This window comes from Frankia sp. BMG5.23 (assembly GCF_000685765.2).
Taxonomy (GTDB): Bacteria; Actinomycetota; Actinomycetes; order Frankiales; family Frankiaceae; genus Frankia; species Frankia casuarinae.
Genome location: NZ_JDWE01000007.1, coordinates 115,343 through 158,085, shown reverse-complemented (window position 1 = coordinate 158,085; position 42,743 = coordinate 115,343). Strand labels below are relative to the sequence as shown.

Annotated in this window: 46 protein-coding genes, 1 tRNA gene, 1 other RNA gene and 1 pseudogene (1 of these 49 cut by a window edge); 16 read left to right on the top strand and 33 right to left on the bottom strand. The window is 70.8% G+C overall.

Annotated features, from left to right (window positions below; all coding sequences use genetic code 11):
* From BMG523DRAFT_RS26250 to BMG523DRAFT_RS05560, 3 genes are all read left to right on the top strand, one after another.
* On the top strand, positions 1–237 hold a 237-nt coding region (locus tag BMG523DRAFT_RS26250), incomplete at its 5' end, for an IS3 family transposase (protein WP_235462884.1).
* Between the two features lie 140 nt (positions 238–377).
* Positions 378–695: a hypothetical protein gene (locus BMG523DRAFT_RS25815; RefSeq protein WP_043590560.1), complete on the top strand. Its 318-nt coding sequence runs from the start codon at positions 378–380 to the stop codon at positions 693–695.
* Positions 696–789: 94 nt separating this feature from the next.
* A complete protein-coding gene (locus BMG523DRAFT_RS05560) occupies positions 790–1,299 on the top strand; it encodes an SAM-dependent methyltransferase (protein ID WP_083494754.1) in 510 nt (169 codons plus the stop codon).
* A gap of 337 nt (positions 1,300–1,636) precedes the next feature.
* Here the strand turns inward: BMG523DRAFT_RS05560 and BMG523DRAFT_RS24225 are convergent.
* From BMG523DRAFT_RS24225 to BMG523DRAFT_RS05500, 13 genes and pseudogenes are all read right to left on the bottom strand, one after another.
* Positions 1,637–1,771 (bottom strand): annotated as a pseudogene (locus BMG523DRAFT_RS24225) (daunorubicin/doxorubicin resistance ABC transporter ATP-binding protein DrrA); the annotation flags it as partial.
* 55 nt (positions 1,772–1,826) lie between these two features.
* Positions 1,827–2,366, bottom strand: coding sequence for a MerR family transcriptional regulator (locus BMG523DRAFT_RS05555; protein ID WP_035958339.1), 540 nt, complete (start codon positions 2,364–2,366; stop codon positions 1,827–1,829).
* A gap of 591 nt (positions 2,367–2,957) precedes the next feature.
* On the bottom strand, positions 2,958–3,443 hold the full coding sequence (locus BMG523DRAFT_RS05550; protein WP_009739504.1) for a bifunctional nuclease family protein: 486 nt from the start codon (positions 3,441–3,443) through the stop codon (positions 2,958–2,960).
* 167 nt (positions 3,444–3,610) lie between these two features.
* A complete protein-coding gene (locus BMG523DRAFT_RS05545) occupies positions 3,611–4,306 on the bottom strand; it encodes a MerR family transcriptional regulator (protein WP_347272458.1) in 696 nt (231 codons plus the stop codon).
* 97 nt (positions 4,307–4,403) lie between these two features.
* The gene (locus BMG523DRAFT_RS05540; protein WP_009739506.1) at positions 4,404–4,949 is read right to left on the bottom strand and encodes an FHA domain-containing protein; all 546 of its coding nucleotides are present in this window, start codon (positions 4,947–4,949) and stop codon (positions 4,404–4,406) included.
* Between the two features lie 293 nt (positions 4,950–5,242).
* The gene (gene gcvH, locus BMG523DRAFT_RS05535; RefSeq protein WP_035908712.1) at positions 5,243–5,623 is read right to left on the bottom strand and encodes a glycine cleavage system protein GcvH; all 381 of its coding nucleotides are present in this window, start codon (positions 5,621–5,623) and stop codon (positions 5,243–5,245) included.
* Positions 5,624–5,760: 137 nt separating this feature from the next.
* Positions 5,761–6,666, bottom strand: a complete 906-nt coding sequence (locus tag BMG523DRAFT_RS05530) for a DUF881 domain-containing protein (protein WP_043590558.1) — start codon at positions 6,664–6,666, stop codon at positions 5,761–5,763.
* Positions 6,667–6,668: 2 nt separating this feature from the next.
* Positions 6,669–7,001 (bottom strand): small basic family protein, encoded by a 333-nt coding sequence (locus BMG523DRAFT_RS05525; protein ID WP_011435907.1) that lies wholly within the window; start codon positions 6,999–7,001, stop codon positions 6,669–6,671.
* Positions 6,998–7,774, bottom strand: coding sequence for a DUF881 domain-containing protein (locus tag BMG523DRAFT_RS05520; protein WP_235186883.1), 777 nt, complete (start codon positions 7,772–7,774; stop codon positions 6,998–7,000). Before BMG523DRAFT_RS05520 ends, BMG523DRAFT_RS05525 begins: the two co-directional genes overlap by 4 nt.
* Positions 7,775–7,956: 182 nt before the next feature.
* Positions 7,957–10,443, bottom strand: a complete 2,487-nt coding sequence (locus BMG523DRAFT_RS05515) for a mannose-1-phosphate guanyltransferase (RefSeq protein WP_043590556.1) — start codon at positions 10,441–10,443, stop codon at positions 7,957–7,959.
* A gap of 18 nt (positions 10,444–10,461) precedes the next feature.
* A complete protein-coding gene (locus tag BMG523DRAFT_RS05510) occupies positions 10,462–11,070 on the bottom strand; it encodes a CDP-alcohol phosphatidyltransferase family protein (protein ID WP_011435904.1) in 609 nt (202 codons plus the stop codon).
* A gap of 260 nt (positions 11,071–11,330) precedes the next feature.
* A complete protein-coding gene (locus BMG523DRAFT_RS05505) occupies positions 11,331–12,446 on the bottom strand; it encodes a C40 family peptidase (protein ID WP_035941301.1) in 1,116 nt (371 codons plus the stop codon).
* 532 nt (positions 12,447–12,978) lie between these two features.
* The gene (locus tag BMG523DRAFT_RS05500; protein WP_011435902.1) at positions 12,979–13,908 is read right to left on the bottom strand and encodes a class F sortase; all 930 of its coding nucleotides are present in this window, start codon (positions 13,906–13,908) and stop codon (positions 12,979–12,981) included.
* A gap of 374 nt (positions 13,909–14,282) precedes the next feature.
* Here BMG523DRAFT_RS05500 and BMG523DRAFT_RS05495 point away from each other — a divergent pair, with 374 nt between their 5' ends.
* Positions 14,283–14,858 carry a hypothetical protein gene (locus BMG523DRAFT_RS05495; protein ID WP_023840519.1) on the top strand — a complete coding sequence of 192 codons (576 nt, stop codon included), beginning with the start codon at positions 14,283–14,285 and terminating at the stop codon, positions 14,856–14,858.
* Positions 14,859–15,019: 161 nt separating this feature from the next.
* A tRNA-Pro gene (locus BMG523DRAFT_RS05490) sits at positions 15,020–15,093 on the top strand.
* A 131-nt stretch (positions 15,094–15,224) separates the two neighbouring features.
* Here the strand turns inward: BMG523DRAFT_RS05490 and der are convergent.
* The 9 genes from der to BMG523DRAFT_RS05445 form a co-directional block, all read right to left on the bottom strand.
* A complete protein-coding gene (gene der, locus BMG523DRAFT_RS05485) occupies positions 15,225–16,688 on the bottom strand; it encodes a ribosome biogenesis GTPase Der (RefSeq protein ID WP_011435900.1) in 1,464 nt (487 codons plus the stop codon).
* Between the two features lie 135 nt (positions 16,689–16,823).
* On the bottom strand, positions 16,824–17,651 hold the full coding sequence (locus tag BMG523DRAFT_RS05480) for a 1-acyl-sn-glycerol-3-phosphate acyltransferase (protein WP_011435899.1): 828 nt from the start codon (positions 17,649–17,651) through the stop codon (positions 16,824–16,826).
* A complete protein-coding gene (gene cmk, locus BMG523DRAFT_RS05475) occupies positions 17,648–18,454 on the bottom strand; it encodes a (d)CMP kinase (protein WP_011435898.1) in 807 nt (268 codons plus the stop codon). The genes BMG523DRAFT_RS05480 and cmk overlap by 4 nt, the downstream gene beginning before the upstream one ends.
* Before the next feature lie 94 nt (positions 18,455–18,548).
* Positions 18,549–19,661: a prephenate dehydrogenase gene (locus tag BMG523DRAFT_RS05470; protein ID WP_011435897.1), complete on the bottom strand. Its 1,113-nt coding sequence runs from the start codon at positions 19,659–19,661 to the stop codon at positions 18,549–18,551.
* A 24-nt stretch (positions 19,662–19,685) separates the two neighbouring features.
* Positions 19,686–20,444, bottom strand: coding sequence for a pseudouridine synthase (locus BMG523DRAFT_RS05465; RefSeq protein WP_023840520.1), 759 nt, complete (start codon positions 20,442–20,444; stop codon positions 19,686–19,688).
* 16 nt (positions 20,445–20,460) lie between these two features.
* Positions 20,461–21,036 (bottom strand): SMC-Scp complex subunit ScpB, encoded by a 576-nt coding sequence (gene scpB / locus BMG523DRAFT_RS05460; RefSeq protein ID WP_011435895.1) that lies wholly within the window; start codon positions 21,034–21,036, stop codon positions 20,461–20,463.
* Positions 21,033–21,977 carry a ScpA family protein gene (locus BMG523DRAFT_RS05455; protein ID WP_011435894.1) on the bottom strand — a complete coding sequence of 315 codons (945 nt, stop codon included), beginning with the start codon at positions 21,975–21,977 and terminating at the stop codon, positions 21,033–21,035. Before BMG523DRAFT_RS05455 ends, scpB begins: the two co-directional genes overlap by 4 nt.
* A 40-nt stretch (positions 21,978–22,017) precedes the next feature.
* Positions 22,018–22,707, bottom strand: coding sequence for a M50 family metallopeptidase (locus tag BMG523DRAFT_RS05450; RefSeq protein WP_011435893.1), 690 nt, complete (start codon positions 22,705–22,707; stop codon positions 22,018–22,020).
* 39 nt (positions 22,708–22,746) lie between these two features.
* Positions 22,747–23,736, bottom strand: a complete 990-nt coding sequence (locus BMG523DRAFT_RS05445) for a ParA family protein (RefSeq protein WP_011435892.1) — start codon at positions 23,734–23,736, stop codon at positions 22,747–22,749.
* A 264-nt stretch (positions 23,737–24,000) separates the two neighbouring features.
* Here BMG523DRAFT_RS05445 and BMG523DRAFT_RS05440 point away from each other — a divergent pair, with 264 nt between their 5' ends.
* Positions 24,001–25,089 (top strand): S-(hydroxymethyl)mycothiol dehydrogenase, encoded by a 1,089-nt coding sequence (locus BMG523DRAFT_RS05440; RefSeq protein WP_011435891.1) that lies wholly within the window; start codon positions 24,001–24,003, stop codon positions 25,087–25,089.
* A gap of 201 nt (positions 25,090–25,290) precedes the next feature.
* Complete coding sequence (locus BMG523DRAFT_RS05435; RefSeq protein WP_011435890.1) at positions 25,291–25,941, top strand: MBL fold metallo-hydrolase; 651 nt, start codon at positions 25,291–25,293, stop codon at positions 25,939–25,941.
* Between the two features lie 142 nt (positions 25,942–26,083).
* Here BMG523DRAFT_RS05435 and BMG523DRAFT_RS05430 read toward each other — a convergent pair whose 3' ends face one another.
* From BMG523DRAFT_RS05430 to BMG523DRAFT_RS26245, 4 genes are all read right to left on the bottom strand, one after another.
* The gene (locus tag BMG523DRAFT_RS05430) at positions 26,084–26,383 is read right to left on the bottom strand and encodes a GlsB/YeaQ/YmgE family stress response membrane protein (protein WP_011435889.1); all 300 of its coding nucleotides are present in this window, start codon (positions 26,381–26,383) and stop codon (positions 26,084–26,086) included.
* Positions 26,384–26,540: 157 nt separating this feature from the next.
* Entirely contained in the window at positions 26,541–28,472 is a 1,932-nt protein-coding gene (locus BMG523DRAFT_RS05425) for a serine/threonine-protein kinase (RefSeq protein WP_235462887.1), read from the bottom strand.
* 386 nt (positions 28,473–28,858) lie between these two features.
* Complete coding sequence (locus tag BMG523DRAFT_RS05420) at positions 28,859–29,356, bottom strand: PaaI family thioesterase (RefSeq protein WP_023840522.1); 498 nt, start codon at positions 29,354–29,356, stop codon at positions 28,859–28,861.
* Positions 29,357–29,548: 192 nt separating this feature from the next.
* A complete protein-coding gene (locus BMG523DRAFT_RS26245; protein ID WP_023840523.1) occupies positions 29,549–29,890 on the bottom strand; it encodes a lipopolysaccharide assembly protein LapA domain-containing protein in 342 nt (113 codons plus the stop codon).
* A gap of 334 nt (positions 29,891–30,224) precedes the next feature.
* On the opposite strand from BMG523DRAFT_RS26245, the gene rnpB reads away from it, so the two are divergent.
* The 6 genes from rnpB to BMG523DRAFT_RS05390 all read left to right on the top strand — a co-directional run bounded on the left by rnpB (position 30,225) and on the right by BMG523DRAFT_RS05390 (position 33,002).
* An RNA gene (gene rnpB, locus BMG523DRAFT_RS05570) (RNase P RNA component class A) lies at positions 30,225–30,637 on the top strand.
* A gap of 41 nt (positions 30,638–30,678) precedes the next feature.
* Entirely contained in the window at positions 30,679–30,930 is a 252-nt protein-coding gene (locus tag BMG523DRAFT_RS05410) for a type II toxin-antitoxin system Phd/YefM family antitoxin (RefSeq protein ID WP_232234943.1), read from the top strand.
* A 1-nt stretch (position 30,931) separates the two neighbouring features.
* Complete coding sequence (locus BMG523DRAFT_RS05405) at positions 30,932–31,198, top strand: type II toxin-antitoxin system RelE/ParE family toxin (protein WP_023840524.1); 267 nt, start codon at positions 30,932–30,934, stop codon at positions 31,196–31,198.
* A gap of 189 nt (positions 31,199–31,387) precedes the next feature.
* Positions 31,388–31,630 carry a helix-turn-helix transcriptional regulator gene (locus tag BMG523DRAFT_RS05400; RefSeq protein WP_023840525.1) on the top strand — a complete coding sequence of 81 codons (243 nt, stop codon included), beginning with the start codon at positions 31,388–31,390 and terminating at the stop codon, positions 31,628–31,630.
* A gap of 93 nt (positions 31,631–31,723) precedes the next feature.
* A complete protein-coding gene (locus tag BMG523DRAFT_RS05395) occupies positions 31,724–32,623 on the top strand; it encodes a hypothetical protein (protein WP_011435882.1) in 900 nt (299 codons plus the stop codon).
* The gene (locus BMG523DRAFT_RS05390; RefSeq protein ID WP_011435881.1) at positions 32,616–33,002 is read left to right on the top strand and encodes a hypothetical protein; all 387 of its coding nucleotides are present in this window, start codon (positions 32,616–32,618) and stop codon (positions 33,000–33,002) included. Before BMG523DRAFT_RS05395 ends, BMG523DRAFT_RS05390 begins: the two co-directional genes overlap by 8 nt.
* A 56-nt stretch (positions 33,003–33,058) precedes the next feature.
* On the opposite strand, the gene BMG523DRAFT_RS05385 is transcribed toward BMG523DRAFT_RS05390, so the two are convergent.
* The 3 genes from BMG523DRAFT_RS05385 to BMG523DRAFT_RS05375 all read right to left on the bottom strand — a co-directional run bounded on the left by BMG523DRAFT_RS05385 (position 33,059) and on the right by BMG523DRAFT_RS05375 (position 36,062).
* Positions 33,059–34,195: a bifunctional RNase H/acid phosphatase gene (locus BMG523DRAFT_RS05385; protein ID WP_011435880.1), complete on the bottom strand. Its 1,137-nt coding sequence runs from the start codon at positions 34,193–34,195 to the stop codon at positions 33,059–33,061.
* Between the two features lie 49 nt (positions 34,196–34,244).
* Positions 34,245–34,988, bottom strand: coding sequence for a zinc ribbon domain-containing protein (locus BMG523DRAFT_RS05380; RefSeq protein ID WP_011435879.1), 744 nt, complete (start codon positions 34,986–34,988; stop codon positions 34,245–34,247).
* Positions 34,989–35,105: 117 nt separating this feature from the next.
* Positions 35,106–36,062: a Nif3-like dinuclear metal center hexameric protein gene (locus tag BMG523DRAFT_RS05375; RefSeq protein ID WP_051623776.1), complete on the bottom strand. Its 957-nt coding sequence runs from the start codon at positions 36,060–36,062 to the stop codon at positions 35,106–35,108.
* 157 nt (positions 36,063–36,219) lie between these two features.
* Between BMG523DRAFT_RS05375 and BMG523DRAFT_RS05370 the strand changes: the two genes are divergently transcribed.
* Entirely contained in the window at positions 36,220–36,423 is a 204-nt protein-coding gene (locus tag BMG523DRAFT_RS05370; protein ID WP_011435877.1) for a hypothetical protein, read from the top strand.
* Between the two features lie 244 nt (positions 36,424–36,667).
* On the top strand, positions 36,668–38,914 hold the full coding sequence (locus tag BMG523DRAFT_RS05365) for a hypothetical protein (RefSeq protein WP_023840529.1): 2,247 nt from the start codon (positions 36,668–36,670) through the stop codon (positions 38,912–38,914).
* A 52-nt stretch (positions 38,915–38,966) separates the two neighbouring features.
* On the opposite strand, the gene BMG523DRAFT_RS05360 is transcribed toward BMG523DRAFT_RS05365, so the two are convergent.
* A complete protein-coding gene (locus tag BMG523DRAFT_RS05360) occupies positions 38,967–39,347 on the bottom strand; it encodes a hypothetical protein (RefSeq protein ID WP_023840530.1) in 381 nt (126 codons plus the stop codon).
* 262 nt (positions 39,348–39,609) lie between these two features.
* Between BMG523DRAFT_RS05360 and BMG523DRAFT_RS05355 the strand changes: the two genes are divergently transcribed.
* Positions 39,610–40,284, top strand: a complete 675-nt coding sequence (locus BMG523DRAFT_RS05355; RefSeq protein WP_011435874.1) for an LON peptidase substrate-binding domain-containing protein — start codon at positions 39,610–39,612, stop codon at positions 40,282–40,284.
* 61 nt (positions 40,285–40,345) lie between these two features.
* Here BMG523DRAFT_RS05355 and BMG523DRAFT_RS05350 read toward each other — a convergent pair whose 3' ends face one another.
* The 3 genes from BMG523DRAFT_RS05350 to BMG523DRAFT_RS05340 all read right to left on the bottom strand — a co-directional run.
* A complete protein-coding gene (locus tag BMG523DRAFT_RS05350; RefSeq protein ID WP_011435873.1) occupies positions 40,346–41,089 on the bottom strand; it encodes a hypothetical protein in 744 nt (247 codons plus the stop codon).
* Positions 41,090–41,254: 165 nt separating this feature from the next.
* Positions 41,255–42,046 carry an ABC transporter permease gene (locus tag BMG523DRAFT_RS05345; protein ID WP_232234952.1) on the bottom strand — a complete coding sequence of 264 codons (792 nt, stop codon included), beginning with the start codon at positions 42,044–42,046 and terminating at the stop codon, positions 41,255–41,257.
* 115 nt (positions 42,047–42,161) lie between these two features.
* Positions 42,162–42,743, bottom strand: the 3' portion of a protein-coding gene (locus BMG523DRAFT_RS05340) for an ABC transporter ATP-binding protein (protein WP_011435871.1). 381 nt of this gene lie beyond the right edge of the window; only the last 582 of its 963 coding nucleotides appear in the window; its start codon lies beyond the right edge, outside the window; the stop codon is at positions 42,162–42,164.

The following is a 42,743-nucleotide window of genomic DNA, read 5'->3' as shown; positions in this document are numbered from 1 at the left end:
AGCCCTAACCCCACCCACAAGCCGAAAACCACCCGACCGGCAACACCGGCCGGGCCTTCGGCCCGCCCACCCACGCCATCACCGAACTCTTACGACACCCTCGACCGCGTCCGAACCGGAGTCTTCGAATACATCGAGATCTACTACAACCGGCAGCGGATACACTCCGCGATCGGCTACCTCACCCCCGTCGAATACGAGGAGAAATTTGACAGACAAGTCCTTCGTGTAGCATAGTCAGTACTGTCCACAAAATCGGGAACGCTCCACCGTGCGAGCTGGCGGAAGCGGTCGACGGAACGCACCCTGTTGGCGGTAGAGGATAGTCCGGTTAGCTTTTATTTGCCGCATTTCCGCCGCCGGTTCTGTGAGGTGCCGTGGTCGATCCGTCCGTCCGCCCGTCCCGCGTCCGCCATCCTGCACCCGCCGATTCGTACGACGATCGACCGCAAACAGGGGACGGGCCACCGCAGGCCGGCACGGAGGACACGGGCGGAAACGGCGCCACAGTGGTGCCGGACGCCGACGGACCGAAGGCCCGCCCGGCCGGGGTGCAGAACGCCCACAATGCCGAATCGGACGCCGATGCGGTGGCGCGCTGGCTGGCCGAGACGCTTGCCGAGGCCCCGCCCGTCCCGCCAGCGGTCGCCGCCCTCATCGCGGGCGTGCTCGTCCGGCGTCCGCCCGCCGCCTAACCTCCCGAGCAGGGGACCACCGTCGCCTACGCGCCCAGAACACCGCCATGCGCGCCCATCGGCGCTCACGGCCGACATGCGAGTACGACTTGCCATGTGTAACCAAGGGGTGGTACCCATCGTCCTGTCGCATGCACGCGCGCTGCTGACCGGCACCTCGGCGGGGCGCACCGCCTACCTTGACGCCGACCTGCGCGACGTCGACACGATCCTCGGCTCGGCCGAGCTTCGCGACACCCTCGACCTGTCCCAGCCGGTCGCCCTGTCCCTCATCGCGATCCTGCACTTCGTCCCGGACACCGATGATCCGTACCGTCTCGTCCGCAGGCTCGTCGACGCGCTGCCCGCCGGCAGTTTCCTGGCGCTCAGCCACGGCACCGCCGACTTCAACGCCGATGCCACCCAGCAGGCGAGCCGCGCCTACCAGTCCCAGGGCATCGCCGGGCAGCTACGCACTCGCGAGGAGATCGCCCGCTTCTTCGACGGTCTCGACCTGATCGACCCCGGCATCCAGGCGCTGCACCGCTGGCGACCCGACGACACCAGCGGCGACATCACCGACGGACAGGTCAGCAGCTACGCCGCCATCGGCCGAGTGAGGTAAACAGACCTCGCCAAGCAGCACGCTGGACATCCGTCGCGACAGCCTCACCCGTCCCACCCGTCTGACAATCACCTGACAGTCGTTCCGGCGGGCTGACACTCACCGCTGTCAGCCCGCCGCAACCACCGGCGCCGCCTGACAGGTCACCCAGTCAGGGTCGAGCCACCCAACAGCCCCATGCGCCGTCCGACGTGTGCACAACCTGACTTGCAACGGTCCGCGTACACGACCCCGGCTCTGCGGAGCGACGGTCCATCGAGTCCCGTGCCCGCCGGACCTGCGGAGACGCATTCCGATCGCGAGATCAGGAAGAGGAATCAGGTGCTTCGGTTGCGGGCTTGCCGGCTCCGTTGGGCCCCAGCACACCGTGCACGGTGCCGGCGTCGACCCGCAGGTCCAGGCCCACCAGCGCTCGTTTGCCGCCGTAGCTCTTCTGCAGGCCCTCGGTGAGGACCGTCGGGTTGTCTGTCACGAGGCGGACCGTACGACGAACCACCGACAGTTCGGAACCGAATAAGGGCGGGGGGCTAGGCCGAGCTCCGCCGGGTCCGACGACTGGCCAGCTCGTCGCCGGGATGGGTCGCCGGCGGATGACCAGGCCGCTCGCAGGGCAGTTCGGCCAGCTGGCCACGCATGTCGCGCAGGGCTCGGCCGACGGCGATGGCGAACACGCCCTGTCCACCCCGGACAAGATCGATCACCTGATCGTCCGAGGTGCACTCGTACACGGTGGAGCCGTCGCTGATCAGGGTGAGCTGCGCCAGGTCGTCCACGCCGCGGGTACGCAGATGTTCCACCGCCACCCGGATGTTCTGCAGCGACACACCGGCCTCAAGCAGCTTGCGGACCACGCGCAGCACCAGGACGTCACGAAAGGAGTACAGCCGTTGGCTGCCGGAACCGGACGCGTCGCGGACGCTGGGGACGACCAGAGCGGTCCGAGCCCAGTAGTCGAGCTGGCGGTAGGTGATGCCCGCCGCGGCGCAGGCCGTCGGCCCCCGGTACCCGACGTCGTCCCCCGGCGGTTCGGGAATCTCATCCGGAAAGAGCTGGCCCTGTTCGATCATCGCTGTACGCACTTCGCCGCCATGCCAGCCCCATCCTCTGGACCGTTCCGGATCCGTCCCGACCGCCGACGTCACCCGACGCCGCCATCCCGGACACCCGGCCCGATCGAACCGTTTCCACTGTCGTGCGGCCTGCCACGATCACCTCGACCGCACGACTCCCCGACCACCGACGGCCGGCGAGGCCGCGGCGTGGCACCCCTGTGCCCGTAATCCGGGACCGCCCGTCCACCCGTCGGCACGGAACCGGGCAGAGCACATCACGCCGTTGCCACGGCCCGGCAAGGTCAGAGCCGGAGAGAGCCCGTTCCGCCACGTCTACCGCGGGCAGGGGCACGAACTCTACGGTCGGGCTCTCCCGACCGTAGGAGCGACGCGCGGTTCCTTCAATGATCTAAGCCGGCGTGTCTGGAGTCCAGCGGACGTCATTCAACAGATCGGTCAAATCGGAAGCTCGCCCCGATACTGCCCGCACTGTGGATCACAGTGGATCACAGCCGACCTCGGCCACGGCTCGCTGACAGTCTCAGCGGCCGACCTGCTCCCAGGCGGGCACGCCAAGGGCTGGGAAGCCTCGGGAGCCGGGAACCCTCAGGAGCCGGGGGTGTTGAAATCCTCCGGGGAGATCGTGTCAAGGAACTCCCGGAACTTCTCCAGCTCGCTCTCCTGTTCTTGTTCCTGTTCCTCGGGAACGGTGATCCCGGCCTCGGCCAGGACCGCCTCGACCCCGTAGACCGGCGCTCCCATCCGCATCGCCAACGCGATCGCGTCGGACGGCCGGGCGGAGACCTCCACCCCGTTGCCGAACACGAGCGTGGCGAAGAAGACGCCGTCCTGGAGGTCGGTGATGGTCACCCGGGTCAGGTCCGTCTGCAGCGCACGCAACACGTCCCGCATCAGGTCATGGGTCATAGGTCGAGCCGTCGTGATGCCCTCCTGGGCGAAGGCAATCGCCGTCGCCTCGACAGCACCGATCCAGATAGGCAGATACCGCTCACCGCCCACCTCCTTGAGCAGGACGATCGGCTGCTTCGACGGAAGCTCGACTCGCACGCCGACGATGTCCAGCCGATGCACCGATCTACCTCCTCGCAGGTGGGGCGGGGCGGGATGTTGTGACCGGAGCCAGAAAACCCCACAGGGGAGACAGTATCCCCGCTTCCGTCCGGCGTCAGCGCGCCCACCGGTTCGGCTGTCCGGCAAGGCACTCCGAGCGCAGCCCCGACAGCCTCCTCACCTTGGTCTCAACTCGATCGTCCCGCCGCCAGCCGGGAGCGCAACAGGGCCGCGTGCAAGCGGACCAGCAACGCCGCCAGCTCATCGGCGGTCTCGGCGTGCCGTCCCGAGCCCTCACCACCGCGCTGGCCCCGCAACGGGGCGACGGCGGCCTCGATGAGACCAGCCTCACGGTCGGCCACCGTACGGGCGGCCCGCAGATGCCGGGGCTGCACGCCGTGGCCGGCCAGCAGCGCCACGGTCCGCGCGACGAGCAGGGCGTCGGAATCGTAGTACCCGCCGCCGGCGATCGGACCCACCAGGCCGTGCTGTTCCAGCTCGGTCAGGGCCTCGTCGCCGAGCCCCGCGGCGGCGAGAAGCTCCCGGCGCGACATTCTGACCCTTTCCGCCCCGAGGAACGCGTCCAGGCCGGTAGGGGCCGGATGCGGGGGCAGCGCGCGGGGTCCAGGCCGATGCACCGGGGTCTCACCGCGGTCGAGCGACGCCAGCTCCTCCTTGATCACGCGCAGCGGAAGAAAGCGCTCCCGCTGCGCGTGCAGGACGTAACGGAGCCGGGCGACGTCGTCGACCGAGTACTTGCGGTAGTTCGCGCTGGTACGGGCGGGTTCGACGAGTCCCTCCGCCTCGAGATAGCGGATCTTCGACAGGGTGATGTCGGCGAAGTCCGCCCGCAGACGGTCGAGAACCTGGCCGATGTTGAGCACCTTCGCGTTCTGTCCGGCCTGGTCCGAGCGCGTTGCGCCCGAACGCGGGGCCGACGATGCCGCGGCGAGGCCGCCGCTCACCGTGGGTCCTTCCTCGTCACCGTGCCGCTGACCCCCCGTAGCTCGCGCCAGTCAGGAACACCAGTCGGAACTTGCCGATCTGTACCTCGTCGCCGCTGGTGAGCTCAGCCGAGTCGATCCGCTCGCGGTTGAGGTAGGTACCGTTCAGGCTCCCGACGTCGCGAACCGAGAAGCCCTTGGTGTACGGCGAGCGATGGAACTCCGCATGCCGACGGGAGACGGTCACATCGTCGAGGAAGATATCGCTCTCGGGATGGCGGCCGACGGTGGTCATGTCGGCGTCCAGCAGAAAACGACTCCCCGCATTCGGCCCCCTCTTGACGACGAGCAACGCCGAGCCGGGAGGTAGCGCGTCAACGGCGGCCACGGCGTCCCGCTCGGTCGACTCGTCGACGTGGTCACCCTCGATGCCGGACAGCGCGGCCGCCAGGTTCAGCGTCGACGTCTGCTCCGCGGGTCTCTCCGGCGCCACGGGCTCACCCGGACGTACCAGAGGAGACCCGCACCGCGCGCAATACAGCGCGTCGGACGGGTTCTGCTGTCCGCACCTCGTGCAGAACACAGTCGCGTCCGCTTCCTGCCGGGATCCCGCACGGGCGGGGTACCCCAGCCGCTTCGGCCGCCACCGGACGGGCGGCGGGAACGTCTCTGCCAACACTGCGATGGTGGTAGCCAGACGTCCGCAGCCCACCCCCATCACCAGGATGATCACATGGCGACGGTCGGGCCGTCCACGATCGTGCCCCGGTGCACTCCGAGGCTAGTGCATCGCGGGCACGGTCGTGAAAAGAGTGCGACCCGTGTTGTTCGGCGTGGCGTGGCCCACCACCCACCAGAAGCACCAACCAGATACTCTCAGTTTTCCTTCACGTGCTCCGCGTACTCTTCGGCGGTCAGTAGGCCGGTGACGTCGGCGACATCCGCGACCGTGAGCTCGACGAGCCAGCCTTCCCCATAGGGATCAGAGTTGATCAGTTCCGGCGCACCGGCAAGTGCCTCGTTGCGCGCCGTCACCTCTCCGGCGATCGGCGCGTAGATCTCGGACACGCTCTTGGTCGACTCGACCTCTCCGAAGGACTCACCGGCCTGGACCGCGGAGCCGAGGTCGGGCAGAGAGACAAAGACGATGTCGCCCAGCGCCTCCTGCGCGTAGGACGTGATGCCGACCCGTGCCGTGCTCCCGTCGAGCCGGATCCATTCGTGCTCACGGGTGTACTTCAGGTCGTCCGGGTACACCGGAGATCGCCTCCCCTTGCTCTGACCACTGCGCGGACCGCTCTGCGCCGCCCGGCCCGACGCCATACCGTGCCGCGCCGCGCCGTGAACTCCACCAGGAACCACGTTCCTCGGCTGGCCCGGGGACAGGGGGTCTCCTATCCGGCCGGACGGGCGTAGCGAGGACTCGGAGCGGGTCGCAGCGCACGGATCTCGATGTGCTCGGAGGTCCGAACGGTCGCCTGCGCCCCGTCCCGTGCCGCTACCGTATCGAGCACCCCGCCGGGGATCCGCATCGCCTGGTCCAGCGTGTGGGCGTCGCCCACCACCCGCAGCACGTACGGCGGCGCGATCGACGTGCCGTCGACCACCAACCCCCGCCCGGGCTCGTCGGCCACGTAGGTCGAGACGACCGCTCGGACCCCGGCGATCTCGATCGCCTCGGCGCCCGCGTCCCGTAGCTCCTGCAGGGCGTCGACGAGGATCGAGGCGTCGACCGCGCGGTGAGGGTCCTGGATCGTCAGCTCGAGCCCCGATCCGGTGACCGGCACCATGCCGGTGAGGATCGCCAGCCGGTCGGCCTCGCGACGCACCTCGTCCGGCCCGGCCGCCGGGGCCGGCACCGACGTCGGCACGGGCGGCATCATCGGTTCCGCCTCCCGGCGGAGCTGCTGCTCCCGGGCTGCCAGGGACCGGTCGACGGCGCCGATCGCACCGAGGGTCGCGGCGAGCTCGTCCGGCCGCGCGGTGGCGAGTCCGAAGGACGGCTGCGCGGACCGGGTCGCGGCGACCGCGGCGAAACCGAGACCGGCGAGCAGGACCAGACTCAGGGCACGCCGCGTCCGGGCACGACCCGGCCGGACGTGCCCCGGAACCGGGCTCGGTGTCGGCTCCGACGCGACAGGGACCACGACGGGCGACGTGGGCGGGTCCGACGGCGCATCGGAGACCGGCGCATCGGAGACCGGCGCATCGGAGACCGGCACCGGATCGGGCTTCGGATCGGATGCGGACTTCCGTCCGGGCCCGGATTCCGAAGGGTCGCCTGTCGAGGTCACCGCCATCGTCAGACCTTGATCAGATGTTGGCGCAACGCGGTCGCGGTGGTGAAGATGCGGATGCCCAGCACCACGACCACCGCGGTGGACAACGCGCCGCCGAACCCGATCAGGTCGCCGAGCAGCACCATCAGGACGGCGATCGCGACGTCGAAGACGAACGAGACGATGAACACCCGGTCGTCGAACACCCTCTCCGCGACGGCCCGCGCGCCGCCGAGAGCAGCGTCCACCGCGGCCACCACGGCGACTGGGAGGTAGGGATCCATCCAGTCGGGGACGGTCGGGCCCAGCACCAGGCCGGCCGTCACGCCCAGGGCAAGGGCTACCACGGCGATCATGATTCGCTCCGTCGAGCATGCCGCAGCACCTGGGGATCGGCCGCGGGCAGGGTCAGGTTTCTGACGGTGACGACCGACAGGGAGGTCACCGGTGAGTCGGGACGATGCCGCAGCCGGTCGATCACGGCGGACTCCTCGAGACGCCGCACGAGATCGTCCGGATCACCCACCGCTTCGACGGTGTACGGCGCGATCATCGGTACGAATCCGACGAGAATGAGATCACCGGCCGCCCGGATAGCGCTGAGAGCCGTCAGGCGGACGCCGTTGACCGCGACAGCCTCGGCACCCGAGATCCACAGCACGTTGACGAGATCGGCAAGATCTCGATCTTGAATCCGGGTCCAGTCGGACGCCGGTGCGGGGTGGGGACCGGCGAGCCCGGTCAACGGGCGCAGCGGGGTGGGTGCCGTTGACGCACGAGGTGCCGACGGTGCCGACGGTGCCGACGGCCCGGGGGCGGTCCGGTCCGCGAGCTCGATCCGGGCACCCGGTCCACGCACGGGGGACCAGCCTGCCGCCGGCCCGAGATCCGACAGCGCCGCCGTGGCCCAGGCCAGCTCACGCTCGGCCCGGGCGCGCTGTTCCCGCGCCGTCTTCACCCGCAGGCGCAGCTCGCCGACCCGGGTCGCGGCCGCAGTGGTCACGGCGGATCGCTCATGTATCTTCGCGCGCAGGGCCGCGACGAGCTCCGCACGTTCCCCGGCCGTCGTCGCGGCACGCCGGGCCCCGGTCGCGATCACCAGGCCGAGCAGGCCGAGGACGAGGGCCAAGGCGAGGGGACGCTGCCAGGGGCGACGGGGCCGCCCGGAGACTCCGCAGGGATCCGAAGGGCCGGCGGCCCCGGGGCATACCGGCCCTCGGCGTGGCCATCCGGTCCGTTCTCGCACATTCGGCATTCTGACCGACCGGACACCGAGCGCCGCCGACCAAGGCCTCGCCGCGCGTGCCGCGGCTACCGCGCCTCGACCACCTCGACCCAGCGCCGCAGCAGCACGTGGGCCTCCTCGATGTCGGCGCCCTCCGACCACAGGTGGGTGACCGCCTCGCTCGGGTCAGGCAACACCAGGATCCAGGAGCCGTCCGGACCGACGATCCGAACCCCGTCCGTGGTGTCGATGACATACCCCGTATCCGGGTCGACCGACTCCACCACGCGACGCATGACGGTGCCCTTGACCGCCCACGGGGTGGGCACTGAACGGCGCAGGATCGCCACCGAAGGTATCCGGGCGTCGATGGTGCTGAGTGTCAGCCGGGTCCGTGCCACCAGGGCCAGCAGTTTCACGAACGCCGCGATCCCGTCGATCGCGGGGGCGAACTCGGGGACGATGAAGCCGCCCCGCCCGTCGGCGGCGAAGACGATGCCGTCGTCACGGGCGACCCCGGTCAGCGCCGCCGCCGACAGGGAGGTCCGGCGTACCGTCAGCCCGTGGAAGCAGGTGACCTGGTCGGCTACCCGGGTGATGGTCACCGGGAGGGCTACCTCCGCGCCGGGATTCTCCGCCGCGACGAGGTCGAGGAACACCAGCAGGGCCCGGTCATCGTCGATGAGGTCCCCCCGCTCGTCGACGATCGTGACGCGCTCGCCGACATGATCGAACCGCACGCCGAAGGCCGCCCCGGAGCTGGCGACGAGGGCGCCCAGGCGGTCGGTGGCCCGCAGATCCTCCAGGGCGCTGCGGGGCGGGATGGTCTCGTCAACGCGTCCGTTGACGGTGAGCACGTCAACGCCGAGCCGGCCGAGCAGTGTCGGCAGCACCAGGGACGCCGAGCCACCCGAGGGATCAACGACGATCTTGAGATCCGCCTCGGCGACGCCGGCGGTATCGACCCGGTCGAGCAGATCCTGGATGTAGAGATCCATGGTACGGGCCGGGAAACGCAGGTCACCGATCTCACCGGGAAAGGCCCGGCGGAACTCCTGGCGGGAGAAGACCCGGTCTAGCTTGCGCTGTGCCACCGGGGAGAGGTCGTCGCCGTCGGCATCCAGGAAGATGATGTCGATGCGTTCCGGGTCTCCGGGGGTGGTGCGCAGCATGATCCCCCCGGCGGCGTTGGACGAGCGGACGTCGAAGCGGGTGACCGGCATCGGTGCCACCTCGAGATCACGGACGTTGATGGCGCCGGCGGTCAACGCGCTGATGACGGCCCGCTTGAGGGCCCGGGCGGCGCGGGAACCGTCCCGCGCGGTGGTGACGGTGGCCCCCTTCTTCAGGGTCGTGGCGTAGGCGCCGGCGAGGCGCACCACCAGCTCCGGGGTGATCTCCGCGTTCACCAGGCCGGACACCCCGCGCGGCCCGAACAGGGTCCGCTGGCCGCGGGACTCCCAGATGACGGAGGTGTTGACGACCGCGCCGGCCTCGATCGTCTTGAACGGATACACCTTCACGTCATGGGAGACGAACGCCTCCTCGCGGACGACGCACTCGTCTCCGACGACGGCGCCCTCCTCGATCCTGGCCGCCCGCAGCACGTCGGTGCTCTTGCCGATGACGCAGCCGCGCAGGTTCGTCTGCGGGCCGATGAGCGCGTTGTCCTGGACGATCGCCCGGTGCAGGAACGCGCCGCTCTTCACCAGCACGTTGCTGCCCAGCACGGAAAACTCCCGCAGCTCGGCGCCGGCCTCCACCTTGCTGTAGTCACCGACCACGAGCGGCCCCTTGAGGATCGCCTCCGGATGGACCTCGGCGTCCTCACCGATCCACACCCCGGGGGACACCTCGAAACCGCCGATCTCCACGTCGACCTGGCGGTTGAGCACGTCGGCCTGGGCCCGTTGGAAGCTCGCGATGGTGCCGACGTCCTCCCAGTACCCGGACGCCACGTAGCCGTACACCGGGGCACCCGCCTCGACCAGCCGGGGGAAGATGTCGCCGGACCAGTCCACCGCCTCGCCGGGCGGCACCTGGGCAAGCACCTCGGGCTCCATCACGTAGATGCCGGTGTTGACGGTGTCGGAGAACACCTGCCCCCAGGTCGGCTTCTCCAGGAAGCGCTGGATCCGTCCGTCCTCGCCGGTGATGACGATGCCGAACTCGAGCGGATCGGGGACGGATTTCAGCGCGACGGTGACGAGCGCGCCCTGACGCCGGTGGAAGGCAACCAGGTCGGTGAGGTCGATGTCGGTCAGCGCGTCCCCGCTGATGACCAGGAACGCCTCGTCCCGCAGGGCGTCCTCGGCGTTCTTCACGCTGCCGGCGGTGCCCAGCGGGGTCGTCTCGGTGGCGTACGACAGGTGCATCCCGAGCTCGTCACCGGAACCGAAGTATGTCCGGATCATCGAGGCCAGAAACTGGACGGTCACCACCGTCTCGTCGAAGCCGTGCCGTTTGAGTAGGCGCAGCACATGCTCCATGATCGGCCGGTTGACGACGGGGAGCAGTGGTTTGGGCAGGTTCGCGGTCAACGGACGCAGCCGGGTGCCCTCGCCACCGGCCATGACGACGGCTCTCACCGGTCACCTCCCACTTGCGCTGGTCCGGGCGTCCGCCCGGAAGCGCCGGACGAGCTGGCCGGCCTGGACGAAGTACAGAAGACCAGACCACCAGTACAGGGCAGTACCCCAGATCGCGAACGCCCATCCGACCGGGCGTGCCGCGGTGGCCAGCCAGGAATCCCCGGCGGACAGCAGCAGGAGAGGGAAGGCGTACAACAGGTTGAACGTCGCAGCCTTGCCCAGGTAGTGCACGGGCAGCGTGACGCCGACCCCGATCCTGCGCAGCAACGGCGGCAGCGCCAGCAGCGCCACGTCGCGGGCAAGGAGCAGAACCGCGAACCAGACCGGCACGATCCCGCGGAGGGTCAGAGCGACGATGGTGGCGAGGATGTAGAACCGGTCGGCGAGGGGATCCAGCAGGACGCCGAGGCGACTCGTCTGGTTCAGCACCCGCGCGAGCTTGCCGTCCAGGTAGTCGCTGATTCCGGCGAACGCGAGAACGCCGAGCGCCGCACCGTCCGCCTTCGGACCCAGCACCAGCCAGAGGAAGACCGGCACGCCGAGCAGCCGCAGGGCGGACAGCGCGTTCGGAACCGTCCAGATCCGGTCCGAGGCGGTGGGCATGGTCATGCGGCCGTCTCTCCTCCACCGGTTGGGCGGCGCGACGCGCCGCGAAGGCGGTGAACGGCAGCCCACCGCACCCGGCGCTCCCGCAGGTCCCCACCCGACGGGTTCGGCGCCAGTGGGGACGTCCGGGCCCGGTGGGGGCCGCAACGCCCCGCCGACGGGCCGGACATCGCTGACGCTAGCGGATCGTGGGACACGGGGAGCGGAGAGGGATCCGCCGGCGGGGTACCCCGGCGTTCGGACCGGGTCGGATGGGACCGGGCTCAGAGGATGCGGCCGACCTTGTAGGTGGAGCTGTAGATGGGCCGCAGCGACACGACACCGCCGGTCTGCGGGGCAGCCCACATATACCCATTCCCGGCATAGATGCCGACATGGTAGATATTCCCAGGAGTACCGTAAAAGATCAAGTCGCCGGGCTGCTTGCCGGACTGGGGCACCTTCATCGAGACCCGGTACTGGTCCTCGGCCACGCGCGGCAGCGAGCGGCCGAGTTGTTTGAAGACGTACTGGACGAGTCCGGAGCAGTCGAACGAGTACGGACCCTCCGCGCCCCAGACATACGGCTTACCCTTGTTCAACGACGCGAGGTAGACGGCCTTCTCCCCGATCGAGCTACCCGGGATGACCTTTGGGATCGCCTGGTCGATGACGGAACCCGACCCTCCCGAACCCGACCCTCCCGAACCCGACCCTCCCGAACCCGACCGTCCCGGACCCGTCGGACTCGCGATCGTCACCGTGGCGGCACCGGCCACGGAGGGACGCAGGGCGTTCGATCCGTCGAAGACCGCGGTGATCGTCGTCGTGGAGAGCAGGCGCGCGGTGATCTGCGCGGCGCCGTTCGCGTCGGTCCGCAACCTCGTGGAGGTCTGCCACTGGGGACCGTTCACCACGACGATACGGACGTCCTGGTTCGCGAGCGGGGTGCCGCTGTCCGATTCCAACGCCCGCACCGTGAGCACCACCGGGGTGTTGGGCGCGACCGAGGTCTTGTCCGCGGCGATCGAGACGCTGGTGAAGACGGGGTCGTGGTCCGCGATGGCGGTGGCCAACGGGGCGAGCCTGCGGGCCGAGGCCGCATCGCCGCCGGTGGCGTGGTGTCCCGGGACGAGCGCGGCTTCCTGGGTGAGGGAGTTCGACTCCAGTGACGAGGTTCCGTCGGCGCCCCCGGGGACGGTGGCCGCGAAGGCGGCGGTCGAGGCCGCGATCGTCCCGGTGGTGAACGCGGCGATGGTGACCGCGCGTCGCGGAGGAGGAGTGGTACGGCGGCGAGCCGCGCCGGAGCCTGAGGAGCCGTGGGGCGCCGGCGGGCGCTGACGATTCCGGACGAACTGGTCCCAGTCCTCCGGAAGCCAGGCCATACCACGACGGGGCAAGACGTGTCCTTCCCGTGCGCCTACGAGGGAGCTGTCGGGTTCGGGCTGGCCAGCCCGGCGGCCGACGACCCGGTCAGTGCCGTCACCGCCAGAACGCGGCCGGATCCGCCGGCCACACCCGGAACCACGGCTCCCCGCACCTGCCCCGACATACTCGGAGGGGCCGCCGAACCGGGGGCAGGACCAGGCACATCGGTCCGACGGGTATCTCTATCAAAATAGGTATATCTGTATGACATGTAGCAGACACTTCATAATCCGGACACCTATGGATCGGTAGAACAGAAGTGCCGTTGATGACCATAGTGGACATACCCGGGCGGCTCGCAATCACCCCCACCCCAACGCTTGAACACGGCACCAGAAGACCGTCGCTACTCGGCAAGAAGTACGGATGCCGTCACGCCGGGTGTCCGTCGGCGGCTTGATCACGCCACCTCGCGTCAGGTCGTCACGACGCCCCGAGCATCGACGTGTCGTAGATCTCGCCGGCTGTCTCGTCGGCGATCCGGCAGCGGAACGGGCCGGGTCGTCAGGGTGCGGGCGGCGGGTTCACGCTCGGGACGGAACCGACCTGCGCCGGCGGCTGCCCGGGCGACGGCTGCCCGGGCGATGGGTGCCCGGGCGATGGGTGCGCGGGCACGGGCCCCCGCGACGGATCCGGCGGAAGCACGCTCGCCGCAGACCGGGCCGGCACGACGGGCGCGGCTCCTGCCGAGGATTCGGCGTGCGCGTACACCACCAGGTTGTTGAGATAGTGCCTGGCCTTCCGGTCGAAGGCGCCCCCGCAGGTGATCAGGCGCAGTTCAGGGCGGATTACCGGTCCGTAGACCCGGTTCGTCGGGAACCTCGACTTCACCACGTTCTCCGCGCGATCGACGACGAACGTCGTGGACACGCCGGTCGGCGAAGCGACCTCGATACGGTCGCCGGGCACGAGCTCGTGCAGCCGGTAGAAGACCGCCGGGCCGGTGGTGGAATCGTAATGGCCGACGAGCACGGCAGGGCCGATGCCACCAGGCGCCGGACCGCGGTCATACCAGCCGACATCTCCCCATGCCTTGGGCACCCCGAGCGTGCCATCCGGGTTCAGACCCAGATGAATGATCGGAGCGTCCACCCTGATCCGGGGGATGCGCAGCCGGGACGGATTGTTGACGACCACCACTGGCTGCTCGGGGACGGCGGGAGGTAGCCCGAACCGGCCGGTCGTCGGCACGGGGGTGGGCGGCGGCGGGACGTCGGCGATGTCGGCCGTCGCGTCCGCCCCGGGAGCGCCATGGACGGCATCGAACGCCGGTTCCGCCAGCCGGAAACCGCTGCCGAGGACGAGGACCGCCCCGACGAGGAGAAGCCACCGCCAGAGCGGGATGCGCCGACCCGCGACGGGTGTCCGGACGGAGAAGGCCGTCGGTGCGCCGTTCGCGGGCCGCTGGTTACCGCCGCCCGTCCCACCTTTCACAGCTCCTCCCGCCATCCCGCCCGTCGATCGTCCACGTACGCGTGCGGATCGCTCCCGAGGTGGATCGTCCGGCGCCCCGCCCGCGGCTCCGAACCGTCACGTGCCAGGGTCACGAAACCACCGACGGTGACTCTACCAATCAGTGAAGATACTTTCCGTGAGCGGCATGCTTGTGAGCGAGGTGTACCGGTCTCAACGATTCCGAGATCACCGAAAACTGGACGAACTAGACCGAAAAAGCAACCCGATCGCCGCCACAAGGAGGTCGATCCGGCCGCACCACGCCCGGGCGGTTAACCCGCATCCCCACACTCAGTCGCTATGGTATCACTCGCAGTAACGAATAGATCACCGTACGTGAGAGAGGGGACCAGATGAAGAAAGGTATGGGTCGAAGCGCCGCCGTTCTCGCGATATCAAGCGCGGCGAGCGTCACCCTAACCTTCGGGCCCGGCCTGGCCGCTGCCCACGCCCTCGACGACAAGGACAACCACCGGTGCGACGACAAGAAGGACGGGTGGGGCCTCTTTGGCGACAAGGACAATCTGGACGGCAAGGACCGCGACCGCGATGACAAGATCGACGGCGACAAGCGGATCCGGGCCGATCGGATCGACGACGGCAGGGACGGCCTGGACGGCAAGAACGGCAAGGACGGTCTGGACGGCAAGGACGGTCTGGACGGCAAGAACGGCAAGGACGGCAAGGACGGCAAGGACGACTGGTTCAACTGGGACGACAAGAAGCGCGACTGCGCCATTGCCGGCGTCGGTGCCGGCGTCGGTGCCGGCGTCGGGCCGGGGGGCGGGCCGGGGGGCGGTGTCGCCGCAGGTGGCGGCGGGATGGCCGACCCCGGGTCCTCGCCCCTGCTCCCGCTGGCCGGTGCGGCAGTGGGCGCCCTGCTGATCGGCGCCGGGGTTACCCGACGGCGCGCCCAGGGTGCGAGCTGACCCTGCTGTTCGGCGGCCCTGCGGCGTGCGGACACCCTCGTGGGTGACGGCCTCGGCCTGGTCCCACGCGGGGCCCACGCACGAGGGTCGGGGGTCGCGTCGTCAACGACGCGACCCCCGGTCACCGTAGTGGTCGCCGGTACGGTAATGTGGCTGCTGTACGGGACGTGGCGCAGCTTGGTAGCGCACCAGACTGGGGGTCTGGGGGTCGCAGGTTCAAATCCTGTCGTCCCGACAGAGGTGGTAAAACCCGTTGCTCAGGCAGGTGAGCCTGCTCAACGGGTTTTTTCGTCGTAAGCCGCCGTCACGCCGGTCCGGCCGGACCGGAAAGCCCACCCGGCTGACGGCCGGAACCCGGTCCAACCGTCAGCCGCCGCCCCTGCGGTCGCCGCGTTCACGCACCCGCACCGAGATCGAGATGGGCGAACCGGCGAAGCCGAAGTCCTCCCGGAGCCGGCGTTCCAGGAATCGACGGTAGGACGACTCCAGAAAACCCGTCGTGAACACCACGAACCGCGGCGGGCGCACTCCGGCCTGGGTCGCGAACAGGACCTTCGGAACCCGCCCTCCACGTGCTGGCGGCGGGGTCGCGGCGACGACCTCACCCAACCAGGTGTTCAGCCGGCCGGTCGGGATCCGGGTACCCCAGGACTCCAGCGCGGTGCGCAGCGCGGGGGCGAGCCGGTCGGTCGCACGCCCGGTACGGGCCGAGACGTTCACCCGCGGCGCCCACGCGACCCGGCCGAGGTCACGGACGATCTCCCGTTCCAGGGTGAGCCGGCGGTCGGTGTCCACCAGGTCCCACTTGTTGAAGGCGAGGACGAGGGCCCGTCCCGCGTCGACGACCATCGAGATGACCCGCTGGTCCTGCTCGGTCACCGGCTCGTCCGCGGCGAGCAGGACGATGGCGACCTCGGCGGCTTCCAGGGCCGAGGCGGTGCGCAGCGACGAGTAGTACTCGGCGCCGGAGGCCTCCCGGACGCGACGGCGCAGCCCGGCGGTGTCGATGAACATCCACTCCTCGCCGCCGACCGTCACCAGCTCGTCGACCGGGTCCCGGGTGGTGCCGGCGACGTCGTGCACCAACGACCGCCGGCTGCCGGCGAGCTTGTTCAGCAGACTCGACTTGCCGACGTTGGGCCGGCCGATCAGGGCGACCCGCCGTGGGCCGTCGGACTCGGTGAGGATCTCGCGCGGCGCCTCGGGCAACGCGGCGAGCACGGCGTCGAGCAGGTCTCCACTGCCCCGGCCGTGCAGGGCCGAGACCGGGTGCGGCTCGCCGAGCCCGAGGCTCCACAGCGCCGCCGCATCAGCCTCGAATCGTACGTCGTCGACCTTGTTCGCCACCAGGATCACCGGCAGCCCGCAGCGGTGCAGCACCCGGGCGACCGCCTCGTCGGCGTCGGTGGCACCGGTGACGACGTCCACGATGAACAGCACCGCATCGGCGGTGTCGAGCGCCGCGCGGGCCTGCTCGGAGACCTGGGCGGCCAGCCCCGTCGCGTCGGGTTCCCAGCCGCCGGTGTCGACGAGGGTGAACCGCCGCCCGCTCCAGACCGCGTCGTAGGCGACGCGGTCACGGGTCACCCCGGGGACGTCCTCGACGACCGCGGCCCGCCGGCCGAGGATGCGGTTGACCAACGTCGACTTGCCCACGTTGGGTCGCCCCACGACGGCCACCACCGGTTGACCGATCCCGGGGCCCGCGAACTCGCCGTCGAGCTCGCCCGCGAACCCATCGGGGCCGCCGACGTCATCGCCGAGGCCACCGTCGGCAAACCGGTCGAACCCGGCCGCGCCGAGGTCCGTTGATAGGTCTTGTCCGCTCATCACTGTCACTGCCAACTGTCATCGTGGGACGGGGATCGCCTGTGATTCCCGGGCTCGGCGCCGGACACGCGAGCGTGGTCGGATCGCCGGGGGCTCTCACCCGCCCGTCCGGAGCGAGCAGCGATCTTGCTCAGATTACCCGGCGCCGGCCCGGTCAGCTCCGCCGGTCCCGCCCGCCTCGCCGCAGGCCTTTCCGGCCCGGACGGTCGCCAGATGGTCGAGCAGGCGCACCCGGATGTCCTCCGCGACGGCGGCCAGCGCCTTGCGCGAGCGTGGGTTCGCCGGGACCTCCACCGCGAACGGCGCACCGAAGACCACCCGGATCGGCACCGACCGGCGCGGCCAGCGCGCCCCCCGGGGCAGGGCGGCACCGGTGTTGATGCAGGCCACCGGTAGGACGCGGCAGCGGCCGTGCACCGCGAGGTAGGCGATGCCGTGCTGGACCGCCGCCATCTCCCCGCTGCCCCGGGTGCCCTCGGGGAACAGCCCGATCGCCCCGCCACGGGAGAGCTCGTCCAGCGCGGTGTGCAGGGCCTCCCGGTCGGCCCGATCACGATCGATCGGAATCTGACCGCTGAACAGCAGCGCCCGGCCGAGCACCCCCCGGTACATCTCGACCTTGCTCAGGCAGCGCACGGTCCGTGGGGACTCGATCACCACCAACGGGCCATCCAGCCAACTGCTGTGGTTCCCAGCGAAGATCAACGGCTCGTCGAAGGGGACGTTCTCAAGCCCCTCCAGGCTGATCTGCATGACCACCCGGTTGAGGAACCAGCGGACCCCGGGCTTGAGGACGCGGTGCGGGAGGTCGTTGTAGATCGGTGACGCGGCACCCCGGTGGACCGGTCCACGCGCCACCCGGGCGGCCCGCCGGGCCGCCTCCGCGGCACGTTCGCCGGCACCGTCGTCCGGCCGAGCGGCCTCAACGCGGGGCGCCTCAACGCGGGGGTTCGACGTGGTCATCTCGTCCGGTTCGGCAGCTGCTCGCAACGCCGAAGCACCTCGTCGACGACTTCGGACACCGACAGGGCCGTCGAGTCCAGAACCACCGCGTCGGGCGGGATGGCCAGCGGGTCCGCCGCCCGGTTGCTGTCGAGCGCGTCGCGCCGGTCGAGTTCGGCGAGGGTCCGGGCGACGTCGTCGACGCCCTTCTCCCCGAGCTGGCGGGAGCGACGCAGCGCACGGACCTCGGTCGAGGCGGTGAGGAAGACTTTGATCTGGGCGCCCGGCGCCACGACCGAGCCGATGTCGCGACCCTCCACGACGATGCCGCCGGCCGGCAACGCGGCGGCGATCACCTGACGCTGTTGGGTGACGAGCAACGCCCGCACCGCCGGCACCGCCGCGATCGCACTGACCGCGTTGGTCACCGCGCGGGTGCGGATCTGGGCGTCCACCCCGACACCGTCGATGGCGATCGAGGGCTCGTCCGGGTCCGTACCGACCGAGATCACCGCCCGCTCGGCCAGCTCCGCGACCGCCGCCGAGTCCTCGATGTCAATCCGCTGTTCCAGCGCGAGCTGGGTGACCGCGCGGTACATCGCCCCAGTGTCGAGGTACCGCAGGCCGAGGCGGCGGGCGATCTCGCGGGCCACGGTGCTCTTCCCCGACCCTCCGGGACCGTCGACCGCCACGATCAGACCCTCGGCCCCGCCTTCGTGGACCGCGGGACCATCTCCCTCGGACCCGAGCGGCGCAGACGTTCCCTCCCGGCTGTCGGTGACCGTGCTTCCCGCCGACAGCGCAGACCCGTGGTCGGGCTTCACCCGATTCCTCCGTCCCGGTCACATAAAGAGTCGTCGGATCGCGCCCCCGCGGATGCCGACATGTGCAACCCGGATCAGGCTACTCGGTACGGCATCAGGATCGCCGGTATGCCGTCCAGCCGTTGAGCGTCAACCGGTCGACGAGCTCGTCCGCGGCCGTCGGATCCACCGCGAGCTCGACGATGCCGGCGGGTGCGTCAAGGCTGTGCTCGAAGGGCCCGACATCCTCAATGTTGATCTGCCACTGGCTGATGAAGCCGACGAGCGCGGCGAGCTGGCCGGGTCGGTCGTCGAGCACGACCCCCACCCAGCCCCAGGACTGCGCCGGGGCGCCGGGCTTGCGCGGAAGCAGCGCACGGCCGGCCTGGCCGCCCCGCATGAGCCGGGAGACCGCGGCGGTGACCTCGTCACCGGAACCGGTGTCGAGGACGTCGGCGAGCGCGGTGAGCTGGGCGCCGAGGGAACGCACCCGCTCGGCGATCGGGCCGCGGTTACCCTCGATGATCCCCGACCACAGCTCGGCGTCGCTGTCGGCGAGCCGGGTGGTGTCGCGGAACCCCTGCCCGACGAAGGGCACGTCCCGTTCCGGCAGCCCGACGAGCGCCCCCGCGAGCGCGCTCGCGACGATCTGGGGCACGTGGGAGACCGACGCCATCGCCGCGTCGTGACGCTGCGGGGTGGTCCGCACCGGCGTGGCCCCGCAGGCGAACGCCAGCGCCACCGTGGCGTGCACCGCGGCCGACCCGGTGTGCGGGACGGGACAGACCGCCCAGACCCGCTCGGCGAACAGGTCCGCCCGGGCGGAGACGGCCCCGTGCCGTTCCCGGCCGGCGATGGGGTGGGCCGGGCACCACGTCGTGAGGTCGCAGCCGAGCTGGACTCCCTCGACCAACGGTCGGACCTTGACGCTGCCGGCGTCGCTGATCGTGTCCGCGAGGCCGGAGCGGGCCAGGGCGCGTACCTGGACCGCGACACTCGGCAGTGGGGTGGCGACGACCGCATGATCGACCCGCTCCCCCGCCCACGGCCGCCCGGCCCCCATCTTCTCGGCAAGCGCGACCTGTGCCTCGTCCACGTCGCGGAGCAGGACCTCGACGCCCCTTGCCGACAGCGCGAGACCGATGCTGGTCCCGATCAGGCCCGTGCCGACGACCCCGACCCGGCGCAGGCGCGGAAGGCGTGCGGCATCCCATTCCAACCCGACCATGGCCTTGATCCTAAAGCCTCGGGCCTAGAGACCGACGCCGTGATACAGGGCGCCGATCTCGTGACGGGTGAGGTGACGGGCCCGCCCGGCGCGCAGGGTTCCCAGCGACACCGCCCCGAACCGGGTGCGCACCAGTCGATGCACCGGGTGGCCGACGGCGTCCATCATCCGGCGGACGACGTGCTTGCGCCCTTCGTGCACGACGACCTCGACCATCACCCGTCCGTTCGCGTTGTCGACGATGCGCGCCGAGTCCGCGCGCACCGGGCCGTCGTCGAGTTCGACCTCCGCGCGCAGCTGGCGCAGGACGTCACGGCGCAGCGGACCGGACACCTCGACGAGGTAGGTCTTGGGGACGGCGAACGAGGGATGGGTGAGCCGGTGCGCGAGCTCTCCGTCGTTGGTGACGAGCAGCAGCCCCTCGCTGTCGGCGTCGAGCCGGCCGACGTGGAACAGCCCGCCGCCGAACTCCGCGAGCAGATCCGCGATCGTCGGCCGACCCCGGTCGTCCGACATCGCCGAGAGCACCCCGCGCGGCTTGTTCAACGCCAAGTGGACCAGGCCCGTCCGGGTGACGATCCGCTCACCGTCGACCTCGATGAGGGCGGTTTCGGGATCGACCCGGCGGCCCTGCTCGCGCACCACGGTGCCATCCACCCGGACCCGACCGGCAGCGATCAACTCCTCGCCGTGCCGGCGGGAGCCCACCCCGGCGGCGGCCAGCACCTTCTGCAGCCGGATGCCCTGGTCCTGGGGCCCGTCCGGGCGGTCACCGCTACTCATGACGGGAACCTGGTACTCATGACGTAACAATGTCATCAATCTCATCGATACCGGGCAGCAGGGGGGCAAGCGGCGGCAGTTCGTCGAGCCCGCGCAGCCCCATCCGTTCGAGAAAGTAGTCGGTGGTGCCGTAGAGGATCGCGCCGGTCTCCGGATCGTGCCCCACCTCCTCGACCAGGCCGCGGGCGGTGAGGGTGCGGATGACGCCGTCGGCGGAGACACCCCGCACCGCCGAGATCCGCCCCCGGCTCACCGGCTGCTGGTAGGCGACGACGGCCAGGGTCTCCAGCGCGGCCTGCGACAGCCGGGCCGACTGGCCGGCGAGCACGAAGCGCTCGACCCAGGGGGCGCACTCGTCCGCGGTGTAGAAGCGCCAGCCGCCACCGGTGTGCCGCAGTCGGAAGCCACGGCCGTCGCGGACATACTGCTCGGCGAGCTGCGCGAGCAGCCGCTCGACCTCCAGCGCCGGGGCGCCGAGGCCAGTCGCGAGCTCCGCGACGCCGACCGGCTTCTCCGCGACCATGAGGACCGCCTCGAGCAACGCGCCCAGCGGCGGCCGGGCCTCCCCGGCAGCCCCGGCCTCCCTGGTCACGACGCCACCTCCCGCGACTCCTCCTGCGCGTCCCCACCGTACCGATCAGATCCGAACAGCCCGTGGCCGATCGGCGGGGCGTCCGCCTCGACCGCCGGATCCAGGGCGATCCAGCGCACCGTCAGCTCGCCGAGCGGGACCTGCTGGTCGAAGGAGATCCGGCCCTCGCGGAAGAGCTCCAGCAGCGCCAGGAACCGGGCCACCACCTCGATGGTCTGCCGACAGCCGACGCACAGCATCCCGAAGGTCGCGGTGCCCACCTCGCGCAGCATCGCGATGACGGCGAGCATGTGCTCCCGCACGCTGATCCGGGGCAGGTGCACGTGATCGGTCGCAACCAGCGGCGGCAGCGGCGGCTCACGCAGCCGGGCCGCGAGCGCCGCGAGCTCCGTCGGGCCGATGCCGATCTGGACCTCCGGCAGCGCGGCGGCGTAACGGGGCTCCAGGGGTACCGCCCGGGGGGTGTGGCGCGCCTCCAGGGCCATGAGGCCGGCGAAGAGCGCCGCAGCCTCCTTGTACGCCTTGTACTGCAGCAGCCGGGCGAAAAGCAGGTCGCGGGCCTCCAGCAGGGCCAGGTCCGCCGACTCGTCCTCGGACAGGGCGCCCGGCAGCAGCCGGGCCGCCTTCAGGTCGAGCAGGGTCGCCGCGATCACCAGGAACTCGGTGGCCTGGCCGAGGTCGAACCGGTCCCCCAGCCGCCGGATGTGCGCGACGAACTCGTCGGTGACTTGGGAGAGCGCGACCTCGGTCACGTCGAGGCGATGCTTGGCGATGAGCGAGAGCAGCAGATCGAAGGGGCCGGTGAAGTTGTCGAGTTCGACGACGAAGGTCTCCGTGCGCCCACCACGACCCGTCGGCACGCCGGTGCGCGGGGCGGCCTTCCCGTCGGTCTGGTCAGCCGGAGCGGCCTGGTCAGCCGGGGCGGCGCGAGACCGGGTCATGGCGCCACGCTACGCCCCGGCGGCGTCGACGTGATCATCATCACCCCAGGTTGAGGCCTATCAGCGAGGCGAGTCCCCGCAGCAACGGGCCGATGAGCTGGCCGACGACCGAGGGGAATCCGACGAACAGCACCGGCAGCAGCAACAACGCCAGCAGGATGCCCAACCCGATGTTGCGCTCGGCCAACTGGTACCGGGCGTTGCGCCAGCCAGCCGTGGTCGGACCGAGCAGGAACAGCAACCGCCCGGCGTCTGTCGGGGGGACCGGGACGAGGCTGATGATGAACATCGACCCGAACGTGACGGCCATCCACAACGCGAGCTCGGCACCGAAGCTGTTCGGCACCGTCACCTCGGTGACGCGGTCACCGAGTCGCACCAGCCCCGGCTCGCCGAGCGGCTGGAACACCGCCAGGGAGGCCAGGGCGAGCAGGAGATACGTCAGCGGCCCGGCCAGGACGGCAGCGGCCACGTGGAACCGGCGGCGCCGCCACACGTCGTTCATGGGCACCGACTCGGCCCAGCCGTAGCCGACGACGAAGACGGCGACTGCGCTGAACGGGCTGAGCCGGTCCTTCAGGCCCGTCATCATCCGCCCCGAGCGCATCGGGGTCGGGTCACGGACCAGCCGGGCCACGAGCACCTGGGCGGCGTCGTGGGCGAAGATCCCGATGAGGAAGGCGAGGAGGATCCCGAGAAGCGCCGCGGGTTCGGCAAGGTGGAACAGCACGTCGCTACCTTTTCGCCCCGATCGCCTCGTTGTCCCGGTTCAGCCGACGGCTGGCGGCGTGTCGTGCCGGACCATCAGTTCCCGGGCGAGTCGCCGGTAGCCGGCAGCCCCCACCGACGTCGGGGCGTAGGTGGTGATCGGCTCGCCGGCCACCGTGGTCTCCGGGAACCGAACCGTCCTGTTGATCACAGTGTGGAACACCTCGTCCGGGAACCGTTCGACGACCCGGGCCAGCACCTCCCGGGCGTGCAGGGTGCGGGCGTCGTACATGGTGGCCAGAATGCCGGCGAGCTCCAGGCGCGAGTTGAGCCGCTCGCGCACCTTGTCAATGGTCTGCAACAGCAGCGCCACTCCCCGCAGCGCGAAGTACTCGCATTCCAGCGGGACGATGACGGCGTCCGCCGCCGTCAGCGCGTTCACGGTCAGTAGGCCGAGCGAGGGCTGGCAGTCGACGAGGATGACGTCGTACTCGTCGAGGATCGGCGCCAGCGCGCGGGCGAGGCTGTGCTCGCGGCCGACCTCGGTGACCAGCAGCACCTCCGCGGCGGACAGGTCGATGTTGCTCGGCAGCAGGTCGAGCCCATCGACCTGGGTCTCGACGATCACCTCGCGGACGTCGGCGTCCCCGCCCAGCAGGAGGTCGTGCACTGTCAGGTCGAACTGCATCGGGTTGACGCCGAGCCCGACCGACAGCGCACCCTGAGGATCGAAGTCGACGAGGAGTACCCGCCGGCCGTACTCCGCGAGAGCGGCACCCAGGTTGATCGTACTGGTGGTCTTGCCGACCCCGCCCTTCTGGTTGCACATCGCGACGATCCAGGCGGGACCGTGCGACGTCAGCGGGGGCGGGACGGGAAACGACGGCAGCGGCCGTCCGGTGGGTCCGGGCTCGCCCACCCCCGCATCGACACTCTCACCGCCGGCCTCGAGCCGCCCGTCCTCGGACAGGCGGGGATCACCGACCGTCACCTCCCCATAGAAGCGGCGGGTCGGTGAGGCGACGGACGACGTGTCGGTGAAACGGACCACTGAGGGATTGCTCCTTCTACAAAGAGCAGAAACGGACCGGTAGGAGCGTACCGACACCGACCCGTTCTCGGTGGCGCCGGGTGGCCGTAAAGCGGCGTGTCGCGCCATGAGCGGCGTGACCACGTTGGACGGACCCCACCTGTGTTGGACGGACCCCACCAACGGAGGTAGGAAATCAGACACCGGGGGGTGACCGCTCCGGTTCGACGAGGGATTCATCTCTCCGATCAGTGCTCGAGGAGACTCGAGGAGAAGGGATCCGGGATGGGCGCGCAGACGGTGGAAGCGGTGGTGGCCCGGGAGAAGGGCGCCGCGGTCTCGCTGGAGCAGATCGTTGTTCCAGATCCGGGTCCAGGCGAGGCACGGGTACGGGTGCGCGCCTGCGGCGTATGCCATACCGACCTGCACTACCGCGAGGGCGCGATCAACGACGACTATCCGTTCCTGTTGGGGCACGAGGCGGCCGGCACCGTCGAATCGGTGGGCGAGGGCGTGGTGGGTCTGGCCCCGGGTGACTACGTGGTGCTGGCCTGGCGGGCCCCCTGCGGAACCTGCCGGGCCTGTCGGCGCGGCATGGCCTGGTACTGCTTCGACTCCCGCAACGCGCGAAATCCGATGACCCTGGCGGACGGGACGCCGCTGGCGCCGGCGCTGGGCATCGGCGCGTTCACGCCGCTGACCCTGGTCGCCGCGGGCCAGTGCGTGCCGGTGGACCCCGCGGCCCGGCCAGAGGCGGCCGGGCTGATCGGCTGCGGGGTGATGGCCGGTTTCGGTGCCGCCGTGAACACCGGCAGGGTCACCCGGGGTGAGACGGTGGCGGTGATCGGCTGCGGCGGGGTCGGCGGCGCGGCGATCGCCGGCGCCTCGATCGCGGGAGCGCGGAAGATCATCGCGGTCGATGTCGACGACCGGAAGCTCACCTGGGCCCGACGCTTCGGTGCCACCGATGTCGTGAATGCCACGGCAGACGATCCGGTGGCGGCCATCCGGGCGCTCACCGACGGCTTCGGCGCCGATGTGGTCATCGATGCGGTGGGCCGCCCGGAGACCTACCGCCAGGCCTTCGACGCCCGCGACCTGGCGGGGCGGCTGGTCCTGGTGGGTGTACCCGACCCGACGATGACCGTGGAGCTGCCGCTCGCCGAGGTCTTCGGCCGCGGCGGTCACCTGTCGTCGTCCTGGTACGGCGACAGCCTGCCGAGCCGCGACTTCCCGATCCTCATCGACCTCTATCGCCGGGGCCGACTCGACCTCGACGCCTTCGTCACCGAGACCATCGGGATCGGCGACGTCGAGGAGGCGTTCACCCGGATGCAGCGCGGCGACGTGTTGCGCAGCGTCGTCATCCTCTGAGTCGTCGTTCACCGGGCCGCCATCTACTGAACCATCGTTCACCAAGCCTTTGCTCACTGGCGAGCTTCGTTGGCGGCGGGTCCACCCGGAGCCGGGAACCGCCGGATACGGTCGACCCCACCGGGTGCACCGCCGTCCGACGGCACCCGCGACACGCGCAGCGGGCAGCGGGCAGACCGATCGGGTCGAGGAGGGGACGCAATGATCGTCAATACCGGGCTTCGGGTGGATCGGGTGATCACACGCGGCGACTTCACGCTCGACGGTCAGTCGTTCACGGTCGACAACAACGTCTGGCTCGTGGGAAACGACGACGAGGTACTGGTCATCGACGCCGCGCACGACCCGTCGGTGATCGCGGCGGCCATCGGCACCCGCGTGGTCACATCGATCATTGCTACACACGGTCACAACGACCACATCAATGCGGCGACGGAGCTCGCGGACCTGGTCCGGGCGCCCATCGCGCTGCACCCCGCCGACGTGGTGCTGTGGAAGGCGATCTATCCGCACCGGGCGCCCGACCACGCGCTCGCGGACGGACAGCTCATCAGCCTGCCCGAAGGTGGAGCGCTGCGCGTCCTGCACACCCCGGGCCACTCTCCCGGCGGGATCTGCCTGTTCGGGGAGATCAACGGCGACCCGGTCCTGTTCAGCGGCGACACGCTCTTCCGCGGGGGTCCCGGGGCGACCGGGCGATCCTACTCCGATTTCCCGACCATCCTGGCCTCGATCCGTACCAGACTGCTCACCCTGCCCGCGCACACCGTCGTGCACACCGGTCACGGCGACGACACGACCATCGGCGAGGAGGGTATCGACTACGACGACTGGGTGAGCCGCGGCCACTGAGCGGCCACTGAGCGGCCACTGAGCGGCCACCGAGCGGGCGCAACCGGCGCGGGCACGACCGAGCCGGTCAGCGGCCGCTGACCGGCCGCTTCCCCGCATCACCGCCTGGTGTGCGCACCGGACCCCGGGTGTGCGCACCAGGCTAGAGTCGGCCCGCGGTGCGCCGGGTGCCGCTGCTCTGCCCGCGACGCGCCGCCCACATCGGGGAGACGATCGCGACTAGCGCGACCGCGACACCAACCTGCAGGATGTGCCGGATCCAGTCGAAGCCGCCGGTGTGGCGCACGCCGAGCGCGCTCGCGATTACGTTACCCACCAGCGCGCCGATGATACCGAACCCGACCGTCAGCCAGAGTGGGATGTTCTGCCGACCCCGGACGATCAGACGGGCCAGAAGACCGATCACCAGACCGGCCAGAACGATCCAGAGAATTTGGAACACCGAACACCCTCCAGAGCCTGAGTCTGCCTCCTCTTCGTCTCCATGAACCCGGCTGCACAAACACCGCGGGCACCCGACCTGCACCGGATGCACAAACCTTCCTTATTTGGTTTTTTCCTGGAAAATAGGCCCAATCCGGCGGAACGCCGCCCGTCCGTCAACGCGGAAGATCCCGGACGTCGACGGCCCGCAGATTGATGTTCGCGAATCCCTGGTGCATTCCGGGTACCAGGTCGACCCAGAAATAACCACGCAGCCGGTAGGAACCCTGCACGTAGCCGAAGGAAGCACCGCTGTGCGCCATCTCGGCAAGGCGGTACGTGCTCCCGAAGCACTCCTTCCCCGGCTCGAAGCCGGGCGGCTCCCCCGGCCCGAGCGCCCCGCACGCGTCGAAGAGGGTGAAGTTGGGCCGGTTGTCCCCCCCAAAGTCCGGTCCGGGGTAGAAGGCCCCTTCGTTACCCTCGGCGAGGGTGGAGATGTCGAGGAAGATGATCTGGGTGTCGTGGGCGGCGACGAAGTCGGTGAACGCCTTGGCCTGTGTGAGCTGGCCGACCGTGCCCCGGAACCCGGGGATCGGCCGCCCCGACGACAAACCGGCGGGAGGAACGATGACAGAGGGTGAGGGGAGCCCCAGTGGCCCAGGAGTACGTCCCGATCGGGCCGGGACGTCGTCACGCGACGACGGGGTGGGTGGCACGTCGTGCGGGCCGGGCTCCAGTTCCCCGCCCGTCGCCCGGGAGCTGGCGGCCGTCCCGGGGGCCCGCGGACCGAGGTCGCTGGCGGCCTCGGATGCGCTCAGGGCGGCCAGGCCCGCGAGTGTCGCGGCCAGGGCGGCCAGACCCGCGGTCCGGCGCGGGTGGCGTCGGGCGCGGGCCCGCCGGCCGGACAGGGGCCGCTTCGCCCCGGCGGAAGCTACCTCGGCGGAAGCGGCCACATCATGATCATCTCCAGTCGGCCGGCCACCGGCCGGACCGTCATCCTCGCCGGGCGCGGACCCGCGGACCCGCCCAAGCTCGCCAACCTGCCCGGACTCGCCAACCTGCCCGGACTCGCCAACCTGCCCGGACTCGCCCGCCGGACCACCGGTCCCGAGTGGCGCCCGGTCCGCTGTCCCCGCGCCGTTTGTCCCCGCGCCGGCGCTCTCCGGCGCATCGAGGCGGATCTGCGTCTTGGCGTCGTGGGTATCCTCCTCCACGGCCGGCAGAAGGCTCCTCACACGGGTCGCCACCGGTGGAGCGAGCCAGGCGTCCCGCAGTATCCGGCGTGTCTCGCGCCCCGGGTCGCCAGTAGACCCGATCAGCACGCGCAGCAACGCGTGGGCGCTCGGCCGGGCCATGGGCTCCTTGAGCAGCGCCGCGCGGACCGCTGGGCGCAGGGCCGGCGGAACATCCCCGGTGTCGGCCTCGTCGTGGACCACCCGGTACAGCAGTGCGTCGGGCCGGCCGGTGCCGAAGGGGGGTCGCCCCGACGCGGCAAACAGTACCGTCAGGCCCCAGGCGAAGACGTCCGCCGGCGGGCCGATCTCGCCGCGTCCAGTGACCTGCTCCGGGGCCATGTAACCCGGGCTGCCCAGCAACACCCCCGTCCTGGTAGCGGCCGTCGCGTCGACCGCCGCCGCGATGCCGAAGTCGATCACTTTCGGGCCGTCCTCGCTGAGGATCACGTTGCCCGGTTTCAGGTCCCGATGGACGATGCCGGCGTCGTGGATGGACTTCAGGGCCTCGGCGAGCCCGGTCGCCAGCGCCATGACGACCGGCATGGCCAGCGCGCCCCGGTCGGCGATCGCCTCGGCGAGGCTCTGGCCGTGGATGTGCTCGGTTGCCATCCACGGATCCTCGGCGTCGGGATCGGCATCGACCAGCCTCGCGGTGCAGGCACCGTCGACCGCCCGGGCGGCCGCGACCTCGCGACGGAACCGGCTGCGGAACTCGGGATCGGCCGTGAAGTCCGACCGGATCACCTTGAGGGCGACCGGCCCTCCGGTCTCGTCGTCGATGCCGAGGTAGACGACTCCCATACCGCCGGAGCCGAGCCGCGCGGTGAGCGTGAACCGGGCGATCCGCTCCGGATCGCCAGAGCGCAGCGACATCGCCGGCACCGCGCCCTCCCTTCCGTCGAGCTTTCCGCCGCGAGCCGACCGACAGCCGGCGAGGATTGGCCGCCGGGGCCGACCGCAGCTCCGAACGTTCCGACGCAGTGGCCGAGGCAACGGTCGATGGAGCATCCCGACAGGCCCGGAGCTCCCGGCCGAGGCACAAGCGGTCGATCCCGACCGATCGGCCTGGCCTGCCGGTTCCAATCAGTTCCGGGGAGCCGACCCAACGACTCGATCCCGGTTGCCACGTCCACCGTGCCAGCTAAATCTGTGACGGATCTGTGACGGAGATGTGACGGTCCGCGCGGTCGAATCACAGCGAGCAAACGAGTCCTGCCCGTGAGCGGATTCCGAGATTCGGAGATCAGGAGATTCGAAGATCAGAAAATAGTTTGATGTTCGCGTAGCCGGATCAGGTCCGGATCCTGCTCGATCGCCTGGATGTCCTCGGCCCGGGCATGGGTGACGAAGTGCTCCATGGGTACTTCGACGAACAGCCCTCGGGCCCGGACCGCGACCCGTCCGGTAGGGCTGTTCAACCGTCCCTCGCCACTGGCGTAGACCCGCCGGCCGAGCACGCCCTCGACCCGCGCGCTCAGGTGCAGGACAGTGCCCACGGGTACCGGCCGCAGGAAGTCCGTCTCCAGCCGGCCGGTCACCAGGCTGGTCCGGGTCAGATGCCCGAGCGCACCCAACGCCTCGTCGAGGGCGCAGCTGAGCAGGCCCCCGTGGGCGAGGCCCGGCGCTCCCTGATGATGCTCGGTCACCTCGAACGTCGCGCACAGCGCGAGCCCGGCATCGGCGTCGACCCGTAGGTGCAGTCCGTGGGCGGACTGGTCACCGCAGGCGAAGCACCGCACGTAGTGGGACGGCAGCACGGTGCCAGGCGCCGGTGCGTTCGCTGGACGTGGCGGGAGTTGTGCTCCCGGTGGCAGATCTGTTCGCAACGGCGTCACGACCCGGACTGTACCGACGCGGTGGGATCCGCCTGGCATCTTGCCGACGTCCCTTCCACCAACCGGCTACACCAACCGGCTACCGGCCGACCCGCGGCCAAGGACTCCGCTCAGCTACCGGCGGCTGGCCGCGCGACGCAGGTGGCGCAACTCGCGGCGCAGCCTGATCTGAGGAATGACACCGATGAGTAGGCCAACGACGAGACCGGCGGCGGCCGAGGCGGCCAGTGCACCCGCGACCGACATCTGCTTGGTCGAACCGAACAGCCAGATGCTCACGCGCGCGTCGTTCTGCACGACGAAGACCACGACAGCGATCGCGATGAGCAGCACCAGCACGGTGATCGCATAGGTGGTGTAGGCAACCCCGCGACGCGGGGGCCGGGCGCCGCCAGTGGGCGCACCCGGGACGCCGGGAGAATCCGGTGCGCCCGGGTGGACCGGCTGGTGCGGCACGGGCGCCACCTCGCCTGAACCACCCGGACCGCCCGGACCGGCTCGACCAACCGAACCAACCGGAACCTGGCCGGCGGGCGTTCCAGGAGGCGAGGCCGCGGGGGTCTGCCCGGCCGGCGCAGGCGCCGCGGGCGCGGACGGAACGGCGGACGGAGAGGCCACACGCCCCGCGTCGCCGAACCCTTGGCCCGGCTGCTTCGGTCCCGTCATGATCTTCCTGTTCCTCGACCCGCCGCCATCCCGCCCGATCGGCCGGCTCCGCGCACCGACAGCCCGATCAGCCCTACGCCCAGGAAGCGTGGACCGGGAAGCACTCTATACTGAAGGAAGCGGACGAGTTGGCCGGGCGGCCGCGTCGGCGCCGGCCGGTCCGGCGTCGCCGAGGAAAGTCCGGGCTCCACAGGGCAGGGCGGTGGGTAACACCCACCCGGGGTGACCCGCGGGACAGTGCCACAGAAAACAGACCGCCGGTGCCGGTCCCGGCGCCGGTAAGGGTGAAACGGTGCGGTAAGAGCGCACCAGCGCCCAGGGTGACCTGGGCGGCTCGGTAAACCCCGCCCGGAGCAAGGTCAGAAGGCCCGTGGCCGTCACAGGTCGCGGACCGCGCAGGCGTTCGAGGGCTGCCCGCCCGAGCCTGCGGGTGGACCGCTGGAGGCTGCCGGCAACGGCAGCCCGAGAGAGATGGTCGCCGCCGGCGAGCCGTGAGGCGAGCCGGTACAGGACCCGGCTTATAGGCCACCTCGTCCGCCTCAGCGGCCCGACCGCTCCCCGGTTTGTACAATCTGGGGATGAGTGAGATGCCGATCAGCGAGGCACGCGACCACCTCGGCGAGATCGTCTCCAAGGCGGAGCACGCCCGGGAGCGGATCGTCCTGACCCGTCACGGTCGCGCGGTCGCGGCAGTAATCTCCATAGAAGATCTCCGTGAGCTGGAAGCGGCAGAGGACGAAGCGGATCTCGCCGTCGCCCGAGAGGCGCTGGCCGCCGAGGAGCCTCGCGTACCCCATGCCGACGTCCTCGCCGAGTTCGGCCTGAACTGACGTGGCGCACACCGTCGAGTGGGCGACTGCGGCGCTGCGAGAGCTGCGCAAGCTCGACGCCTCCGCCGCTCGACGGATCCTGATCGCGGTGACACGACTCGCGGCGGAACCCCGCCCCTCCGGGGCCCGGGCCCTCACCGGCCAACCCACCGGGATACTGCGGATCAGAGTTGGTGAATATCGGGTGATCTACCAAGTCGACCACACCCGCGTTCTCGTCACGATCGTTCACGTCGCCCATCGACGTGAGGTGTACCGGCACCTCTGACCCGAGCGACTCGACACAGTGATATCAAGATCGCCCATCACCTGCCTACGTCCACGACAGGGCCGCTGTCCATGGCGCGCGTTCTATCGACGGATCGGGCCGAACCTGGTCATCGGTGTCGAGGCCGACACCGATCCGAAAAGCCGTCAGGTCGGCCGAAGAACGTCTCGACGACGTGGAGGGTGACGCATGAAGCTCGCAGCTCTCAAGCCTCTCGACCAGGTCATTGAGGACAACCGCGCGGATGCCGAGTTCCGTGACGCACCGGACCGCAGGGCTTTCGCCCGCGACGTTGCGAACAAGGTGGTGCGATACCGCACCGAGCACGGTCTAAGTCAGCGTCAGCTGGCGGCTGTCGTCGGCCTGGTGCAGCCCCAGATCGCCAGGCTGGAGAGAGCCGACCACCAACCCTCCTCCGACACTCGGCGCTGATCATCTCTGGAGGGATCGAAACGCTGGGTCGCCGTCCTCACCTGACTGGTCGTTTCTAGCCATGATGTGGTGACACTGCTACGGTAGGTGGCAATGTCGATCGAACGGCCGGATGCGAGCGTCGATGCGCCGGCCGCTCCCTGGAGACCGGGGGCTGGGCCGAGCCAGGCCGAGGTGAAGGCGCGGCTGCTCGACCGGCTCACATCACCGGAGGCAGGCTCCCCCGTTTCCGCCGACGGCACCGAATCCGATGGCTTGGCATCCGCAGGCTCGGCCCCTGAAGGCTCGGCGCGGCCGGAGACGGAACGTTCCAGGATCGACGCCAAGCTGGACGCGCTCGACCGCCGGAACACCTCGGATGATCGTGCCCCGTGGCCGGCCGACCGTCGGTCGGTAGAGGACACGCGGTCCGCCGATCCTTCGCCGGTGGAACGCAAGCTCGCGCTGCTCGACCGCGGGCCCGGCGGTGAGATGGACGCGGCCAGGAAGCAGGATCGGCCGGCCGGACCGGAGAAGCTGGGGTGGCGGCTCACGAGGATCTGGCGGGAAAGCCTCCCGACTCGAGATGGACGCGCCTTCTTCGAGAAGTCCGACACGGACATGCGGAGGACCGCGATGGCCGCCGAGCCGGTCCCGGGAACCTACACAGCCGACCTGCATGGCGACCCGTCGGGATTCCGGGTCGGCAAGGTCGCGCTCGACGCCCGGCAGCTCGGCGCGCTCATCCGCGCCGACGAGAACTGGCGCGGCCGACCGGTGCGGCTGCTGTCCTGCGAGACCGGGCAGGGCGACAACCCCGTGGCCCAGAAGGTCGCGGACGAACTCGGGGTCGCGGTGACGGCACCGACCGAGCTGGCCTGGGCCGACGACCGCGGTAACGTGTGGACGACATCAATGACCGAAAATGAGTACGGTCGTCTGGTGCAAACCGTTCCCCATGACGGCTCCTGGATCAATTTTCATCCGAGAGGCGAGGGCAAACAGAATGCCTGAGGTGTTCGGCAACATTAAGATAGCGAAACTGTTCGACGGCACCCAGGACGGCACCCCCTTCGCCGCCGATCGTCCGAAGCTTCCCGCCGGCCGCGAACGGGCAGCATTTCTCGCCTATCTCTGCAAGGGTGAAGTCATCCTGCGCGCGGCGGGCCTCTCGGTGGACCGTTTGGACGAGTCACGCGGGAAGCAAGTTCCCATCGTGTTCTTGACAGACGGGGAATGGGTGTGGAGCGCATCGATCGCCTATTATCTGGAGGAGCACGATCTTCCGCCGGAGCCGGCGTTTCTCGACTATCTCCGCGGCCGGGACTTCACGTATGTGGCGCCGACGGAGGAACAGGTCAGCGCCGCGGCGGCGGCCCTGCGGGCGCGGTAGCGCCGCGGGGCCGGCAGCCTCGGCCCTGACCCCGCATCAACCCGCCTGAGCTGCCCCTATTCGCCGTAGATCGTCTGGCCCGCCAGGTGATGGGTGTCGTTGAACCCGCGTAGCACCGCCGGGCCGTCGGAGTACCAGTCGATGGTCGTCATCGACACCAGATCCAGGTGGAGGCGGTAGAGCACGGCCGGTTCCGCCGCCAGCGCCAGCTGGGCCAACCCCTTGATCGGCGTGACGTGTGAGACGATGAGGACCCGCCCGCCTGGCTGCTCGGCGAGCAGCCGGTCACGCACCCGCGCTACCCGGGCCACGGTGGCGATCAGGCTCTCCCCGCCGGGCGGCGGGACGTGCGGGTCGGCGAGCCAGGCATTGAGCTCATCGGGGAACTTCTCACGCACCTCGGCGAAGGTCAGCCCCTCCCAGGCGCCGAAGTCGGTCTCCCGCAAATCGTCGACGACGACGTAGTCGCGGCCGAGGGCCTCGGCGGTCTGCCGGGCCCGCTTCAGCGGCGAACTGACGACGAGATCGAACGGCTCGTCGCGCAGCCGGTTCGCTACGGCCGCGGCCTGGCCGAGCCCGACGTCGGTCAGGGCCGCCTCGACCGTCCCGCTGAAGCGCTTCTCCACCGAGAGCGGGGTCTGCCCGTGACGCAGCAGCACGGTCGTCGTCGGCGGTGCGGGCGGCGCCATCCAGCCGGAGAGCCGGTTCGTCGTCGGCGCGTGGTGCGGGACCGGGTCCGGGGACTGCGGGACCGCGGGTTCCCAGGCCCGCCCGGCGGCGGCGGCGTCCATCGCCTCGTTCGCGAGCCGATCGGCGTCGGCGTTGCGCGCGCGGGGCACCCACTGGAAACGGACCGCGGGGAACCGGGCGGCGAGTTCCGTCGCCTCGGCCACCAGCGGCCGCATCGCCGGATGCTTGACCTTCCACCGGCCGCTCATCTGCTCGACGACGAGCTTGGAGTCCATCCGGACCTCCAGCTCGGCGTCCGGGGCGATCTCAGCGGCGGCCCGCAGCCCGGCGATCAGCCCGGAGTACTCGGCGACGTTGTTCGTGGCGCGCCCGATCGAGTCCGCGCGCTCGGCCAGCAGCTTCCCCGAGCCGGCGTCGCGGACCACGGCCCCGTAGCCCGCCGGGCCCGGGTTACCCCGCGACCCGCCGTCGGCCTCGATGACCAGCCTGCGCACGGTGCCCATCTACATGCTCCCCTCGTCTACCCCCGAGGCGGGGGTCCCGCCGACGGTGTTACAGCCCCGATTCGGGGGTACGGACCAGGATGCGCCGGCACTCCTCACAGCGCACCACCTCATCCCCCGGCGCCGCCGCCACGGCGCGCAGGTCGCCGCCCGACAGCTCAAGATGGCAGCCCTGGCAGCGGCGGCGCAGCAGGGCCGCGGCGCCCACTCCGCTGGAGGACGCCCGGATCCGCTCGTACAGCGTGACCAGCGCCTCGGGCAGCTCCGGGACGAGAGCGTCGCGGTCATGGCGCAGCCGCGCCACCTCGGCATCGAGCTCGGCGTAGGCCTTGTCCCGCGCGGCCACCGCCGCGTCGAGCTCGGCCTGCAGGGCTGATCGCTGCTGGGACAACGCGGAGAGCCGGCTCTCCAGGCCCTCGACGATCTCCATCTTCTCGAGCGCGTCGTCCTCGAGCACGCCCTGACGACGGGTCAGCGAGGCGAGCTCCGCCTGCAGGTTCTCCAGCTCACGCGGCGTCGAGACGGCGCCGGAATCAAGCCGCTGGGAGTCACGGGCCGAACGGGTCCGCACGAGGTCGATCTCGTTCTCCAGCTTGCGCTGGGCACGCGCGACGTCGCTCAGCTCGGTCCGCACCCCGACGACCTCACCGTCCAACGAGGTCAGCGCGGCGGTGCGCTCGGTGATGACGGCGTGCTCCGGCAGACCGCGTCGGCGGGCCACCGACCGGTCGATACCGGTGTCGAGCGCCTGCAGATCGAGCAGGCGGAGCTGAACTGCTGGATCGGCCTTCATCGATTCCTCACTGGTACGCCTGAACGACTACACCTGGCCGACCTGACCAGACCCGACGCGGCGCCCTCCGTGACCCGGGCCTCCGCGTGACCCGGGCCTCCGCGCCGCCGGCACCGCCTACCGGGACGGAACGTGCACCCGCCAGGGATCGGTCACGATAGCGGATACCGACGTGCTCACCGTACGTCCCCTCGCACGCAGACCGGTGTGCAGGCGGGTGGCGGCCTGGCTCAGCCAGGGCCATTCACTCGCCCAGTGGGCGACATCGACCACCACGACCCCATGCGCACCGACGGCGTCGAGGACGTGGTGATGCCGGCCGTCCGCGGTGACGAGGACGTCCGCTCCCGCGGCCTCGGCTGCGGCGACCAGTTCTCCCCCCGAGCCGCCGCACACCGCGATCCGCCGGACGAGCCGGTCCGCGGTACCCGTCGCCCGGACCCCGCCCGCCGTCGCCGGCAGCGCTCGGACGACCCGGGCGCAGAACCGTTCCAGGGACTCGGCCGCGGGCAGGTCACCGATCCGGCCGAGGCCCCAGCACACGCTCGCCCCGCCGACACCGCCCTCATCACCGACACCACCCTCATCACCGGCGCTGCTCCCGGCACCGCCCTCGTCGGCCCCGGCACCGCCCTCGTCGGCCCCGACGTTCGCCGGGGCGGACAGCGGGGCCGGGGCGGACAGCGGGGCGACGTCACGCAACCCCAGCGCGTCGGCAAGCGCGTCACTCACGCCCGGCGCGGCGACATCGGCGTTCGTGTGCACGGTGTACAGGGCGACGCCGGCCCGGATCAGGGTGGCAACGACCCGCCCGCCCGGACCGGTCTCGGCGACGCCGTGCACTCCCCGCAGGAACAGCGGGTGGTGGGTGACGAGCAGCTGAGCTCCCGCCGTGACGGCCTCGGCCGCCACCTCGGGGGTCGGATCCACCGCGAACAGGACCGCCGAGGCCGGCGCGTCCAGATCACCCACCGCCAGTCCCACCGCGTCCCAGGACTCGGCCCAGGACGGAGGGAAGAAACGCTCAAGCACGGCCACACAGTCACGCACTGTCGCTGACGGAAAGGTCACCACCGTGACCCTACCCGCTTCGTCGCAGCGACCTGCCAGCCGGTCACGCTGTCCGGTGCCACACCCGGGCGCCGTGGGGGCGGTCGTTCCGGCCCCGTAACGTCACCGGTGGCAACACGCCTGCGATGTGCTGGCGAGCCGCGAGGAAAGGGCAGTCGTCATGGCGGACGTTTCGGTGCGATTCCAGGTGGCGGGGGATGCCGAGATCGTGCTGAACCTCGCGACCCCGCAGGCTGTCCGGCTGGTGGAAGCCATCATGCGCAAGGTGGCCGAGGCCATGGGTGCGCCGGAACGGCCCGCCGTCGGGGCCATGTGGCCCGACGTGCCATCGGCGCAGGCATCGTTCGCTCCGGACCGGCGCTGAGACGCTGAGACGCTGAGACGCCGAGACGCCGAGACGCCGAGACGCCGAGCCACCCGGGCGGCTGCCCGGCTCCGGCCGGGTGGACGCCCGCCGCCGGCTATGTTGGCGCAATCCCTCTGAACAAAGCAGGCGAAGGCACCAGATCGGCACTCTGCGTACTTGTTTTCACAAAAGCCGGCACAACAAAGCCGCAACACGATACAACTCCGCACAGCCATCCCCACCGAAAGGAAAACGATCAAGTATGGCGGGGGACGTACCGGCCGACGAACACGCGCTCATCATCTCGGCCGGAGGGGAGACGGGCCGAGCACTCCGTGCGGCGTTCGCGGCGATCGCACCCACCGACGCGTCCTCGGATGACGGGGTAGACCAGACCGCCGAGGGCGACGGCTCGCCAGCCGATCCCACCCTGGCCAACGAACGACGGCCGCTGCACCGCTACGGCAGGGTCCACGTGTTGGGCCAGCCTCGGGGCACCTCCACGGCGACGGCGGAGCGCACCGCCGCCCGGCTGGCGGCGGCGGTACTCCCCCCCGCGGACGGCAGCGTCGTGTCGACCACCGGGGTGTCGCCCGGGCTGAACCGCGCCGAGACGCTCGGGCTGGACGCCTTCCGTCTGCGGGCCAGCGCCGCCTACCGGCAGCTCAAGCAGGAACGTCCCCGCGACGGCAGGCCATGGGACATGGACCGGCCCTGCACCGACATCCCGCCGCCCCGGGGCAGCTCGCCTGATCCGGACCAGCCGACACCACATGCCCAGCCGACACCGCATGCCCAGCCGACACCGCATGCCCAGCCGAACGGGCGGGCCGAGGCCCAGAGCCCGACCTCCGCGCCCACGGACACCCGGGCCACGGACACCCGGGCCACCGCGCAGATCGCCCAGGCGTCCTCCCCCACCAGCGCGGCGCTGGAGGGATCGGTGGCCGTCGGGCTGATCCTCGTGGAAGGGCCGACCACCGCGCTGCAACTGACCGCCGCGGAACGCACCAAGATCGTAGCTGAGGTGCAGAACGGGTTGTCCTGGTACGCAACCACGAACCCGGCTGCCGACCTGACCTTCCACTACGACATCCAGATCGTGCGGCTGTCCGTCCCACCGGACCCGAACGCGCCCGACCTCGAGGCGCTGTGGCGTGACCCCACCATGAGCCGGCTCGGCTACGCGGCCAGCTTCGACGGCGTCTACGACTACGTCGACGCGCTCCGGTCCCGGCTCGGCACCCGGTCCGCCTACTGCGCGTTCTTCACCAAGTATCCGCTGGGATACTTCGCGTACTCCTCGGTGGGTGGCCCCCGGCTCGTGATGTCCGTCGACAACGACGGCTGGGGACCGGACAATATCGACCGGGTCTTCACCCACGAGACCGGCCACATCTTCGGCGCTCCGGACGAGTACGCGGGCGCCCAGTGCGACTGCGGCGGTCGGTGGGGGGCGTTCCACGCCCCGAACGGCAACTGCGACGCCTGCGCGCCCGCGCCCGTCGACTGCCTGATGCGCTCGAACAGTTTCGCGCTGTGCCGCTACACCCCCAGCCACATCGGCTGGGGCCACGGAGTAAGCGGCAACCCGGCGCTCGTCCAGGCCAGGGGGCTCGGCCAGATCGGCAACTTCGACGCCGTCGTCCCGTCGGCCTTCGCCGGGCTGACCCACGTCTGGCGGGACAACGACGCGGCTGGCTTCCCCTGGATGGCCCCGTGGCAGACGGCTCAGGAGCTCGGCCGGATCGATGCCGCCACCATGATCCAGAGCACCCTGGCCAGGCCGGGACCCCTCGAGGTCGCCGTCCGGGTCGGCTCGACGCTGTACTTCCTGTGGCGGGACTCCACCGGCGCCTTCGCCTGGCACCCGCCGACCCGCCTCGTCCAGGGGGTGGGGGGCGTTCCGTCGCTGGTGCAGAGCCGGCTGGGCACCAAGGGCAACTTCGAACTGCTCGTGCCCGCCGCGGACGTCGGCATCCTGCACCTGTGGCGCAACCATGACATCCACGGATTTCCGTGGAGCACTCCGAAGCTGTTCGGCGCGAACCTCGGGCGCGTCGACGCCGTCAGCCTCATCCACGGCACGCTGGGCGGCGGCAACGGGATGCTGGAAGCGGTCGCCCGGGTCGGCAACCGGCTCGTGCACCTCACCCGCGACAACGGGGCGGTCTGGCGCACCGGCCCCGTCTTCGCCGAGGGCGTGACGGGCAATCCGGCGCTCATCCAGAGCGCCTTCCCCGACGGCTCCCGCAACTTCGAGGTGGTCGTCCCCGCCGCGGACCGCGGGCTCATCCACTTCTACCGGAACAACGGCGCGCCCTCCCCGGGCTGGAGCGGACCGCGGCCGTTCGCACCGGAGCTGGGCCGGGTGGACGCCGTCTCGATGATCCAGAGCAACTTCGACGGGCATCTGGAGGTGCTCGCCCGCGTCGGCGACCGGCTCCACATGGTCTGGCGTTCGTCGGGCCCCGGTGCAAGCTGGTCGGTCCCCCGGCGCGTGTTCTGAGCCGCCGCGCGTGTTCTGAGCCGCCGCGCGTGTTCTGAGCCGCCGCGCGGGGTCATCCGGCCGGCGCCGCCCCGGGTGGCCGGTCGGGCGGGAGGTACCCCGGCGTGTCCCAGGGCTCACCACCTGCGGGATCGCGGCGCTTGGCGCCCCTCCGCGCCAGCCAGCCGTCGACGAACAGGCTCTCGGCTGCGGTGAGGGTCTCCCGCAGCGCCGGGGGAACCTGATCGATGAAGACCCCGCACACCCCGGGCAGGGCAGCCACCTCCGGCGCCCGGGAGGGGGGCAGCGCCACGAGAGCCAGCCGGGGGCGCAAGGCCGAGGTCACGGTGCCGAGGACGGCCAGTTCGGCCAGTGGGTCGACACCCGTGCCGGTCGAGAAGCCCCGGTCCGGCCGATGGAAGACGACCAGTAGCTCCGGCTCGGTTTCCCACACCGGGCCATTGTCCCGCGAACGAACCCGGATGGAAGGTCCCCAGGCACCGACGGTCCACCGCCCGAACCCGCGCCCGAACCCGCGCCCGGTGAGAATCACAGCCCTTCGTGGATGGACACCATGGCTACCGGGGGACAGGGTTGGGACAAACGTCCGACTCCTGGTCGTGGACCCGCCCCAGGCGGTCCTCGCCCGACCGCCGCCGGCCGCTTCCGGTCCCGTCCGGGGCCGGAGAGGGCAGGGCAGGAAGAAGGCACCGCAGTTGAGCGAGCGGCTTCCTCTGTTCCCGCTCGGGACGGTCCTGCTCCCCGGGCTGGTCCTACCCCTGGAGATCTTCGAGGAACGGTACCGGATCTTGGTGCGGAAACTGCTCGAGCAGCCCGCCGACCAGGTCCGACGGTTCGGAGTGATCGCCATCCGGCGAGGCCGGGAGGTGGGTCCGGCCCTGCCGGCGATCCACGACGTGGGCTGCACCGCCGTGCTGCGGCGCGTCCAGGAACACTCCGACGGGCGGTTCTCGCTCATCACGGTGGGCGGTGACCGGTTCCGGATCCGCACGGTGGACCGGCACAGCGAGCCCTACCTCGTCGGGGATGTCGACTACCTGCCGGACGACGTCGGCGACACCGACGACACCGACGACACCGTTCCGGCAGTCCAGCGTCTGCTCCGAACCTACGCCGACCGGCTCGCCGCCACCGGCACCGTGCAGATCTCGCTGCCGGACCTCCCCGACGACCCGATCGCCCTTTCGTACGTGATCGCCGCCGCCGCCGTCACCGACGTCACCGAACGTCAGGGGCTGCTCGCCGCGCCGGACGCGGCCAACCGACTGCGGGCCGAACGGGCGCTGCTCCGCCGGGAGATCGGCCTCCTGGAAAAGATCACCACCATCGGATCGAGCGAGTTGCGCCGGGTCGATCCCAGCCCGAACTGACCCCCGCCCGAACTGACCCCAGCCCGAACCGTGGGACGTTCGCCACCCGGGGGATCGACGCTCAGTCCCCAGCCCCGACCTCAGCCCCAGCCCCGTGGCCGGGCGCGTCGCCGGGCGCGGTCGGACCCCGCCTGTCCTCGGCGGCGTCCGACTGGGCCCGCGAGGTCACCCACAGCCCGACGAGGAGTACGAGCAGGGCGGTCACCGGCATGACAAAGTAGAGCCCGCCCGCGCGGACCTTCATGTCCACCAGGTCGGTGAGCAGCGGAGAGGCGTCCTTCGGCAGCGCGTGCAGCAGCTGGGGCGAGCGCCGCAGGTGGCCGATCCAGCCGGCGATCAGCGAGCCGCCGATACCGCCCGCGGCGAGCCCGACCGGGACCGGCCATCCCGCGTCCCGGACCCGCCAGCACGCCACGGCACCGCCGATCACGCCGGCGACCGCGCAGATCAGGGCGAACCGGACGTCGATGTCGCTCTGGACCGTAAACGCCGATTCATGCCCGTCCAACGCCACGGCAAGATCCAGATGCGGCGCGGTCGCGGCCCAGAGCAGGCCGAGCGGGAAGCCGGCGAGCGCCATCGCCGCCGCGCAGATCAGGCCGGCGACGGCCGCCGAACGAGCACCGAACGCCCGGCCCGGGTTCCGCCCGGGCGGCGCCGGTTCACCGGCCGCGGGGACGGCGATCGCCGGATCGAGGGTCGGCTGACCAGGGTGGTGCGGCCCGTCCCCGGGTGGGACGTCCCCGGGTGGGACGGACAGCGCGACCGGCTCGACTCCGCGGATGCCCGACGACCGCTCCATCATGACGCGCTTTCTGCCACTGGCTGTCTGTCTCCTCGTCCCCGGCCTACCAGCATCCCCGGCCTACCAGCGCGTTGTCGCCGACCGGCCGCAGGCCGTTGACCCTACCGCGCCGGTCGGTCCCGCAGCAGTCCTGCTACTACGCTGGCCCCGCTAACTATGACGCCCTCAGGACGTGCCGACACGGCGCAGTGCCATCGCCGCGACAGACAGCGCCACCATCCCGACGGCGGCGCAGATCCCGAGGTCGAGGACCACCTTCGCCCAGTCGACACCGGGTTGGAAGGCGGCCGCGAGGGCGTCCACCGCGTAGCTGCTGGGCAACGCGTCCCGCGCCCAGCGGCCGACCTCGGGCAGCCGGCCGGAGGGGATCACACCGAAGAACAGCACGATGCTCATTCCGAGCTGGCCGGCGACGGTCGCGAGCTCCGGCCGAGGGGCGAGCAGGCCGATCGCCGCCCCGAGCCCGGACAGGCAGATCCCGGCGAGCGCCACGACGGGCAGCAGCAGCCACAGGCCGGACAGCGGCAGCCCGTAGAGCAGCGCCCCCAGCACCGCGGTGACGACAGTGCCGGGCGCCGCGAAGGTCGCGTACGAGGCCGCCGTGCCCAGCACCACCGCGACGCCGGGCACCGGCAACGTGAGGTAGTAGTCCAGGGCACCGGCCGCCCGCAGCGCCCCGAACCGCTGGGCCAGCAGGTTCAACGCGACGAAGGCGACCACGAGCACCGTGGAACCCGCCACGACCTGCCCGGCGGCCGTGGTGTCGCCGACGTCGAGGATCCCGCGCAGCAGCACGAGGATCCCGACCGACTGGAACGACGCGACGAACAACAGGGGGATCCGTCCCACCTTGGAGCGGGCGAGCTGCCCGCGGTAGACCGCACCGAACGCGGTGCGGAACGACGTCGGCGGCGGCAGCTGCGGCGGGGCACTGCTCGGCGGGGCGGAGGCCGACACCGGCCGCGTGGCGGGAGCCGGGCGGCCATCCGCGACCGATGGCGCCGGCACCCCGGGTGCCCCGCCACCGGGTGCCCCGCGCGCGTCCGGAACGACGGTCACCGGAAAATCACGATCATGCGCGCTCCAGGTCCCGCGACCTGCCGCCGAGGGTGAGGTACACGTCCTCCAGCGAGGGGGTGGCGAGACTGAAATCGTCCAGCGCGGCGAACGCCGGGCCGGCGGTCAACCGGCCGAGGGCGTCACGGGCCGCGGCCGGAGCCAACCGGATGGTCCACCGCCGTCCGTTGACCACGGCGAGCGCGGCCAACGTCGCGACGGTGGGGTCGTCCGCGGGCGGGTCGTGGCGCCACGCGAGGTCGAGCCGGACGTCACCGGACAACGATGCCTTGAGCTGGCCCGGAGTGTCGCAGGCGATCACCCGCCCGGCATCCAGGACGGCGACCCGGTCAAGCACCGACTCCGCCTCGAGGACGTTGTGCGTGATCAGCAGGACGGTGACACCGACGGTGTCCCGGCGACGTTGCAGCGCCGACCACACGGCCCGCCGGGCGACGGGGTCGAGGCCGGTGGTCGGCTCGTCGAGGACGAGCATCGGCCGGTCCCCCACCAGGGTGGTAGCGACACACGCCAGCCGGCGTTGCCCACCGGACAGCTTCGACAGCGGGCGATGCGCCACCGCCTCCAGACCGAGCTC

Bases quoted from the DNA above. Each gene is read 5' to 3' on its own strand.
- BMG523DRAFT_RS05350 (WP_011435873.1), bottom strand. From the start codon at position 41,089: ATGATGGAGCGGTCGTCGGGCATCCGCGGAGTCGAGCCGGTCGCGCTG.
- BMG523DRAFT_RS05370 (WP_011435877.1), top strand. From the start codon at position 36,220: ATGGCGGACGTTTCGGTGCGATTCCAGGTGGCGGGGGATGCCGAGATC.
- BMG523DRAFT_RS05410 (WP_232234943.1), top strand. From the start codon at position 30,679: ATGAGTGAGATGCCGATCAGCGAGGCACGCGACCACCTCGGCGAGATC.
- BMG523DRAFT_RS05455 (WP_011435894.1), bottom strand. From the start codon at position 21,977: ATGACCCGGTCTCGCGCCGCCCCGGCTGACCAGGCCGCTCCGGCTGAC.
- BMG523DRAFT_RS05510 (WP_011435904.1), bottom strand. From the start codon at position 11,070: ATGACCATGCCCACCGCCTCGGACCGGATCTGGACGGTTCCGAACGCG.
- BMG523DRAFT_RS05380 (WP_011435879.1), bottom strand. From the start codon at position 34,988: ATGAAGGCCGATCCAGCAGTTCAGCTCCGCCTGCTCGATCTGCAGGCG.
- BMG523DRAFT_RS05560 (WP_083494754.1), top strand. From the start codon at position 790: ATGTGTAACCAAGGGGTGGTACCCATCGTCCTGTCGCATGCACGCGCG.
- BMG523DRAFT_RS05515 (WP_043590556.1), bottom strand. From the start codon at position 10,443: ATGGCCGGTGGCGAGGGCACCCGGCTGCGTCCGTTGACCGCGAACCTG.
- BMG523DRAFT_RS05390 (WP_011435881.1), top strand. From the start codon at position 32,616: ATGCCTGAGGTGTTCGGCAACATTAAGATAGCGAAACTGTTCGACGGC.
- BMG523DRAFT_RS05525 (WP_011435907.1), bottom strand. From the start codon at position 7,001: ATGATCGCCGTGGTAGCCCTTGCCCTGGGCGTGACGGCCGGCCTGGTG.
- der (WP_011435900.1), bottom strand. From the start codon at position 16,688: ATGAGCGGACAAGACCTATCAACGGACCTCGGCGCGGCCGGGTTCGAC.
- BMG523DRAFT_RS05555 (WP_035958339.1), bottom strand. From the start codon at position 2,366: ATGATCGAACAGGGCCAGCTCTTTCCGGATGAGATTCCCGAACCGCCG.
- BMG523DRAFT_RS05395 (WP_011435882.1), top strand. From the start codon at position 31,724: ATGTCGATCGAACGGCCGGATGCGAGCGTCGATGCGCCGGCCGCTCCC.
- BMG523DRAFT_RS05365 (WP_023840529.1), top strand. From the start codon at position 36,668: ATGGCGGGGGACGTACCGGCCGACGAACACGCGCTCATCATCTCGGCC.
- BMG523DRAFT_RS05435 (WP_011435890.1), top strand. From the start codon at position 25,291: ATGATCGTCAATACCGGGCTTCGGGTGGATCGGGTGATCACACGCGGC.
- BMG523DRAFT_RS05440 (WP_011435891.1), top strand. From the start codon at position 24,001: ATGGGCGCGCAGACGGTGGAAGCGGTGGTGGCCCGGGAGAAGGGCGCC.
- BMG523DRAFT_RS05385 (WP_011435880.1), bottom strand. From the start codon at position 34,195: ATGGGCACCGTGCGCAGGCTGGTCATCGAGGCCGACGGCGGGTCGCGG.
- BMG523DRAFT_RS05495 (WP_023840519.1), top strand. From the start codon at position 14,283: ATGAAGAAAGGTATGGGTCGAAGCGCCGCCGTTCTCGCGATATCAAGC.
- BMG523DRAFT_RS05425 (WP_235462887.1), bottom strand. From the start codon at position 28,472: ATGTCGCTGCGCTCTGGCGATCCGGAGCGGATCGCCCGGTTCACGCTC.
- BMG523DRAFT_RS05400 (WP_023840525.1), top strand. From the start codon at position 31,388: ATGAAGCTCGCAGCTCTCAAGCCTCTCGACCAGGTCATTGAGGACAAC.
- BMG523DRAFT_RS05465 (WP_023840520.1), bottom strand. From the start codon at position 20,444: ATGAGTAGCGGTGACCGCCCGGACGGGCCCCAGGACCAGGGCATCCGG.
- BMG523DRAFT_RS05530 (WP_043590558.1), bottom strand. From the start codon at position 6,666: ATGGCGGTGACCTCGACAGGCGACCCTTCGGAATCCGGGCCCGGACGG.
- BMG523DRAFT_RS05470 (WP_011435897.1), bottom strand. From the start codon at position 19,661: ATGGTCGGGTTGGAATGGGATGCCGCACGCCTTCCGCGCCTGCGCCGG.
- BMG523DRAFT_RS05480 (WP_011435899.1), bottom strand. From the start codon at position 17,651: ATGACCACGTCGAACCCCCGCGTTGAGGCGCCCCGCGTTGAGGCCGCT.